The following is a 41,340-nucleotide window of genomic DNA, read 5'->3' on the forward strand; positions in this document are numbered from 1 at the left end:
AGAGATACCGTTGTATCCTCTGCCGTCTGGCTTATTCATTTCCATGGTCATTGAGGGCGCGTCGCCGAGAACGCGATATCTCAAACAGATTCCCCTATGATTATCACCATAGCTACCCCAAATCGCCGAGTTATTGCACTCTTTCATGAAGCAGGCGACATACCATTGCGGGTACATCAGTCGTTCGATCTGATCAAGGTAGTGGGGCACGAAAGCGGTAATTAATTCACGTGCCCCGATGTGACCACCTGGCATAACGTGCGCGGTTCTAATAGCGTATGTCGCATTGAGTAACGCCATTTTTTCATACGAGCCAGCGTCTCGAAGCGTGCCGTCCTGAGCTTCTATGTTAGAGATGGCCTGTAGGTGTAGGTCGCGATCACCTAGCGGATCCTCGGACGTCTGGTCGGGGTACACACCAGACAGCCCGTGCTTGAAGTTGACGAGCAGCACGGTGGACAACAAGCGAGTGTGCAAGGTCGCAAGATAGAACGACAGCTCTGGCCTATAGTGCCTCGCTTCATTCTTTGAAAGAGCGCGCACATAGCCTTGGATGACATCGCAGCCGCCGATCAGCGCATCCATCTCTTGGTACCCGGCCTGGAAAGCTCCACGTAGGTTGGAAGGGTACTGCTCTATGGGAAGATTTTTTGGCAGGGGTGTTCCGAGTCGCACCGCTTCATCCAACTCCCAACTTCTGAGCGCCAGCACCAGGAGATAGTGCCTGAAGAAGTTTCTCCATATAATTTCATCGCCTGCCCAGTAGACTTCTTTGTAGCCTTCTAGGGGATCATTGAGTTGTTCAGGTGGGGCAAAATAAATCTCAAGATTTTCTAGCTCGCCTGGGAGGGCTGTCTTGATGTCAGTAGCCGTACTCCCCAATAAGCGCTCCGCTGTGCGGAAGCGGTAAAGATGTCGTTCCATATAGGCTCGTCGATAGGTGGCTGGGAAAAATCGCTGGCATGGCGTGGTCTTTAACAGCGGGCCGGGCGCTTGGGACTATAGCCCACCAGCTTGGCAGCTTGCCCATAAAACGCCCGATGCTGCATCCTATCTAGGCTCGGGCGCTGCTGAAGAAGCGTGCTATGCAAGTCACTTTCGCCGGCGGAGATGGCTCCTCGTCCGCCACAAGCCATCCGCGCCACTGAATAACCTACGCGGGATCAGGCTTCGACTAAGACTCCAAGGCCTCGCAAACGGATGGCCGCTGCGCTTTTAGAAACAGCAAAATATCGGCTCAGCGCGTCCAGCACCAAGTGATAATTTCTGATGTTGTCACGCTGGTCATCGAGAAAAAGGGCGCCATGTCCTCGGTTGCGAATATCGTGGTGCTCAACCAGAAGCGAGAAAGCTTCGAGAAAATGCCGTTCAGGCATCAGTAGGTAAGACGCAAATGTATTCGCTTGCCATTCGAGGCGTTCCAATTCGCTTTTGGGGACAGCGATGCGCTCAAACTGATCAATGTCCTTCGAACGTAGGCTCTCCCGTGCAATGTAGCGGCCGTGATTGAGATAATAGTGCCCCAGCTCGTGAGCAAGCGTGAACCGGGTCATCGGGGCTGTTTTGTCGCGAGAATTGATTTTTATCTCTAAGGGGGCAAAGCTGATCCTACCTAAAGCACCATCTGGTTCATCTACGTAGCTAACGGTCAAGACACTCGACGTGGTCGCACCAGCGACTACGGCTTCCAGATCTACTACCCCCCTTGTATAACCGGCAGATCCCAAAACCTGCTCTGACAGATTTTCAATTGCTCCCTTAGAGAGATAGCCAATTCTAAGGACTGGCAGGTGAGGAGGCCGAATGATTTCCAATATAGCTGGATCGAAACTGCCAGCCAGATCGAGCCCTGTCCAGATCCCCTCCCAAGCATTGGTCTAGCCCCCTGGGGTGACAGCATAAGCTCCCGTGAGAGTCGGCCGAAAGCCAGGCTGGGTCAGAGCGTACTCAATTTCAGCACGCTTTCGCGATGATGCATTTCTCACGCCCGTGAGGAGGGCGCGAGCCAGCTCCCATTGGAAGCCTTCGTCCGGAAAATACCGAATAACACCGAAACCCTGATTCCTGGCGATATTGATCGTGCCGGACTGGAAGGCGCTTGACGATACGAATATCCCTTTTGCATTGAATCCTGTGACTTGGCGGATCTTGGCCCCAAACTCCTCGATATCTCCAACCGGAACGGTGCCCGCATAATTCTTACATTCGACAAGGACAATTATTGACGGCTTAGGTTGGTCAGGAAGGAAGATCTCTATGGCAATGTCAAAAACGATATCGTCTTCTCGATCACGGGAGTAATAGCGTCTCTTCCTGAATATCTGGCAATGCTCAGGCCGGCAAAAAAACCGCCCTTCATCGATCTCGCGACTCAGGAATTGGAAAACCTGCTCCTCGAAGAGATCACCTTTGGCGAAAGTACTGAGCACTGTTGGTTCCATCTTGGTAATAGCGATCCTGATATTTGGTATTTGCTGCGGCGCGAGCCCATGGACGCAGTCGGCCCCTCGGCTTTATCGAACGCCCCGTGATCGCCCTAGCTATGACTCCACTTTACAGGCTAATGGAAAGGGGAAAGTCCATTAGCGGCTCTCCTAGAATCGCAGTTTTGGATATTCGCCGTTTTCGACAGCAAACCAAAATACGTCATGGCATGCCGAAAGGAAGGCTGCCTCAGTCTCACACCGAGGCGTGAGTACCTCCAGCGCGGGGTCGTCGAAGAACACCACAGGAACCTGATGCTTATCCATGAAAGCCAGAGCGCGCTCGCTGTACTCATCATACATGTCTGTGAAGAGTTCCTTCACGATCACTATACCCAGCATTGGCTTGTCAGAAAAATCGACTTGGATACTTGCACCGGATGGTAGTCTCAATTGCTGAACCGGTGCCCGCAGAGCCGTAGAGAACGCGCCGCCAAGTTGGGATAACCCTCCAACGAGATGGTTGAGCGATACAAAACTCCCTACGCCTTGACCAAGGTAAGGTCAGCTTCCGTTGCGAGTGCGTTTATGAACAGCTGAGGGATGTGCGACTCACCAGGATATGTCATAGCAAGTTGAGTGGTCGCCCGATTAAAAGCCTCACGAATATCCTGCCCAAAGCCGATTGACGCGTAAAACCGGGCGGCGAAGTCTTTGGCTGCCTCATCTGCTATGGCGCCGTCCATGCCAATGGCCGCGTGAACATGCACAGAACAACGTTCTGCCAGCTCCAAGGAATGGCAGCAATTGAAAACGGCTAGCTTCAAATAGCGGGCGCTCCCTGCTATTGCACGCAGCATTCCTTCCAGAGGTACCAGGTGAGGTTCACCATTCGGGCTCTCTAACACCAAATGTCCGGCACTTGTTCCATGCCCACTGAAGTGCATGACGGCCGGCTCGTTTTCATCAAGCGCTTGGAGTAGATCCTCCGCACGAACAGCCCAGTGAGAGTTTACCTTCAAAGCGTCACGATGCTTAGAAGCGCGGATGTGGGAGTTGACCCCACGGATTTCGTTTTGGAGATCTAGTGCTTTTTCAGATTTGCGACCGGGATCAGCACCGAAAAATAAAATCAAAATTTGTTCAGGCAGTTGTTGAAGCTTGGCCACTTCACGCTCTAGATCGTCTGCCCGGGCCATTTGATTAGCTAGGCCAGATTGCAAGACGTTAAGTTGGCGGTTGCGTGACTGGATGTCTCGGTCGACCTGCTGATTTAGCCGTTGCTGTTCAGTTTGTCGCTTGCGGGCTGCTTCCTTTAGCTCCCGTTCCAAGGCTTTGTCGAGCTGCTGCTGGTCTGCTAGAAGCCGAGCCATTTCACGGTTGATATCGGCGACGATCTTCGCCGCGTCTACCTCAGCTCTGGTTCTCTGGCCATCATACCGCTGCGCTTGTTGTTGCTTTGTTCTGACAGTCGACGCAGACTGAGCACGTGTCGCCTCCGTCTCGGCTTTACGGCTGGCTTCTCCATGCTTTGCCGCCTCGTGGAGTTTCCGGGCGTGAGATTCCCTCAGGCGAGCAATGCGCTGTTGATGGGAACGTACCAAACCGCGATAGTGATTTGAGCTCATGATTCACCCCCTGGCTGCTTGGCATTCTGTACTGGTGCACCACTCATAGACGCTTTGCTTGAGCATTAGTTTTCATATACGGCGGCTTCTAACCAAGCGCAGACAGACGGACGCTCTCATGGACGAAACCCTGACCTACCTGAAAGACCGCTATAAAGACGAGCAGGCGCGATTCGATCACTTTGAGAACAAATGCGCTAAGTTCCTCACTGCTGTATCGGTTGTGATCGTGGCTCTGACCGCTCTCGTAAGCGCAAAGGGGAAGGTGATTTTCGCTTTCCATGGCCCCCTGGATATCTTGGCTTTTGGTTCGTTCCTCGCCGCTGGGTTCTGCGTGGTGTGCTCTTGGGGCCACGCCTTGAATGCGCTCAGAATACGGGACTGCCCATCGCTGCCCTCAAGCCGTGAGACCGCAGAATGGATGAAAAACGCTGCCTCTCAAGCTCATCAACAGCACCTCTATAATTGCTACGTCGACACCTTAGAAAAATTGAAGTCGGCTATCGACGAGAAATCCAAACCTCTAGACTTTGCCTACAGCGAGATGGTCTACGCCGCGTGGGCGCTGTCGCTGTTGGCAGTCATTAGCATCGGCAGGGAGTTATATTCATGAGCAATGATCAGAAGCCTAAAAATCAGGAAAACAAAACGCCTGCTCCTCCACCCACGACGGAGTTTCAGCGGCGCTCTGAAGAGCGACCAGTTAACCATAACGATCAGCCTAGTCGGCGTTAGCCCAGGCTTGTCGACGCAGGATGTGAGGTCGTGCGGAGCAGGGGACTCATTAAGCCGTCCTACTAGTTCTATCAAACGTCTACACTGGCGGCCCTGTGATTGCAAAGACTACAGCCGACCCTACGGTGCGCGCCCTTAATGATCTATCGTCGCGTGCGTCGTAGAGAGGAGGGCGCTAGCTCCTAGACGTAGATATTACGGGGGCTGAGGCAAACCAGTCCCTTCAGTAGCCAAGCTCCCACAGTTAACTTTCTACCCTCAGTGGGGCTGAAACCACTGAGATTTCGATATATCTGGTCGAATGCCAATATCTGGCCAAATGTCTGCTTTAGCCCCAACATCCTGGGAGACGAAAATCTTCGGAATCCAGCCTGCGCGCTTTGCCGATTCACGCAGCTCGGCAAATGTGAGCGAAGAACTGGGCTCAAGCTTGTCCGAGCCTTTCCAGTGCATCCGAGCCGATGCAGGCCTCTCGCGAAGGGCTTGTAAGATGCTGTTGGTAAAGTCGCTGAGCTTTTCAATGAGGCTGCCGTACCCATAAGCATCGATGCCACGCAGCAAAGGAAGCAGGTAGCTATGAGGACTCAGCAATCGGTCATGCTCGTGCCTGAATTGCACATAGCGCTGGAAGTAGGGCTGGAATTGAGCAGAAAGGCGGAAGCGCCGACCAAGGTAAAGCGGACTTTCGAAAATCCCTGGCCCCTTGGCAATCCCCAGCTGTGAAGCCAGGTAAAAGCTCGCAAATTCAGTTTTGGGCTGATTTTAGACTGGATCGGATGCTTCGAAGTCTCGAGGTTTGAAGGCAGAGAACGTTGGCTTGATGGTCTGTGTGGCACCGAGCGCCTTCATGGGAATGTCCGAGTGGAGGGCCGCTGCGACGATGAACAAAAACGGTTCCGATTTCTCACTATAGTTTGTGAGCGACTCCGCAATACCCATCAGGTCGGAGAGTTGTTCCAAGTTGTCGTAGGCATTGGCGAGCGACTTGGGGCTTGGCAGAGAATCGGTGAAGGCGAAATACTCCCGTCCATGCGTTATAAACCAGTTCCGGTGGTGTTTAGAACTCAGACTTGGATCATCGCCCGAGAAGATTTTTCGGATGATCGGACGCCATAGCGGATCGAGAGGCTTGTCTGCGAAATTCCCGCGGGTCTTTTTGGAGTACCGGCTACAATCTGGTGTCGCTACCCACGCAACCGGCGGTCTCATGATGAACTCTATAAGAGCCTTTGCGTCGGTGCCGTTCCAATTATCCAAGGCTTTCCCTCGGATTGACCAACTCCAGTGCATCATCGACTCTAGGATCGGGCAAAGCACTTTGTGGTGGCGGTCTTGGAATTCAGGCCGTCGAGATTGTGATATGAGAAAGGACATGCACGTTCGCCAGGCGTTGAGCGCATTCAGGTGCTCGGGAACTGTCTTTAAGCGGCGCCGGACTTCCAATATAAGTACTAGGCGCATTGAGTCGCCAGGGTTACTCATGGAATCGCAAGCGCTGAACGGTCAATCAGTTCTTCATAGGGAGCGTACACTCAAGTGATAAGCACGACAAAGATCACGTTGGCGAGTGTCAGATCATAATTTAACATAATATACATTATGCGTAACAAAGTGTTACGTAATCTGGACCAGTGCTCAGCGCACTTCAGCAGGAAAAGGCTCCTGCCTGCACATGCCAACCAACCTCGAGTCTCGCCTGAGCTAAACCGCCACTTACAAACACTTCATGTGCTGACGAACCCAGTTCTGCATCCAGTTCCTTTACCAAATTGAGAGCATGGATCTGCAGTGCTGTCGCGATACCTCGATGACCAGGTCGTACGCATTAGCATCAATTGGGTCGAGAACCAGATCCAACCATGCGCACCTGGTGGACACTATCCTGCGATGTATTTAGGGTTACTTTTCCCACGTAACCCGACCTACGAGAGCTTTATGCCCAATACACTGAGTTTTCACCAGGTTGATGTATTCGCCAGTAAGCCCTTGGAAGGCAATGCACTCGCAGTCGTAAGCGACGCTGATGATCTGACCGCCGAACAAATGGCCGCATTCGCACGTTGCGACAAACCTTAGCGAGACTACATTTCTCATGCGTCCTACCCATCCTGATAACGTAGGAGCCTTTGCCCATTGGATCGGACTAGATGCACAAGCTGATATCGAAGTTCGAGCCTTCATTAGCAACAGGTCTGCCGAAGACCCTGTTACTGGCAGCCTTAATGCCAGCCTTGCCCAATGGCTAATACCAGCCGGGCTAATGCCGAAAAGATATACCGTCAGCCAAGGTACGGCGTTGGGGCGTCACGGACGAATTCAGGTGGAACACATTGGCGAGCGCATCTGGATTGGTGGGGAAGTACAAAAATGCATTACCGGTCGAGTCTCTTTTTAACCGGTGCAGATGACTAAAAATCAGGTTGAGCCGAGGCCCCTGTGCGCCAGCAGAACAACCGCCCTCGCCCAGCCTCAAAACCCCCTGAGGTTGATAACTCAACTAAACAGTCATTTAGTTGAGTTATCAACCAACACCAAAAAGCACCTCCTCCCACACTTTCCCCAGGCAGAAAACACTCACCGACTGACGATCAACTCTGCTTCAACTTTTCTCAGCATAAAGATCTCGCGCTGTATGGACTGCCCCATCGAAGACTCCTGGCGCTGCATAACAGCCTCATTATGGGCGATGGCTTCAGTTACGCCGATCCAGACGGGCCGCATGCCATTGGCTATTTCATGGCTTTCCATCCTCACGGGCTCTAACTGGTGCGCGACATCGCACATATAGAAATGCGAGGTCATGAGCATCAGATCATACTGGGGCTTCCAATAGGGCCGGTACTCCTCAATGTAACCATAATGCTCGAGCACCTGGATTTCGCGAGCGCCCGTCTCTTCTTCAAGCTCACGCTTCAGACCAGTAACAATGTCCTCGTTTGCATCAAGGCCGCCACCGGGAAAACTGAAGTCGTTATAGCGTTCAGTAAAGAGTAAAAGGATTTTCTCATCCCTCAATACGATGCCGCGTGCCGCATGACGTCGGAATATTCTGCCCTGTGTGGACTTCAGGTCGGGATGAATGATTTCGGTAATGAGTTGCATCGGGTCTTCATTTCAAGTGAACAGGGGAATTCGAATCATTGTACCAATAGCAAATCAACGGCTGTGATTGCCGAGGGTGCGCAGATCCTCCAGCAACCGAACGAATTCGACAACGGCTGGAGCCATTGTTTGCTCCGTACGGGTAATAAGCCCGATCTGCCGAACGACACCCGGATGATCAACTGGCACTTTGCTCAGGTCTCCCCGCCCATCGTCCGCCGACTCCGGAAGAAGCGTAATGCCCTGCCCCTGTCTGACCAACGCCAGTACCGTAGACATGTAATTGGCTTCCAGACCCGCAGATAAAGGCAGTTGCTCGTCAGCAAACACTCGCTCGACCAGATCGCGAACGCTGCTTTCCCTGCCACTAAGAACGATCGGGAAAACAGCTATCTCGTTCAGTCTCACTGCGCAACGCTTCGCCAGTGGATGGTCTTTGGGAGCGAACAGGCATAAACGGTCTTCCAGGATGGCGTTGAACTCCAACCCATGGGTGGGCCGAGCCTGTACGCCTAATCCGAAATCCACCTCGCGCTCCATGACAAGCGCATCGATTCGTTGCGCGACGACATCTCGCAGCCTGACCTCGACACCGGGAAATCGCTCGCGAAACGTCTTCAACACTGTAGGCAGTACGCCGGAACACAGCGATGGCAATGCGGCGATGGTGATCAGGCCGCGTCGTGAGGCTGCGATATCCCGCGCGGCGCTAACAATGTTGTCCAGATCCAGCAGCAGTTTCTCCATGGGCAACAGCGCATTTTGCCCGGCGCCGGTCAGGCAGACATGGCGTGGGCTTCGTTCCAGCAAGGCAACGCCGAGCCAATCCTCCAGTTGCTGGATTTGCACGGTCAGTGCAGACGGCGACAAGTTGAGAGCGGCTGCAGCCTTGGAAAAACTGCCGGTCTGAGCCACTGACAGGAAGGCGCGGATGTGCTGGATCGAATTCTTCATTTTGTTTTTCCGAACAAGACCCAGTGAATATTTCAATTCACAGAGCATAGCGTCGTTGCTATTACTCTTGCAAAACAACAATAGGGTGTCTCGTCGCTGCCGCGCACAGGGATGCCGAAGAGGATCAGCCAATGCTCGCCACACTCGGTGTGATAACCATTCTTGCCATGCTCGTCAGCATCATGAGCAAACGCATCTCTCCTCTGGTTGCATTGATCGCCCTGCCGATCATCGCCGCCCTCCTCGCTGGTTTCGGTCTGCAAACCAGTGGCTTCATCATCACCGGCATCAAGAACGTTGCGCCCGTCGTCGGGATGTTTGTATTCGCCATTCTGTTCTTCGGCATCATGACGGATGCCGGCATGCTCGATCCGATCATCGATCGCATCCTCAAACGGGTCGGCACACGGCCAACCCGCATCGTCATGGGCACCGCACTGCTGGCGCTGCTGGTGCATCTGGACGGCTCCGGCGCGGTAACCTTTCTTGTGACCATTCCCGCAATGCTGCCGCTGTACACGCGCCTTGGCATGGATAAACGCATACTGGCGTGTGTGACGGCGATGGCTGCGGGGGTCAACTTCCTGCCCTGGACGGGACCGGTGCTGCGCTCTTCCGCCGCCCTTCACGTGCCGGTTTCGGATCTGTTTCAGCCGCTCATTCCGGTACAGATCGTCGGACTGATCTTCGTCTTCACCTGCGCGTTTTTCCTGGGACGGCGCGAAGAGCGACGCCTGGGCCTGGGCCCTGACAATCTCGATGTAAAACCCCACCAACGCGTACTCAGCGACGCCGAGTGTGAACTGCGCAAACCTCGGTTGTTCTGGATCAACCTGCTGCTGACGCTGGTGGTGATGGGCGTGATGATCGCGGGGGTTGTAGACCCGGTGGTGATGTTCATGCTCGGCACCGTGATTGCCTTGTGCATCAACTACCCTGCCGTGGACGCACAACGGGCGCGTATCGACGCACACGCCAAAACAGCCCTGACCATGGCCAGTATTCTGCTGGCTGCCGGGGTATTCACAGGCATCATGCAAGGCACCGGGATGCTGAAGGCCATGGCAGAAGTGGCCGTGGGCCAGATCCCGGCCGGGCACGGCAAGCTGATCCCGGTGGTTGTAGGCTTTCTATCCATGCCCCTGAGCCTGCTTTTCGATCCGGACTCCTTCTACTTCGGCATCATGCCCGTGGTCGCCGAGGTCGGCAAAGCGCTCGGTGTCGACCCGATGCAGGTCGCACAGGCGTCGTTGCTTGGCGTGCATACCACCGGCTTCCCGGTCAGCCCGTTGACGCCAGCGACCTTTCTGCTGGTGGGCCTGTGCAAGATCGAGCTGGCCGATCACCAGCGCTTCACTATCCCTTTCCTGTTTGCGGCCTCGGTCATCATGACCCTGACCGCTATGGTCATAGGAGTTTTCTGAATGAAAACAATACGGATTGGTTCAGGGGCTGGTTATTCCGGCGACCGCATCGAGCCGGCGATCGAGCTGGCCGAGCATGGAGAACTGGATTACCTGGTATTTGAATGCCTCGCGGAACGTACCATTGCGCTGGCACAGCAGTCGCGTCTGGTGGACCCATCAGCAGGCTACGATCCATTGCTGAGCGAACGTATGCGCCGAGTCTTGCCTTTTGTGGGCAAAGGTACTGATGGCGCGCGCCGCCGCTTGCGAATCATCACCAACATGGGAGCCGCAAATCCGCTTGGCGCCGCAAGCGAAATACGCCGGATAGCGGCAGAGCTTGGCCTGAGCGGCTTGAAAGTCGCAGCGCTGACAGGCGATGACGTGCTCGCAGCCCTGCTGCAACAGCCCGATCAAACCCTCGACAATGGCCGGTCACTGCGATCCCTCGGTGACAGACTCATTTCGGCCAATGCCTACCTGGGTGTGGAAGGCATCATCCAGGCCTTGCGCGCCGATGCTGACGTGATCGTTACCGGAAGGGTCGCTGATCCTTCACTGTTTCTCGCAGCGCAAATGTTCGAGTTCGGCTGGGCCGAGGACGACTGGGCTTTACTGGGCCGCGGAACCCTGGTCGGGCATTTGCTCGAATGCGCCGGCCAGGTCAGCGGCGGCTATTTCGCGGATCCCGGTTTTAAAGACGTCCCGGACCTCGATCGTCTGGGCTTCCCGCTGGCCGAGATAGATACGGCAGGCAATGCGCTCATCAGCAAAGTGGCAGGCTCCGGTGGCCGTATTGATACCGCCACCTGCACCGAGCAAATGCTGTACGAAGTGCATGACCCTGCCGCCTACCTGACGCCCGATGTCAGCGCGGACTTCACTCATGCTGCCTTCGAATCCATCGCAAGAAACGAAGTGCGCGTTCAGGGGGCGGACGGACACGCACGCCCCGAAACGCTGAAGGTGTCAGTGGGTTTTCTCGATGGCTGGATCGGCGAAGGACAAATGTCCTACGGCGGCCCCGGCGCACTGGCTCGCGGACAGTTGGCGAAGGACATCGTGCTCAAACGTCTGGCCCTGACAGGCGTGGCATGTGAGGACATTCGAGCCGAACTGATCGGCGTTAACGCCTTGCATGGAAGTCACCTTGGAGCGCGCGCCGAGGGCGAGCCCTGGGAGGTACGCCTTCGGGTGGCCGCGCGTTGCGTGGACAAAAACGATGCGGTACGCGTCGGCAATGAAGTGGAAACTCTCTATACCAACGGCCCGTACGGAGGCGGCGGTGCGAGCAAGTCAGTCCGCCAGGTAGTAGCCGTGGCGTCACTGTTCCTGCCGAGGGACGCAGTCAAACTGCAGGTGCATATAGAGGACATGATATGAACACCACCCAACTGCGGGACATCGCTCACACACGTACCGGTGACAAGGGTGACGTGTCTAATATCTCCGTCGTTGCCTTTCACATCGACGATTATCCACGTCTTGCTGAGCTGCTGACGGTGGAGTTGGTCACTGAACACTTTGCCGAACTGCTGGACCCAACCGGACCACCCGTACGCCGCTACGAACTGCCGCATGTGGGTGCGCTCAACTTCGTTCTACCCGGCATCCTGCGTGGCGGAGTCACACGATCGCTGGCTCTTGATGCCCATGGCAAGGCGCTGGGGGCCGCATTGCTCGATCTGGGCCTGGAATGGCGAGCCGCGCCACCCGATGCAGCATTCCGGTCGACCACCTAGCGGCGCACTTTGGCGCACCCTGCCCGCATTGATGCAATAAATCCGTACCCGCTGAAAATTGGTTCACCCACCGGCGAACCAATCCCCTCACCCTGGCGTGGACCAGGCCGGCGGACCTTTGAACATTGGCCCGCCAGGCTTGACCCATAGCCGCCGCTGGCCATCTTGCCGTACAAAATTGACCGAACCAATTTTCATTGGCATCGCTCTTGCACCAGCCCTGTTGCCTGGAAACCCTGCCTGCGGGCAGCTCAGGGCCTCTTTTTCCGGTCTGGCGCGAGTACCACGATGCAAAGGTTCGACCCTGACATTCCCATCGACAACTCTTCGAAACTGGCGCTGGATGCGTTGCGCCAGATCGTTGCCCAGCATGCCGCCTTCCCCCAGCGGGCATTGCCTACCGAGCGGGATCTGGCGGCCGATTTCGGGGTCAGCCGACGGGCAGTTCGTCGCGCCCTGTCGGTGCTGGAAGCCGAAGGCCAGGTCTGGCGCCGGCAAGGTAAAGGGACCTTTGTCGGACCTACTCCACCCAGCGCCGCCATGAGCTTCGCGCGGCTTTCCGGGCGGACCAATTTCACCGAGGTCATGGAAGCGCGCCTGCATCTGGAGCCGGCACTTGCCTCATTGGCCGCGGTACGGGCCAATGGTGAGCAGATGGCGATTCTGCGCCGCCTTGCCGAGCGCACTACTCGCCAGCAGGTCGCCGAGCAGACCGATGCAGAAGGCATCGAGCTGTGGGACAGCGCCCTGCACCGCGCCATTGCCGAAGCGGCGGGTAATCGATTGATGCTGGACATCTTCGAAATGCTCGATGCGATCCGTCTGGACCCCGCCTGGCGCGACTTGCGTCACCGGGCGCGCAATGCCGACCGCCTCGACACCTACAGCCACGATCACGACGACATCGTCAGCGCCATTGAAAGCCGCGATCCGATCAAGGCCGCCACTGCCATGCGCGGCCATCTACGTGCGCTGCAACAGGCCCTGAACACCGTTATCAACCAAGACCTGGAGGCCAGCCTATGAGCGCCACTGCCCACCTCACAGAAAACGGCGACGGCACGGTGCTCAGCGTCAGCGACCTGACCGTCCGCTTTGCCGGTGCGCCCGCCAATGTTGTCGACGGCGTGTCGTTTTCCGTCAAGCGTGGCAAGACCCTGGCCATCGTCGGCGAGTCCGGCTGTGGCAAGAGCGTGACCTCGATGGGCCTGATGGGCCTGTTGCCGTCAACGGCCAGGGTCGACGCGAGCGATTCGCTGCTGATCGATGAAGCCTTGCTGGGCATGTCCGAAGAGCGCTTGCTGGACGTGCGCGGTAACCGTATGGCGATGATCTTCCAGGAGCCGATGACCTCCCTCAATCCGGTCTTCACCATCGGCGAGCAGATCGCTGAAAGTGTGATGCGTCATCAGGGCGTCTCAGACAAGGCAGCCCGCCAGCGCGCTCTGGAGATGCTGGAAAAGGTCCGCGTGCCGGACGCTCGCCAGCGGCTGGACGCCTACCCGCATGAACTCTCGGGTGGCATGCGGCAACGGGCCATGATTGCCATGGCGCTGGCCAATGACCCGGCGCTGATCATTGCCGACGAACCGACCACCGCGCTGGACGTGACCATTCAGGCGCAAATCCTTTCGCTGATCGCCAACCTGCAGACCGAGACCGGCACGGCGATGATTCTGATCACCCACGATTTGGGTGTAGTCGCCGAAGTCGCCGATGAGGTCATGGTCATGTACGCCGGACGCGTCGTGGAAAGCGGCCCGGTGAAAACCCTGTTCGACGATCCGCAACATCCATACACCATCGGCCTGATGGGCTCGATGCCCTCGATCGGCCCTCGTGAAGGCCGCCTGGCAACGATTAACGGCCGGGTGCCGACACCGGCAGAAATGCCCAGCGGCTGCCGCTTCGCCGGGCGCTGCCCGTTCGTGATCCAGCAATGCCGAGACGAACGCCCGCCGCTGCTTGAGTTGTCTCCCGGACACTTCGCCGCGTGCATCCGGGCGCCTTTGGAACAGCATGTGGGAGTCAGTGCGTGAACCTTTCCGAACGAGATATCGCCGGGCGCCCAAGCCCCGACAGCAACGTGCAGAAGCCCATTCTCGAAGGCATCGGCCTGAGCAAGCACTTTGCCGTGGAAAGCGGCCTTTTGCAGCGGAAGAAGCCGCCGGTACAGGCCGTCAATGAGGTCAACCTGTCAGTCCGCAAGGGCGAGACGCTGGCGTTGGTAGGCGAGTCCGGCTCGGGCAAATCCACCCTTGGCCGTCTGCTGCTCAACCTGCTGCAACCGACTGCGGGTGACGTGATCTACGAGGGCCGCAACCTCGCCAACCTGACACCGGAAAAGCTGCGTCAGGTACGCCGTGACCTGCAGATCATCTTTCAGGACCCGTTCGCCTCGCTGAATCCACGCATGACCGTGGAATCCATCGTTGGCGAACCAATCTGGCTACACAGTCAGGCCAGTCGCAGCGACCGTCAGGAAAGAGTCGCCGATTTACTGCGCACCGTAGGCCTTGCTCCTGAACACGGTGGTCGGCATCCCCATGAATTCTCCGGTGGCCAACGCCAGCGCATCGGCATTGCCCGCGCACTGGCTTCCGAGCCGCGCCTGATCCTCGGTGACGAGCCGGTCTCGGCGCTGGACGTTTCGGTGCAGGCGCAAGTGGTCAACCTGCTCGAAGACCTCAAGCATCAATTCGGCCTGACTCTGGTGATTGTTGCCCATGGCCTGGCCGTGATTCGCCACATGAGCGACCGCGTGGCGGTGATGTACCTGGGTGAAATCGTCGAACTGGCGCCGGTCGACGCGCTGTTCGAAAACCCCTTGCACCCTTATACCCAGGCGTTGATGGCCGCCGTGCCGGTCAGCCACCCTGACCTGCGCCAGCCGCGTCCGTTACTCGGCGGCGATATGCCCAGCCCCAGCCGCCCGCCTTCAGGCTGCCGCTTTCATACCCGTTGCCCGCACGCTCGTGCGCTGTGCAAGGAGGCTGCGCCGGTCATGGAAACGGTCGAGGCCGAACGCCAGGTCGCCTGCCACTTCTGGCGTGAAATCGCCAACGCAGGCAGCGCCACGCTGATCCTTCCGACACCCAGCGCTGCCTACACCCAGCGCCTGAATCTGTTCAAGCACCATCAATCCCTTGCAGTGGAGAGCCAGCCATGAAAATCGCACGCGTCGTGACAGGAACATTGTTATTGCTGGCCGCCAACGCTGCCTTTGCCGAGTCGACGTTGCGCATCGGTATTCAGGACGATCCCGATGTGCTGGATCCGCACCGTTCGCGCACCTACTCCGGCCGCCTGGTCTACACCGCGCTGTGCGACAAACTGGTGGACGTCAACCCGGACCTGACCTACTCGCCGCAACTGGCCACCGCCTGGAACTGGAGCGAAGACGGTAAAACCCTGACCATGACGTTGCGCGAAGGCGTGACGTACCACGATGGCGAACCTTTTGATGCCGCCTCGGTGAAGTTCAACCTTGATCGCGCCCGCACCCTCCCCGACTCCCTGCGCAAAAGCGAGCTGGCCTCGGTGGACAGCGTCGAGGTGATTGACGCAAAAACTGTCGCCATCAAGCTCAAGCAAGCCGATGCCACGCTGGTTTCGCAACTGTCGGACCGTGCCGGGATGATGCTCGCGCCGAAAGCCGCGCAAGGTGAGTTCGCCTCCAACCCGGTCTGCTCCGGCCCTTACAAATTCGTGCAGCGCGTGCAGCAGGATCGAATCGTACTGGAGCGTTTTGACAACTACTGGAATAAACAGGCTTATCACTTCGACAAAGTGGTGTTCCTGCCGATTCCGGACACCTCGGTGCGCCTGGCCAACCTGCGCTCCGGCGATCTGGACATCATCGAGCGCGTGGCGCCAGCCGATGTGAAAACCGTCAAGGGCGACAGCAAGCTGGCGATCTACAACACACCGGGCCTGGGCTACATGCAACTGATGTTCAACATTGGCAATGGCGAAAAAGCCAACTCGCCGATGGGCAAGGACAAGCGCGTACGCAAGGCGTTTGAGCTGTCCATCGACCGCGATGCCATTAATCAGGTGGTGTTCGAGGGTCTGTACGCACCAAGCGCTCAGCCGTTCCCGAAAAACAGCCCGTATTACGACAAGGAACTGCCGATCCCTACTCGCGATATCGAGAAAAGCAAGGCGCTGCTGGCGCAGGCCGGCGTGAAACTGCCGTTGGCGGTGGACCTGAAAGTGGCCAACAACCCCATCGCGCAACAGGTCGGGCAGATCATTCAGGCCATGGCTGAAGAAGCGGGCTTCAAGGTCAACCTGATTGCCACTGAATACGCGACGATGCTCAGCGAACAGGCGAGTGGCAACTTCCAGATCGGCATGAGCGCCTGGTCGGGTCGTCCTGATCCGGATGGCGACATCCATCAGTTCGTGACCTGCAAAGGCGGCCAGAACGACGGCAAGTACTGCAACGCCAGGCTCGACGAACTGCTCAACAAGGCGCGCACCGTGAACGACGTTGCACAACGCCAGGCGCTGTACAACGACGCGCTGCGCTTGCTGGCCGATGAAGTACCCACCGCCTACCTGTATTTCGACCCGCGGATAATTGCCATGCGTAACAACGTGACCGGTTTTGTCCCTAACCCGGACGGTCTGATTCGTCTGAACAATGTCGCGTTCAAGCCATGACTGACTGGCGCACCTGCGAGGTTCCGGTATGCTGATGTTCATCCTGCGACGCCTGCTCAGCTCGATACCGACGCTGATTCTGGTTTCGCTGTTCGTCTTCACCCTGCAGAAGCTGCTGCCGGGTGACCCGGTGCTGGCCATGGCCGGGGAAGAGCGCGATCCGGCGGTCATGGAATACCTGCGCGACAAGTACCGGCTCGATGACCCGATCCCCTTGCAGTACCTGAACTGGGTCGGCAACGTGCTGACCGGCGACCTCGGCACATCGCTGCGCACCGAGCAACCGGTAACCACGCTGCTCGCGTCGAAACTGCCGGTAACCATTGAACTGGCGGTGCTGGCCCTGCTGATTGCGCTGTTGATCGGCATTCCCACCGGGATCATTTCGGCAGTGCGCAAAGGCACCGCCGTGGATTACGGGGCCAACGTGGTGGCGCTGTCGGGGATTTCCATTCCGCACTTCTGGCTGGGCATTCTGCTGATCATGGTCTTTGCGGTGAAACTGCAGTGGCTGCCCGCCTCCGGCTTTGTGCCGATGGGTGAGGACTTCGGGCAAAACCTGAAGACCCTGATCCTGCCAGCGTTCGTCTTGGGTGCCGGGCTTTCGGGGATTCTCATGCGCCACACCCGCAGCGCCATGCTGGAAGTACTGCGCACTGACTACGTCCGCACCGCCCGGGCCAAGGGGTTATTCCCCCGTACAGTCATTCTCAAGCATGCGTTGCGCAACGCGCTGATGCCTATCGTCACACTCACGACGCTGCTGTTCGGCGAGTTGCTCGGCGGTGCGGTGCTGACCGAACAGGTATTCAGCATCCCGGGGTTCGGCAAAATGATCGTCGACGCCGTGTTCAACCGCGACTACGCCGTGGTGCAAGGCGTGGTGTTGTGTGTCGCGATTGGCTTCCTGATGTTGAACCTGCTGGCCGACGTGCTTTATCGCCTGATCAACCCACGTCTGAGGACTGCCTGATGACCGCTATTGCCAGCCTCCCGCACAGCGCGATCCTGCCCCGCAGTCGCTCGCCTTTTCTGAAGAAATTCCTTGCCAACAAAGGCGCGGTACTTGGCGCGGCGGTGTTGCTGCTGTTTGTCCTGGCGGCGGTTCTGGCGCCCTGGATTGCGCCGCATGATCCGCTCAAAGCCAACTTCCTCGCCGTACGCAAGGCCCCCTCATTGATCTACTGGATGGGCACCGACGAACTGGGACGCGATCTGTTCTCACGCTTGCTGTATGGCGCCCGCAGTTCACTGCTGGCCGGTGGTGTTTCGGTGGCCATCGCCATGTTCATCGGCGTGCCTCTGGGTCTGTTGGCCGGGTACTTTGGCGGCAAGCTGGACATGATCATTTCGCAGGTCATGGAAGCGCTGCTGTCCTGCCCGTTTCTGGTGCTGGCCATCGCTTTGGGCGCCTTTCTCGGCCCCAGCCTGACCAACGCGATGATCGCCATCGGCCTGTCCGCGATGCCGATCTTTGCCCGGCTGACCCGCGGCCAGGTGCTGTCGATCAAGCACGAGGATTACCTCGAAGGTGCCCGCGCCATCGGTCTGCCGGATCGCTGGATCATCCTGCGTTACGTACTGCCCAACGTGATGTCGCCACTGGTCGTGCAGGCAACGCTGACCATCGCCTCGGCGATTCTGGCTGAAGCCAGCCTGTCGTTCCTCGGCCTGGGCCAGCAACCGCCGTCGCCGTCCTGGGGCTCGATGCTCAATACTGCGAAGAATTTCATGGAGCAGGCTCCGTGGATGTCGATTGCGCCTGGCGTGGCGATCTACATCACGGTCCTGTGTTTCAACCTGCTGGGTGACGGCCTGCGCGATGCGCTGGACCCCAAGGGCTAAACCTTTCGTCTTCTGCCAAAGAGAAACGCTTATGTTCGATGATCTGGATTACAACCAACCGTACGCGTCGGCCCGCTCGCCGGTGATGGGCAACAATATGGTCGCCTGCTCTCAGCCATTGGCCGCTCAGGCCGGGCTGGACATGCTGCGCCGTGGCGGTAACGCGGTCGACGCCGCCATCGCCGCGGCCATGGTGCTGACTGTGGTCGAGCCCACCGGCTGCGGAATCGGCAGCGATGCCTTCGCCATCGTCTGGGACGGCAGCAAGCTGCAAGGCTTGAACGCGTCCGGCCGCGCGCCACAAGCCTGGACACCGGAATACTTCGAAGGCCAGAGCCAGATGCCGCAACGCGGCTGGCCTGCGGTCAGCGTGCCAGGTGCGGTATCGGCCTGGGTGGAACTGTCAGCGCGCTACGGCAAACTGCCCTTTGCGACCCTGGCCGAACCTGCGATTGGCTACGCCCGCGACGGCTATCAGGTCACGCCGATCATCGCCGAGTTGTGGAAACGCGGCGCGCATCTGCTCAAAGACCAACCGGGCTTTGCCGAGTGCTTCATGCCGGGTGGCAAGGCCCCTATGGCCGGAGAAAAAATCCGGCTCAAGGATCACGCCCGCACGCTGGAACTGATCGCGCAGACCAAAGGCGAAGCGTTCTATCGCGGCGAACTGGCGCAAACCATCATCGCCCATGCCAACGCCAATGGCAGCGTAATGAGCCTCGACGACCTGGCGACGCATACCGTGGACTGGATCGACACCCTGTCGGTGCCCTACGCAGGCGCTGTGGTGCATGAACTCCCGCCAAATGGCCAGGGCATTGCCACCTTGGCCGGCCTGACCATGCTCGAAGCACTGGGCGTCGGCGAACACCCGGTGGACAGCCTTGAAACGGTTCACCCGGTGCTGGAAGCAATGAAACTGGCCTTGGCCGACCTCGACGAACATGTCGCCGACAGCGAGCACATGCGCGTGCCCTCAGCCGATTTGCTGGGCAAGGCGTACCTGACAGAGCGCGCGGGCCTGATCACCGATCAGGCCGCCAATCCCGGGCATGGCTCGCCAAAACCGGGCGGCACGGTGTACCTCTCGGCAGCGGACGAAAGCGGCATGATGATCTCGTTCATCCAGTCCAACTACATGGGCTTCGGTTCGGGTGTGGTGGTACCTGGCACAGGCATCAGCATGCAGAACCGTGGCGCGGGCTTCTCGCTGGATCCGCAACACGTCAATTACGTTGCGCCGCGCAAGCGCCCGTTCCACACCATCATCCCCGGCTTTGTCATGAATGCCGACGGTACGCCATTGATGTCATTCGGGTTGATGGGCGGCCCGATGCAGGCGCAGGGTCATTTGCAGATAATGATGCGCATCCTGCGCTACAAACAGAACCCGCAAGCCGCTGCCGACGCACCGCGCTGGAGGATCGAATCCGGTCTGAAAGTCGCCGTGGAGCGTGCGTTTGACCCCGAAGTGGTGAAAGCACTGCGCGCCAAAGGTCACGACATCGATGTCGAAGAACCGAGCGGCGTGTTTGCCTTCGGCGGTGCGCAGATTATTCAGCGCACCGCACATGGCTACGTGGGCGGGACCGATCCTAGGAAGGACGGAACGGTCGCAGCTTATTAAGCGAGGCCTCTAGCGCTTGGCAGGCGGTGAACGATCGTGCGCAGTGAGCGAATCCGTTCAAAGTAGCGATGGTTTTTTTACTTTAAAGCGACTCAACTCACGCTGCATGAGAGACGCCCTGACCGAGAGGTCTTTTGCGGAAGCTGCACAGTCTCGGGAATTGGACTGATTTTGTTGCGTCACTTCATCAATCTGTTCAAGCCCGAGGCTGGCCTGTTGCAGGCCAGACGCCTGCTCACTGGATGCCTGATAGATCAGAGAAACCAGGCTTGAGACTGCACTGGTTCCACTCACGATATTTTTCAGTGATTCGGCCGTTCTGCCGGCAATGATCATCCCGCGCTGCGTTTTGGTAGATGAGTCGGCAATCAGTGTTGCGGTCTGCTTGGCTGCCTCCGCGCTGCGTGCCGCCAGAGAGCGTACCTCGTCAGCCACCACTGCAAAACCACGCCCAAGCTCCCCTGCTCTCGCCGCTTCGATCGCCGCGTTCAGCGCCAGGAGGTTGGTCTGTGCTGCAATATTGTCGATGGTGGTGATTATCGCGGTGATGTCCTTGCCTGAGTTATCAATTTCCGTCATCGCGGAAATAAGCTCAGTCATCAGCTTGTCACTTTCTCCAGCGTCGGCTCGTGAAGCCTGCGATTGCTCATCGGCTTTTTTGGCGTTGACCGCATTGTCCGACGTTTGAGCGGCCATTTGCGTCATGACCGCGCTGATCTCGGTGATCGAGGATGCAGAGTTTGCTGCGCCGTCCGACAGCGACTGGCTGAGATCCGTAACCTGCTCGGAACTGCCGGTAATCTGAGTGGCGCTGACCTGCACCTCGGATATCAGGTTGTTCAGATTGCTGACCATTTTCTCCAGTGATTTTCCGAGCGTATCGTTGGGTGACGACAGCCTGACATCCAGGTCCAGATCGCCCTCGGAAATTCGTTCGGCGACCTTGACCTGACGCTGCAAGCTGTCAGACATATCGTTTAGCGCAAATGATAATTGCCCGACTTCGTCCTCGGATCGCTGAACCAGACGCCTGGAAAAGTCGCCAAGGCTGATATTCGCGGCCAGTGCGGCAGCCTCCCTTATCGGACCTACGATTTTAGCCGCAGCAAACCACAACGCTGTCAGAGCCAACAGCAAGATGGTCAAGCCCACCGAGACTTGCCAGATACTATTATTCACACTGCGCGCTTGTAATTCGTGCTCCAGCGTAATGGCCTGGCTCATCACCACCGCTTTGGGCAGGCGGATGAAAACGGCCCATGGCTTGCCCGTGCGTCCAAGCTGAATGGGCATAAGTACTTCAAACGTCTGGGTTTTCTGATTGAGTAAGCTTTCGCTGCGGCCACCTTGAATGTCACTCAAGACCTTTTCCCATGAATCAGCAAACAAGGTCTTCATCGGCTGGCCGATAAGCTCTGCACGTTGACTGTCAGCGACCACAAGCCCTTGGTTACTCAGGATGGTCACTGAACCTTTGCCTCCGTAAAGTTCGGTCGACATTTGCTCACTCAGCTTTTGAATGAAGGCAATGTCGAAGTCGGCGCCGACGACGCCGTAAAACGTTCCGTTGGCTACTATGGGTACCGACAACGTCGCAAGCCAGACTTTGTTCCCTTGTACAACATAAGGAATCGGGTCCAGTACGCTTTCTTTCAGCGTCGATTTCGGGCCTTGGTACCACCCGCCTTTGGGAACGCCGTTAGGATGGCTGTCTTGTGAGTCGTACTCAACCAAAGGCTGCACCGCAACACGACCATCCGGGCTACGTGTCCAGTAAGGCGTGAAACGCCCTGTCAAAGGATTACTACCGTCCTGAGCGTCTCTGGATGTCAGATCCTTTCCATCCAGCGCGTCCTGCTCCCAGCAGGAGTAAGTGCCGTTGAATTCTGGATTGTCTTTCAAAACGCTTAGCAGGACGCTATTGATCTGCTCACGCCCCAACATTAACGGGCTCTGCGAAGCTTTGCTTGCAGCAAACGTGCTGGCCATGGTGCGAGCGGCCTCAAGTGCATTTTGCAGCTTGGCCTGAATGGCGTTTGCCCGCGATTCAGCCAGGTTCTGAATTTCGCGAACAGTGGAGTGTTCGATAAGAACCGCCACCTCGTCAGAAACATACTGTTCATTGGTTCGAGACGTGAATAACCCATAGGCAACCAAGCTGGCAGATGAAACAAACAGGCACAAGCCTGCCGTTATACAAATGCGTGCCTGCAGTGATTTTAACTTCATAGTCTTGACTGCTCGTTGTTTCCGCTATAGCAGGTACGAGGGCGGTCTATCGTTTAGCCGGTATGCCAACTTCGAAACGTCATGGAGGTGCCGCTCAAACAACAGACGCTATGAACTGTTCGTCAAGCAGCGTGCACGCCTGCAACGATTGTTCGCTCTGTTTATATTTGCTGAGACGGGAGGACTGAGTTAAACAGTCGATTGCGTGTGTGATGGATTTTGTTTCCAGAAGTGTGTGCCTTTTTTTAAGGTTTCATTTGACCTGAATCAATCTTTATCCTGAAAAGGCCGGGGCTGCAAAAAAATCATCCACTGTGAACTTGACCATCCGGACGCATGGATAAACTTGGTTTTATGTTCAAATAGTATTTGAATGGATGGATGTATCTTTCGCACACCGACGAACGTTTGATTTATATCAGGCGCATCAAAAATAACATCGTCATACTGCACCTGATATCCCACTCTGCCGGAGCCATTAATGTCGACGCCCCCTGGAAAACTGAGATTGGGTGCTTTAGTCGCTCTGGTGGTCGGCTCAATGATTGGTGGAGGAATCTTTTCCCTGCCACAGAATATGGCCGCCAGTGCAGAAGTAGGTGCTGTGCTGGTTGGCTGGGCCATCACCGCAATTGGCATGCTGACGCTGGCATTCGTTTTTCAAACGCTGGCGAATCGCAAGCCCGATCTGGACGGTGGTGTCTACGTTTACGCCAAGGCTGGTTTCGGCGACTACATGGGGTTCTCGTCAGCGTGGGGATACTGGATCAGCGCGTGGCTCGGCAATGTGGGTTACTTCGTACTGTTGTTCAGTACGCTGGGTTACTTTTTTCCTGTTTTTGGAGAGGGCAATACGGTTGCGGCGGTGATCGGGGCGTCAGTGTTGCTCTGGGGTGTGCATTTTTTGGTGTTGCGCGGCATTCAGGAAGCAGCATTTATCAATCTGGTGACGACCGTTGCCAAAGTGGTGCCGCTGATTTTATTCGTATTGATCGCAGTCTTTGCATTCAAACTGGATATTTTTACGACTGACATCTGGGGCTTGAAAAAACCGGACATGGGCAGCGTGATGAACCAGGTTCGGCATATGATGCTGGTGACGGTATGGGTATTCATCGGTATTGAAGGTGCCAGTATCTTTTCTGCTCGGGCCAGCAAACGCAGTGATGTCGGCAAGGCGACGGTCATCGGTTTCATTACCGTATTGCTGTTGCTGTTGCTGGTCCTGGTGAACGTATTATCACTGGGGGTCATGACCCAACCGGAACTGGCCAAACTGCAAAATCCGTCAATGGCGGCTGTGCTCGAATATATAGTGGGGCCGTGGGGGGCTGCGCTGATCAGTGTAGGGCTGATCATTTCGCTGCTTGGGGCCTTGCTGTCATGGGTGTTGCTCTGCGCCGAAATAATGTTCGCTGCCGCTAAAGACCATACAATGCCCGAGTTTCTAAGCCGCGAAAATACCAATCATGTACCTGCCAATGCGCTGTGGCTGACTAACGCGATGGTGCAGGTTTTCCTGGTCATCACCCTATTCTCGTCCAGTACTTACCTGTCGCTGATCTACCTGGCCACGTCGATGATCCTGATTCCTTATCTGTGGTCTGCCGCTTATGCCCTGCGCCTGGCGATAAGAGGTGAAGGTTATGAAAACGCCAGACGCGAGCGCCGGAAAGATCTGTTCATCGCGGCCGTCGCGCTTCTTTATGCCATTTGGTTGATATACGCCGGCGGCGTCAAATACCTGTTGCTCTCTGCCCTCCTCTACGCCCCCGGTGTGATCCTTTTCGCGAAGGCAAAACTCGAGGCAAAAAAACCGGTGTTCACCCACCTGGAAAACATGATGTTCGTTGCCGTTCTTATAGGCGCTCTTATAGCGGCGTATGGGCTATATGACGGCTTCCTTACCCTCTAAAGCCTTGGCGGCTTGATGTTTAAAGGACGATCTCAATGCTCACCGAAAATGTTAAATTCGGCGTCCACTCCGAATGCGGAAAACTCCGGAAAGTACTGGTGTGCTCGCCGGGTCTCGCTCATCAGCGACTGACCCCTTATAACTGCGACGCGCTATTGTTCGATGATGTGCTATGGGTGGCCCAGGCCAAGCGCGATCATTTCGACTTTGTCACCAAAATGCGCGAACGCAATGTCGATGTGCTGGAAATGCACAACCTGCTGACTGACATTGTCGCGATGCCTGAAGCACTTGACTGGATTCTTGAACGCAAAATCACTGCCAACTCGGTTGGCCTGGGTCTGGTCAATGAAGTCGCTGCCTGGCTACGTAGCCTGGCGCCGCGCAAGATCGCCGAGTTTCTGATCGGCGGCGTTTCGGCTGATGACTTGCCGGACAGTTTCGGGGGCCAGGCCATTCAGATGTTGCGCGAGTTTGTTGGTCATTCAAGTTTTATCATCCCGCCGCTACCGAACACCCAATTTACGCGTGACACCACCTGCTGGATTTATGGCGGTGTGACGCTGAACCCTATGTACTGGCCAGCACGTCGCCAGGAAACCTTGCTGGCGACGGCAATCTACACGTTTCACCCTCAATTCACGAGAGCCGACTTCGAGATCTGGTACGGCGACCCGGATCAGGATCACGCCAATGCAACCCTTGAGGGGGGTGATGTCATGCCGATCGGCAATGGCGTCGTTTTGATCGGCATGGGCGAGCGCTCATCCCACCAGGCTATCGGCCAGCTGGCAACGCGCCTTTTCAAGCACAACGCGGTAGAGCGTGTGATTGTCGCCGGTCTGCCTAAATCCCGCGCGGCAATGCATCTGGATACGGTGTTCAGTTTTTGCGATCGCGACCTGGTCACGATATTTCCGGAAGTAGTGAATCAGATCGTCGCGTTTAGCCTTCGCCCGGACGAGAAAAAGCCCGGTGGTATTGATATACGCCGCGAAGAAGGCACGTTCCTGGACACGGTTGCCAAAGCGCTCAACCTCAAGGCACTGCGCGTGGTGGAAACGGGAGGCAATAGCTTTGCCGCCGAACGCGAGCAGTGGGATGACGGCAATAACGTTGTGGCGCTGGAGCCTGGCGTCGTCATCGGATACGACCGAAATACCTACACCAACACACTGTTGCGCAAGGCAGGAGTGGAAGTCATCACCATCAGTGCCAGTGAACTCGGCCGAGGCCGGGGCGGCGGCCATTGCATGACGTGCCCGATCATTCGCGACGCTATCGATTATTAAACCCGGTCACTGTGATGCGGTTTTAAAGCCGCCTGCAAACCGTCAGTCCAGATTGAGGATATCCACCATGGCTTTCAACATGCGTAACCGCAGCCTGCTCTCGCTCATGCACCACACTCCTCGCGAGCTGCTGTACCTTTTGGACCTGTCCCGAGATCTCAAACGTGCCAAATATACAGGCACCGAGCGTCAGCACTTGAAGGGCAAGAACATAGCGCTGATATTCGAGAAAACCTCAACGCGCACCCGTTGTGCATTTGAGGTCGCCGCCCACGATCAGGGGGCTCACGTCACTTATATCGACCCTGTGTCCTCGCAAATCGGCCACAAGGAAAGCATGAAAGACACCGCTCGCGTACTGGGGCGGATGTTTGATGCCATCGAGTACCGAGGGTTTGCACAGGACATCGTCGAAGAGCTGGCTCACTTTGCCGGTGTCCCGGTGTTCAATGGTCTGACCGCCGAGTTTCACCCTACGCAGATGATCGCAGACGTACTCACCATGCGCGAGCACAGCGATAAACCGCTGCACGAGATCAGCTACGCTTACCTCGGCGATGCGCGTTACAACATGGGCAACTCGCTGTTGATGATCGGTGCCAAGCTGGGCATGGATGTGCGTATTGCGGCGCCTGCAGCCCTTTGGCCGCACACTGATTTTATTGCCCAGTGCAAAGCCTTTGCCGAAGAAAGCGGCGCGCGTATCACGATTACCGAAGACCCGCTGCAAGCCGTCAAAGGCGTGGACTTTATTCATACCGACATCTGGGTATCCATGGGCGAGCCGGTAGATGCCTGGGATGAGCGTATTGGACAATTGCTGCCCTATCAGGTGAACCCGGCGATGATGAAGGCCTCTGGCAACCCGCGGGTAAAGTTCATGCATTGCCTGCCTGCATTTCACAACAGCGAAACCAAAGTCGGTAAAGACATCGCAACCCGGTATCCGAATCTGGCCAACGGCGTTGAAGTGACCGAGGAAGTGTTTGAGTCGCCAGCCAATATCGCGTTTGAGCAGGCGGAAAACCGCATGCACACCATCAAGGCCATTCTGGTCTCGGCACTGGCCGATATTTAAGCGCCAGCCTTCTTTCTGCCACCAGACTGCCCAACTGCAGCGCACATTTGATGCCGATGCTGCAGTGGCTTTCGAACGCCTACAGGACTGTACTATGCGTATTGTCGTAGCTCTGGGCGGTAACGCCCTGCTTCGCCGTGGTCAACCCATGACGGCGGACAACCAGCGTGCCAATATCCGGGTCGCCGCTGAACAAATCGCCAGGATATACCCGGGTAATCAACTGGTCATCGCCCACGGCAACGGACCGCAAGTAGGTTTGCTGTCTCTGCAAGCGGCAGCCTACACGCCTGTTTCGCCCTATCCGCTCGACGTACTGGGTGCCGAAACGGAGGGCATGATCGGCTATATGATCGAACAGGAACTGGGCAACCTGCTGGACTTCGAGGTGCCTTTCGCTACCTTGCTCACGCAGGTCGAAGTAGATCCGGCGGATCCCGCCTTCAACAATCCAGGCAAACCTGTCGGCCCGGTATACACCCAGGCCGAAGCTGAACGACTGGCTGCCGAAAAGGGCTGGGCCATCGCTCCGGATGGTGATAAATACCGACGCGTGGTGGCCAGCCCACGACCTAAACGCATCTTTGAAATTCGCCCTGTCAAATGGCTGCTTGAGAAAGGCTGCATCGTGATCTGCGCGGGTGGTGGCGGCATCCCGACCATTTATACCGCGTCTGGCAAACTGACGGGTGTCGAGGCCGTCATCGACAAGGATCTGTGTTCGGCAATGCTGGCTGAAGAACTCGAAAGTGATTTGCTGCTGATTGCCACTGACGTCAATGCGGTCTACGTTGATTTCGGCAAACCAACCCAGAAGGCAATCGGTCAGGCACACCCTGACGCAATGGAAAAATTGGGGTTTGCCGCCGGATCCATGGGCCCCAAGGTTCAGGCTGCCTGCGAATTCGCCCGCCATACGGGAAAAGTTGCCGCTATCGGATCACTTTCCGACATTGAAGCGATCGTCCAGGGGCACGCGGGTACGCGCATCAGTACCGGGCAACCGGGTATCAACTACCGGTAGTGCATGCCAGCCGTATGTATCGGCTGGCTTTTGCCGCGGAAGGCTGATCCCCTGACTGATCAGGCGACCGGCAAAGATCATCAGCATGGCGAACAGACTCAGCCATGCTCCGATCAGGTGCCTGTTGCGTCACCCCGGGGGTTTACACCTTGCCTTCGACCAAGGGTCTCGCGGCTCGCCGGTAGCCCAGCAGCGCGTCCAGGACGATAAAGCCCAGAAGACTCACACCCAGTACGGGCAGCGCAAAGCCAGTCAACAGTGCAACCAGGATCAACGCCCATTGCGCGCCCGGATTCAATGAGCGCCAGAGACTCAAGAGCGTTGCCTGCTGATTGCGTGCCTGAGAAAGCGATGGACGACGTCGCCACCACATCACATACCCCATGACGACCATGGCCGACAGGCCACTGGCGAAGACCACCAGCACCAATTGATTGGCCAGACCAAACAACACGCCCATGTGCGCATCAATGCCCCAGCGGGTGAGCTTGGCGGGCAGCGAATAGTCTGCAAACCTGACGCGATCGACCACGTCCAGAGTTTGCGGGTTGATCGACACGGCATCCACTTGCGTCGGCCAGCTGCGATCTATCTCGCTGACTACCCAGGCCTTGTCATTGCTCGCGGAGGGCCTGATTTCGACCTTGGCGGCATCGATATGTTCGGCACGCGCTCTGGCCAGAACACTGTCGAACAAGGCAGGATCCAGCGCGGTCGCCTGTGTCGTCGGCGCCATGTGCATATGATGCTCGGCGTGCTCGTCCATAGACATTGGCATCGCCGCCGACTTGCCCAGTGAGGTGGCCACACTGGGCGTTGACCAGCCGTAGTAGGCACGCAATACGCCAATGTTGTCGCCAGCGTACTGTGACCACGTCAAACCGGTGGCCGAGAAGAACAGCAGTCCCAGCAGCAGCCATACGCCGGTGGTTGCATGCCAGCGGCGCACGTTGCCGTGTTCACGAATCTGCCGACGACGGCGAACCGCCCACAGCACCAGACCACCAAGCGCAGCCACCCACAGCCATGACGCTGCCAGTTCGCTGTAGATCCTGCCGACATCGCCCAGCAGAAGGCCTCGATGAAACTGATCGATCCAGGTGCGCAGCGGTAATACGCCACTGGTACCGTAGACCTTCATGTCCCCGCGAATGTCGCCACTCACCGGGTCCACGAACAGCGCTCGATGCTCTGACGGGCCAAAACCCGGATCGCTGAACATGACCCGGGTGGTGTCCCCTTCCCGGGCTGCCGGGCGCACCGCTGCAATGCTCAGGCCTGGACCTGACGATGCCTGCGCGCGCTGGATCTGGGCCTGCAAGCTCATGGCGGGGCCACGGCTGTCTGTGTGCAGCGCACGTGCGTAGAGCGAATCCTCGATCTGCGGGGTCAGTGCATAGACGACGCCACTCAAGGCCGCGACCAGCATGAACGGACCGACGAATACACCGATGTAAAAATGGAGCCTTTTCAGAAAGGCGACAAACGCCCCGGACGGCCGTGGCTCCGGGCTTGAAAATGATGCAGACATAGGGACTCACCAACATATGAACGCGCCCCGCCGGAATGACCTTCCGGCAGGCTGTAAAGACAATATCGGCTGTTCGTGCGAGCGATACTCACACGTCCATGATGGGCACTAAGGGGCCTGTGGATTGAGTCCCGGAAGGGTATACCTTGGCAGGTTGCCGAGCCAGAGGTCGGGCAACGCAAAACGAGTACGGCGGACACGGATCAGCCAGCCCAGCGCCACGAAGAAAATCATCGCCAGCGTCAGTGTTCCGGCAAACGAGCACTCTCCCGACTGCGCCTTCATGCTGCCTGACATGTCCATCTTCCTGGACGAGTCGTGCCTGGACATGTGCATCGTGTGGTGCCCGGCATGCATATCCGACATCCCATGGTCTGCATGGGAGACCGAAGCCACTGCAGTGCCGGCAAAAGCGGCCATCATCTGGCCGTGACCGATGCTGCACGCAAGACCATTGAACAGGACAACTGTGTACAGTATCCAGGCAATGGGCGAGCAATGGGTTCGGAAGACGTTCATGGCGAGCAATTTAACATCTCTGGCCGGAACTAGACAGAACGGGGCGTGCAGGTCAGCGGCATTCGCAGGGCCGATAATCGAGGAGACATGGGTTATCCGAGCCCACCCTGTGTTCCCACATGCCAAGGCGCTCTGCGCGGCGCTTTACTTTGATACACCCACTAAATCTGGCAGTTGCAGTCGAGCAGGTATCGATTTTTAAACCCGTGGTTAAATACCTCTCCTGTACCCGACCCGCACAGGGGGGTGCGAACGGAAGCAAGGTATACAACGTAAATCTTTAACACCCCACAACAACCGGCACGCTTGCGCCGAACTGTCTTGACCCTATAACACGCCCACTCACACCTTGATGTTTGCCTGCGCCAAACTGGCCATTATCAGTAACGTTGCTCTCCTCCACACAGCCCTGTCATACCGCTTGGTTATATATATCACTTGATAGCACTCGCGCAGTCGTTCCTCTGAGCTGGGATTTACGCGAACGCGCAGCCCCTCGTCAAAGAACCGGAAAAAATGCCGATATTCCCCAATGAAAATGGCCTGCGAGCAACCTGGCCGGGGTCAGGTTCGACCCTGCCCGGCAGCACGAAACCCGTTTTCGGTCATGAAAACTTCATTAAAAAACCCTGTAACTGCAACACGCATCATCCGCTTTAACTTTTCATGATTATCATGAGCAAGCTGAACTAATGCTGTCTATTCATGACGCACTCGATGAAACCTGAACGCCAGATTAATAATTCTACATGGACGCTTAACGGCATTGTCGTGCGTTTGAATTTCACCCTACTCTATGATTCGACAGCCTGCCAGGCGATACAAAAAAGCAACAGCGCATGGACATTATTTTCATAGTTGAACGCCTAAGTTCACCGCGCTCATGTGCACCTATGTTTGCGCACTCGTCGTGTGGATTTTTTATATTCGACCCTGCTGCTTCAATCGGAGAGTCTCTGTAGATGAGTCAAACTTTTCTTGCCTTTTCACGGCCGTCCATTGGCGATGAAGAAATTGCTGCAGTGACGCGCGTGCTGCGTTCCGGATGGATCACCACCGGACCGGAATGTCAGAAGCTGGAGGAAGAGTTCGCCGCGCGGGTCGGCGCGCAGCATGCAGTGGCATTGTCTTCGGCCACCGGGGCAATGCACGTTGCGCTGCTGGTGCTGGGTGTAGGGCCTGGCGATGAAGTGATTACGCCGTCGCAAACCTGGGTGTCGACAGCCAACATGATCTGCCTGCTGGGAGCCACTCCGGTGTTTGTCGATGTCGACCGTGACACCCTGATGACCAGTGCCGCGCTGATAGAGCAAGCCATCACTCCGCGGACCAAGGCGATCGTGCCAGTGCATTACGCAGGCGCGGCATTCGATCTTGACCCGCTGTATGCGCTGGCCGACCGGCACGGCATCACTGTGATCGAAGACGCTGCGCATGCTGCCGGCACTGCTTACCAAGGACGCCCGGTCGGCCAGCAGGGCACTGCGATCTTTTCGTTTCATGCGATCAAGAACATGACCTGTGCCGAAGGCGCGATGCTGGTCACCGACAATGCACGGCTGGCTGATCGGGTGCGTCAGCTTAAATTCCATGGCCTGGGTGTCGATGCCTACGATCGCCTGACCCTGGGTCGCAAGCCGCAGGCCGAGGTCATGGAGCCTGGCTTCAAATACAACCTGGCCGACATCAATGCGAGCATTGCGCGGGTGCAGTTGCAGCGCCTCGATGCCATCAATGCACAGCGCCAGGCACTCGCCAGCCATTACCTCGAACGGCTGGCCAATAGCCCCGTCCAGCCTCTCGCCCTGCCCCTGCATGCCCAACAACACGCCTGGCACCTGTTCATTCTGCGCATCGATCCCGAGCGCTGCGGGCTGAATCGCGACGCCTTCATGAAGGCCTTGCAAGCGCGAAACATCGGCACCGGCATCCACTTCATCGCGACCCATCTGCACAGCTATTACCGCAAGCGTTTCCCGGATGTACGCCTGCCCGACACTGAATGGAATTCATCACGGCTGTGTTCCATACCCCTGTTTCCCGACATGAGCCTCGATGATGTCGAGCGGGTTGTCGGTGCCATTGAATCGACCCTGGAATCCAGCCATTGAAACCGTATCCGATCAAGTTCGTGTCGATCGTCATCCCTGTCTACAACGAACGACAAAGCCTGCCAGAGTTGTTGCGCCGTACTGAAGCGGCCTGCGAACAGCTCGACCACCGCTTCGAAATCGTGCTGGTCGACGATGGCAGCCGCGACGACTCGGCAGACATCCTCCAGCGGGCTGCCGAGCGCGCCGACAGCCCCTTTGTCGCAGTGATCCTGAATCGAAACTACGGTCAGCACGCCGCCATCATGGCCGGATTCGAGCAGTGCCAGGGCGACGTGGTCATCACCCTCGATGCCGACCTGCAGAATCCTCCCGAGGAAATCCCTCGTCTGGTAAAGCTCGCTGAACAGGGGTACGACGTGGTCGGCACGGTGCGCAGCAATCGTCAGGACTCCGCCTGGCGACGCTGGCCCTCGAAACTCATCAACCTGGCCGTGCAGCGCTCCACCGGCGTGGCCATGAACGATTACGGCTGCATGCTGCGCGCATACCGACGCACGATTGTCGACGCCATGCTCGCCTGCCGCGAGCGCAGCACGTTCATTCCGATTCTGGCGAACAGTTTTGCGCGACACACCACCGAGGTGTTGGTCGATCACGCCGAACGCGAGCACGGCGACTCCAAATACAGCCCGATGCGTCTGATCAACCTCATGTTCGACCTGATCACCTGCATGACCACCACGCCCTTGCGCCTGCTCAGCATCATCGGCTTCAGCATGGCGTTGCTCGGTGTCTTGTTCGCGGCGCTGCTGATCGTTCTGCGCCTGATCTTCGGCGCGTCATGGGCCGGGGACGGCATGTTCGTACTGTTTGCCGTGCTGTTCGTATTCACCGGCGGGCAGTTCATCGGCATGGGACTGCTGGGTGAATACCTGGGCCGGATGTACAGCGATGTGCGTGCGCGTCCGCGGTTCTTCATCGAAAAAATCGTGCGCAGCTCGTCACCGATTGCCACCGACAGCATTGATTCCTCTGTAACTCCCTATATGAACAAGGTCGCGCCATGAGCACTAAAGCTGTCGTTTTCGCTTATCACGATATTGGCTGTGTCGGCCTGCAAGCGTTGCTGGATGCAGGCTATGAGATTGCGGCGGTGTTCACCCATGCCGACGACCCCAGGGAAAAAACCTTTTTCGGCTCTGTGGCGCAGCTGTGCGCCCGGCACGGCATTGCAGTGCATGCCCCTGAGGACCCGAATCACCCGCTATGGGTGGAGCGCATCGGCAAACTGGCGCCGGACTTCATTTTCTCCTTCTACTATCGCCAGTTACTCGGCGATTCGTTGCTGGCCTGCGCGAAAAAAGCTGCACTGAACCTGCATGGCTCGCTGCTTCCGCGTTATCGCGGACGCGCGCCGGCCAACTGGGTGCTGGTCAACGGCGAAAGCGAAACCGGCGTTACCCTGCATCAGATGGTCAAACGCGCCGATGCCGGGCCGATAGTCGCCCAGCAGCGGGTCTCGATCAGTGCCACCGATACCGCCTTGACGCTGCATGGCAAATTGCGTGACGCCGCCGCTGACCTGCTCTGCGAGACACTGCCCCTGCTGGCGGCGCAAGGGCAACTGCCAGCGACGCCCCAGGATGAATCCCGTGCGACGTATTTCGGTCGGCGCACCCCGGCCGACGGCTTGATCGACTGGTCGCTGCCAGCCACTCAGCTCTATAACCTGATCCGCGCGGTAACACAGCCCTACCCTGGCGCGTTTTGCCCGGTCGGCGACAACAAGCTGATCGTCTGGGCTGCCAGCGTGGACACAAGCAGCAATGGCGAGGCGCCGGGCACGGTCATCAGTCACGAGCCGTTGCGTATCGCCTGTGGCGAGGGTTCGCTGGTCATCACCGCAGGGCAACGCGGTGACAACGGCTTGTACCTCAGTGGTGAGCAACTGGCACGCGAATTCGGGCTGGTAGCAGGCTCGCAAATGCTCGATAAGGCAAAGCGCCGGTCGGTTCGTCGTACCCGCGTGTTGATCCTCGGCGTCAACGGTTTCATCGGCAACCACCTGTCAGAGCGTCTGTTGCAGGATGACCGTTACGAAATCTACGGCATGGATATCGGCTCGGACGCTATCGAGCGCTTGCGCGCCAAGCCGAACTTTCACTTCATCGAAGGTGACATCAGCATCCACACCGAGTGGATCGAATACCACATCAAAAAGTGCGATGTTGTGCTGCCGCTGGTGGCTATCGCCACGCCGATTGAATACACGCGCAATCCACTGCGGGTCTTCGAGCTGGATTTCGAAGAGAACCTGAAGATCGTCCGCTACTGCGTCAAGTACAACAAGCGTGTGATTTTCCCGTCCACGTCCGAAGTCTATGGCATGTGCCAGGACGCAAACTTCAACGAGGACACCTCCAACCTGATCGTTGGCCCGATCAACAAGCAGCGCTGGATCTACTCGGTGTCCAAGCAACTGCTGGACCGGGTGATCTGGGCCTATGGCCAGAAAGGCCTGCAATTCACCCTGTTTCGCCCGTTCAACTGGATGGGACCGCGTCTGGACCGCCTGGATTCGGCGCGCATTGGCAGTTCGCGGGCCATCACCCAACTGATCCTGCACCTGGTCGAAGGCACGCCCATTCGCCTGGTGGACGGCGGCGCCCAGAAGCGCTGTTTCACCGATGTCGTCGACGGCATCGAAGCGCTGGCGCGGATCATCGAAAACCGCGATGGGCGCTGTAACGGACAGATCATCAACATCGGCAACCCCGACAACGAAGCCAGCATCCGTCAATTGGGTGAAGAGCTGCTTCGCCAGTTCGAAGCCCATCCGTTGCGCGGCCATTTCCCGCCTTTCGCGGGCTTTCGTGAAGTCGAAAGCGAGTCCTTCTATGGCAAGGGCTATCAGGATGTCAGCCATCGCACGCCGAGCATCGACAACGCCAAAAAGCTGATTGGCTGGACGCCGGGTATCGAGCTGAGCGAAACCATCGGCAAAACCCTGGATTTCTTCCTGCGCGAAGCCATGGCTGAAAAAGCGGATCAGTGCTGATGCAGGCAGGCCTGAGAATCGATGTCGACACTTACCGGGGCACCCGTGAGGGCGTGCCCCGGCTGCTGGACATACTCGACGAAGCGCAGGTCAAGGCGACCTTCTTTTTCAGTGTCGGCCCCGACAACATGGGGCGCCATCTGTGGCGCCTGGTAAGGCCCACGTTCTTCTGGAAGATGCTTCGCTCCAACGCGGCGAGCCTGTATGGCTGGGATATTCTGCTGGCCGGCACCGCATGGCCGGGCAAACCGATCGGCCGGGACCTCGGCCCGCTGATGCGTCGCGCGCTGGATGCCGGTCACGAAATCGGCCTGCATGCCTGGGATCATCATGGCTGGCAAGCCAATGCCGGACACTGGAGCGACAGACAGTTGACCGCCCAGATACACCGCGGCGTCGATTGCCTGAGCGACATCCTCGGCCACCCGGTGGTCTGCTCTGCGGCGGCAGGCTGGCGCGCCGACCAGCGCGTCGTGCAGGCCAAAGAGGCGTTTGGCTTTCGTTACAACAGTGACTGCCGCGGCGCCAGCCTGTTTCGCCCATTGCTGGCCGACGGCAGCCTCGGTACCGCTCAGATTCCGGTGGACTTGCCGACCTTCGATGAAGTAATCGGCCCGCACCTCAAGCCGGATGCGTTCAACGACTACATTCTCGGCCGCTTCGCTGCACGACAGCTCAATGTCTACACCCTTCATGCCGAAGTGGAAGGGATCATCATGGCCGACGGTTTCAGGCAACTGTTAAAGCGGGCCAATACCCAGGGCATCCACTTCGCGCCGTTGGGCCATCTGCTGCCCGATGCTATCGAACGGTTGCCTTCCGGGCATATCGTTCGCGGCCACCTGCCCGGCCGCGAAGGCTGGCTGGGGGTGCAGCAGTGATACACGTCAGGCATCGTCATCTTGCGCTGCTGTTATTGGCGTTCGTGCTGGCTTATCTGCTGCCGCTGGGCTTTCACGGCCTGTGGATTCCCGATGAAACCCGCTATGCGCAGATCAGCCAGGAAATGCTCTACAGCGGCAACTGGATTGCGCCGCACTTCATGGGGCTGCGTTACTTCGAAAAACCGGCGGCCGGTTACTGGCTGATTGCACTCGGGCAGCAGGTCTTTGGCGAGAACCTGTTCGGCGTGCGCATTGCCTCGGCACTGGCCAGCGGCTTGAGCGTGCTGCTGGCCTATCTGCTGGCCGGCAAGATCTGGAACGACCCGCGCAAGCAGTTCGCCAGCGCCTTGCTGTTCATGAGCTTCGGCTTTGTCGCCGGCCAGGCGGGTTACGCCAATCTTGATCCGCAATTCACCTTCTGGACCAACGTGACACTGCTGGCATTCTGGTACGCCGTGCACAGCGTCGGTCGGGCGCGTCTGGCGGCATGGGCGTTAGTCGGCGTGGCCTGCGGGATAGGGTTCATGACCAAGGGCTTTCTCGCCTGGGCACTGCCCGTCATCATCGCCCTGCCCTACATGCTGTGCCAGCGACGCCTGGCCGAGTTGCTCAGATTCGGCCCGCTCGCGGTATTGATTGCCATCGCCGTCTGCCTGCCGTGGGCACTGGCGATCCACCAGCAAGAGCCCGACTACTGGCGTTACTTCTTCTGGCACGAGCATATTCGCCGCTTTGCCGGGGACAATGCGCAGCATGCCCAGCCCTGGTGGTTCTATATGCCGCTGCTGGTGGCGGCCTGTGTGCCGTGGGCACTGCTGCTGCCGGCAACACTGCAACAGGCATGGCAGGAAAAAAACCGCCCTGACATTGCCTTTTTGCTGCTGTGGCTGCTGCTGCCACTGGCGTTTCTGAGCCTGAGCAAAGGCAAATTGCCGACCTACATACTGCCGTGCCTGCTGCCGTTGGCGCTGCTGATGGCCAACACTCTGGTCGAGCGCCTCGATCGAGGCCACAGCACAGCGTTGCGCACGAACGGAATATTCAACGCGACCGTCACTTTTCTTGGGCTTGTGGCGTTGATCTACCTGCAACTCAAGCAGCCCGTCTACGAAAACGAACCGATGCATTTGTCACTGGCGGTCATCGTGCTTCTCGGATGGACACTCGCCAACGCCCTGCAAGGCTTGCGCCCGCTGACATTCTGGGCCACGCCGGCACTGGGCAGCTGGTTGCTGATCGCATTGCTGCCCGCAGCACTGCCAAACGATGTGATCAACAACAAGACTCCCGACCCGTTCGTGGTCAGGCACCAAGCCGAACTGGCGGGCTGCACGCAGTTGCTGAGCAACGATCTGGGCGCTGCCTCGGCATTGGCGTGGCGCCTGAAACGACCTGATGTTGCACTGTTCAACACCTGGGGCGAGCTGGAATACGGCCTGGGCTACCCGGATGTGCAGGGCCGTGAAGTCCGCCTGCAGGACATCGATGCCTGGATGAAGAACGCCCGCAGCCAAGGCCGGGTCGGCGTCATCATGCGTGGCAAGAGCGATGAGGAACTGAAAGAGCTCGAAAGTCTTCCCAAGGATGGTCAGCGCTATGACGAAGGCAACCTGGCCATCCTCGTTTACGAGAAATCCGCATCGTGACCTGGCTGATGCTGGCAAGCGCATGCCTGCTGACCTGCCTGGGCCAGATCGCGCAGAAGTACGCGGTACAAGGCTGGCGTGGCGCATTTCCCGGCGTGTTTGCAGCGCTGCGCTCGCTATGGCTGGCGCTGGCCTGCCTTGGGTCCGGCCTGCTGATATGGCTGCTGGTGTTGCAACGCCTGGACGTCGGCATCGCGTATCCGATGCTGGGTGTTAACTTCGTGCTGATCACGCTGGCAGGTCGCTATGTGTTCAACGAGCCGGTTGACGTACGGCACTGGCTGGGTATTGCGCTGATTCTTGTCGGGGTATTTCAGCTGGGACGCCAGGCGTGACCCACCGCCGGGCAACCCTGTGCGCCATGGCCAGTGTGGCGCTGGTCAGCGCGGCGCAACTGGGCATGCGCTGGAGCATGAGCCGCCTGCCCTCGCCCGTTCAATGGCTCGAAATGCAGGAACATGCGCAGCTTGATCTCAGCGCCCTGAGGGTCGTCTGCGCCTCGATCACCACCTACGCGCTCTCCATGCTTTTCTGGCTACTGGCCCTTCGGGTCTTGCCCCTGAGCCGTGCCTATTCGCTGCTCAGTATCAGCTACGCGCTGGTTTATACGCTCGCCGCAGCGCTGCCATTTTTCCACGAGACGTTCACGGTATCGAAAACTGTGGGTGTCAGCCTGATCGTGGCAGGTGTCTTGACCATCAACCTCCGGCGCATTCCCCGGCCATCACCTCAGGATCTTTCCCATGAAAATCAGCGTTTTCGGTAGCGGATATGTCGGCCTGGTACAAGCGACCGTGCTCGCCGAAGTCGGCCACGATGTGGTCTGCATGGACATCGATCAGGCCAAAATCGACCAGTTGCGTCAGGGCCAGGTGCATATCTACGAGCCTGGCCTGGCCAATCTGGTACGTGAAAACCTCGACCAGCAGCGTCTGTGCTTCACCACCGACGAGCAGCTGGCAGTGGAACATGCCGAGGTCCTGTTCATTGCGGTAGGCACGCCGTCCCGAGCCAATGGCTCCGCCGACCTGAGCGGCTTTTTCGCGGTGGGCGAAGCCGTCGCCCGGCATCGACGCGAACCGCTGATCATCGTCGAGAAGTCCACCGTGCCGGTCGGCAGTGGCGACGCCTTGCGCGGCCATATCGACAAGGCGCTGCGTCAGGCCGGCCGGCTGTTGCAGTTCGATATCGTCTCCAATCCGGAATTTCTCAAGGAGGGCTCGGCGGTCAACGATTGCCGGCGCCCGGACCGTATCGTCATCGGCTGCGAAAATGAAGCGGTGCGCAACGTCATGCGCGAGCTGTATGCACCGTTCAACCGCAATCATGAGCGGATCATGTTCATGGACCTGCGCAGCGCCGAACTGACCAAGTACGCCGCCAACTGCATGCTGGCAACCAAGATCAGCTTCATCAACCAGATCGCCGAACTGGCCGAGCATCTGGGCGCGGACGTCGAGTCGGTGCGGTTGGGCATTGGCGCCGACTCACGCATCGGTTACGACTTCATCTACCCCGGTTGCGGTTACGGCGGTTCGTGTTTTGGCAAAGACATCCGTGCGTTGATTCACAGCGCCCGGGAGGCCCATTGCTCCAACGATCTGCTGTCGGTGGTCGAGGCGATCAACGAACGGCAGAAGAACAAACTCTTCGAGCGGGTCAACGCGTTCTATCAGGGCGACCTGCGCGGCAAGACCTTTGCCCTGTGGGGGCTGGCGTTCAAACCCAACACCGACGACATGCGCGATGCCCCCAGCCGCGTGCTCATGGAAGCGTTGTGGGAGGCTGGCGCCAGCGTGCGGGCGTTCGACCCCGAGGCCATGCAGGAAACCCAGCGTATTTATGGCCATCGCAAGGACCTGATGCTCATGGGCACGCCAGAGTCGGCGCTCAATGAAGCCGATGCATTGATCGTCTGCACCGAATGGCAACAGTTCAAAGCTCCGGATTTCGAGTTGATCCAGCAGCGGCTGAACGCACCGGTCATCTTCGACGGGCGCAATCTGTACGACACCGAACGACTGGCAAAACGCGGCTTCCACTACTTCCCCATCGGGCGTGGCGAGTCATGCGATCTGCCAATCCCGCAAAAACAGTGGACGGCCTGTAATCCGCTTGTCAGCAGCCAGGTTGTGTAACGGCCCTGCTCCGGTGGCCGTCAGTTGCCGACAGTCGCTGGAGCCTGAGTGACGAAATAGTAGATACGCTCGCCAACCTTGACGCTGTCGACCATTCGCAAGGGTGGTTCGGGAGGCTGCAGGCGTTCCATTAGCGCCACATTGCCGTCGGCACGGGTCAGAAAGGTGCTCAATTCAGCACTGGACGTGAACGTGTCCAGCAAGCTCTGGCTGTAGAACACGCTGGCCCCTGCCAGCCGCTCACTGGGCTGAAACAAAACAACATGCCGTCCCTGGACCTGCAGAGCATGAACCTTGTCGGTCAGCGGCAGGAACGACAACTGCCGGTCCGCTCGCGGTTCCAGCCATAGGGCTGCGCCGAGATACCCCGTCACGATCAATACAACCCCGGCAACCGTCATCGCCCGTCGGTTTCGTAGCACAAACGCTGCAGATGCAGAGCCTTGCGAGCGTGCCTTGATGCGCTCGCCCAACACAAAGGCATATTCCGCCGCGATGACTGCCGCCGCCGGGGCCAGTGACATCAGATAAACCATGCGTTTACTCGAGGCCAGCGACAATAGCAGGAACTGCGCGATCAGCCACAGGCTGAAAAACAGCAGGTAACGATTGGCCAGCAGCTGTTTACGGAAATGCCACAGCCCCAGATAGACGAGCACATTCCACGGCAAAAACGCTTCAGGCAGTTTGCTCAGGTAATAATGCACGGGCTCGTAATGCCCTGCCTCTTCGAACGAACCACTAAAGCGTCCGACACTGTTGGTCCAGAGCACGTCCTTCAACGACTGCGTACCGCCCTGCCCGTATAGAAAGCACAGCCATACCAGCAAAGGCACCAAAGCCAGGACGGTGAACATCGCCGGGCGTAGCCAGTGGACGGGAACAATGCGTTTGCTCTGCACCGACTCGCACACCAGCCAGGCGAAAATGACCACACCCGGCATCGCGAGGCCCAGCACACCCTTGCTCAGGGTTGCCAGCGCGATCCCTACTACGAAGAGCAACCAAGCCCCTGCAGAAGATCCGTCGCTGCGCAGACGCTGACTGGCGTGAAAGAACCCCAGTAGCGCCATGCTCACACCCAGCGCCAGCAACGCGTCCTCGCCCACCTGCCGCGAATTGCTCCAGAAGCTGGCCTGGGTCGCGAGCATGAATGCAGCCACCCACGCCACGGAGGCAGGTCGCCCGAAGCGACGCAGCATGCTGTACAGCAGCAACACGCTGAACAGCCCCGCACAGGCGGACGCGAGCCTGACCGTCCAGGGAGTCGCACCGAACGCCCCGATGGACGCAGCGTCGAGCCAGACACTCATCGGCGGCTTTTCCAGGAACGGTTGATCGTTCAGTTTCGGAGTGACCCAGTTGCCACTCAGGTGCATTTCCATGGCAATGCCCGCCACGCGGGGTTCTGTCGAGTTTTGTAATTGGTGATTGCCCAACGCGAGGAAAAACAGCATTGCACCCAGCAACAACAGCAACGGTGAAAGCACACGAGAAGTCATCAAGGTAGGTACCCGGTTGACGGGGGGGCAAGCAAAGAAGCGAATCGGTCTGGCGAAGTATAAGTCGCCAATTGTTGAAGAATTGTTAACCGGCGGCACACCAGACAGCCACTCAACGCTTGTTTAAAAGCTCGGCAAAAAGTCGGCCGTGAACGCCTGACCTGGCGCAGACTCCCCGTGGCCCAGAACGCATCCGACATGCAGGATGCGACCGGTGATCGGGCCCAATAAATCTCTTCGCAGGTCTACTAATCTTACAGATAAGCCAGCCTGATGCAGGTCATGCCTAGGCTCTGTACGAAAAGTGGCTGCGCTCGGTGATGCTTCGTTAAAAACAGGC

36 protein-coding genes and 2 pseudogenes (1 of these 38 cut by a window edge) are annotated in these 41,340 nt (G+C 57.8%); 25 read left to right on the top strand and 13 right to left on the bottom strand.

Features of this window, described 5'->3' with window-relative positions:
• From QRN50_RS14180 to QRN50_RS14195, 4 genes are all read right to left on the bottom strand, one after another.
• Positions 1-924, bottom strand: the 5' portion of a protein-coding gene (locus QRN50_RS14180; RefSeq protein ID WP_192873894.1) for a DUF2971 domain-containing protein. 549 nt of this gene lie to the left of the window's left edge; the window shows 924 of its 1,473 coding nt (coding positions 1-924); the start codon lies at positions 922-924; the stop codon falls past the left edge of the window.
• A 239-nt stretch (positions 925-1,163) separates the two neighbouring features.
• Positions 1,164-1,652 (bottom strand): ImmA/IrrE family metallo-endopeptidase, encoded by a 489-nt coding sequence (locus QRN50_RS14185; RefSeq protein ID WP_239986838.1) that lies wholly within the window; start codon positions 1,650-1,652, stop codon positions 1,164-1,166.
• Between the two features lie 225 nt (positions 1,653-1,877).
• Positions 1,878-2,429, bottom strand: coding sequence for a restriction endonuclease (locus QRN50_RS14190; RefSeq protein WP_239986839.1), 552 nt, complete (start codon positions 2,427-2,429; stop codon positions 1,878-1,880).
• 536 nt (positions 2,430-2,965) lie between these two features.
• Positions 2,966-4,051, bottom strand: a complete 1,086-nt coding sequence (locus QRN50_RS14195; RefSeq protein WP_096127085.1) for a coiled-coil domain-containing protein — start codon at positions 4,049-4,051, stop codon at positions 2,966-2,968.
• A gap of 118 nt (positions 4,052-4,169) precedes the next feature.
• On the opposite strand from QRN50_RS14195, the gene QRN50_RS14200 reads away from it, so the two are divergent.
• Complete coding sequence (locus QRN50_RS14200; protein ID WP_164920485.1) at positions 4,170-4,664, top strand: hypothetical protein; 495 nt, start codon at positions 4,170-4,172, stop codon at positions 4,662-4,664.
• 380 nt (positions 4,665-5,044) lie between these two features.
• On the opposite strand, the gene QRN50_RS14205 is transcribed toward QRN50_RS14200, so the two are convergent.
• A complete protein-coding gene (locus tag QRN50_RS14205) occupies positions 5,045-5,377 on the bottom strand; it encodes a hypothetical protein (RefSeq protein ID WP_164920486.1) in 333 nt (110 codons plus the stop codon).
• 171 nt (positions 5,378-5,548) lie between these two features.
• A complete protein-coding gene (locus QRN50_RS14210; RefSeq protein ID WP_164920487.1) occupies positions 5,549-6,160 on the bottom strand; it encodes a hypothetical protein in 612 nt (203 codons plus the stop codon).
• Between the two features lie 561 nt (positions 6,161-6,721).
• Here QRN50_RS14210 and QRN50_RS25890 point away from each other — a divergent pair.
• Together QRN50_RS25890 and QRN50_RS25895 are read left to right on the top strand one after the other, a co-directional pair.
• Positions 6,722-6,862: a PhzF family phenazine biosynthesis protein gene (locus QRN50_RS25890; RefSeq protein WP_480467352.1), complete on the top strand. Its 141-nt coding sequence runs from the start codon at positions 6,722-6,724 to the stop codon at positions 6,860-6,862.
• Between the two features lie 37 nt (positions 6,863-6,899).
• Positions 6,900-7,181, top strand: a pseudogene (locus QRN50_RS25895) (PhzF family phenazine biosynthesis protein); the annotation flags it as partial.
• A gap of 179 nt (positions 7,182-7,360) precedes the next feature.
• Here the strand turns inward: QRN50_RS25895 and QRN50_RS14220 are convergent.
• Both QRN50_RS14220 and QRN50_RS14225 read right to left on the bottom strand, forming a co-directional pair.
• A complete protein-coding gene (locus QRN50_RS14220; protein WP_096127086.1) occupies positions 7,361-7,888 on the bottom strand; it encodes an NUDIX hydrolase in 528 nt (175 codons plus the stop codon).
• Between the two features lie 54 nt (positions 7,889-7,942).
• Positions 7,943-8,842 carry a LysR family transcriptional regulator gene (locus QRN50_RS14225; protein WP_192873895.1) on the bottom strand — a complete coding sequence of 300 codons (900 nt, stop codon included), beginning with the start codon at positions 8,840-8,842 and terminating at the stop codon, positions 7,943-7,945.
• Positions 8,843-8,973: 131 nt separating this feature from the next.
• On the opposite strand from QRN50_RS14225, the gene QRN50_RS14230 reads away from it, so the two are divergent.
• The 10 genes from QRN50_RS14230 (at position 8,974) to QRN50_RS14275 (ending at position 20,130) form a co-directional block, all read left to right on the top strand.
• Positions 8,974-10,266, top strand: a complete 1,293-nt coding sequence (locus QRN50_RS14230; protein WP_024659685.1) for a CitMHS family transporter — start codon at positions 8,974-8,976, stop codon at positions 10,264-10,266.
• Positions 10,267-11,631 carry an acyclic terpene utilization AtuA family protein gene (locus QRN50_RS14235; RefSeq protein WP_096127088.1) on the top strand — a complete coding sequence of 455 codons (1,365 nt, stop codon included), beginning with the start codon at positions 10,267-10,269 and terminating at the stop codon, positions 11,629-11,631.
• The gene (locus QRN50_RS14240) at positions 11,628-11,990 is read left to right on the top strand and encodes an AtuA-related protein (protein WP_096127089.1); all 363 of its coding nucleotides are present in this window, start codon (positions 11,628-11,630) and stop codon (positions 11,988-11,990) included. The genes QRN50_RS14235 and QRN50_RS14240 overlap by 4 nt, the downstream gene beginning before the upstream one ends.
• 288 nt (positions 11,991-12,278) lie before the next feature.
• The gene (locus tag QRN50_RS14245; RefSeq protein ID WP_003401136.1) at positions 12,279-13,016 is read left to right on the top strand and encodes a FadR/GntR family transcriptional regulator; all 738 of its coding nucleotides are present in this window, start codon (positions 12,279-12,281) and stop codon (positions 13,014-13,016) included.
• Positions 13,013-14,029: an ABC transporter ATP-binding protein gene (locus tag QRN50_RS14250; protein ID WP_096127090.1), complete on the top strand. Its 1,017-nt coding sequence runs from the start codon at positions 13,013-13,015 to the stop codon at positions 14,027-14,029. The genes QRN50_RS14245 and QRN50_RS14250 overlap by 4 nt, the downstream gene beginning before the upstream one ends.
• Complete coding sequence (locus QRN50_RS14255; protein ID WP_096127091.1) at positions 14,026-15,159, top strand: ABC transporter ATP-binding protein; 1,134 nt, start codon at positions 14,026-14,028, stop codon at positions 15,157-15,159. The genes QRN50_RS14250 and QRN50_RS14255 overlap by 4 nt, the downstream gene beginning before the upstream one ends.
• A complete protein-coding gene (locus QRN50_RS14260) occupies positions 15,156-16,658 on the top strand; it encodes an ABC transporter substrate-binding protein (protein ID WP_058823075.1) in 1,503 nt (500 codons plus the stop codon). Before QRN50_RS14255 ends, QRN50_RS14260 begins: the two co-directional genes overlap by 4 nt.
• A gap of 28 nt (positions 16,659-16,686) precedes the next feature.
• Complete coding sequence (locus tag QRN50_RS14265) at positions 16,687-17,631, top strand: ABC transporter permease (protein WP_060400293.1); 945 nt, start codon at positions 16,687-16,689, stop codon at positions 17,629-17,631.
• Positions 17,631-18,503 (top strand): ABC transporter permease, encoded by an 873-nt coding sequence (locus QRN50_RS14270; RefSeq protein WP_003401131.1) that lies wholly within the window; start codon positions 17,631-17,633, stop codon positions 18,501-18,503. The genes QRN50_RS14265 and QRN50_RS14270 overlap by 1 nt, the downstream gene beginning before the upstream one ends.
• A gap of 31 nt (positions 18,504-18,534) precedes the next feature.
• Positions 18,535-20,130, top strand: a complete 1,596-nt coding sequence (locus QRN50_RS14275; protein ID WP_177411209.1) for a gamma-glutamyltransferase family protein — start codon at positions 18,535-18,537, stop codon at positions 20,128-20,130.
• A 57-nt stretch (positions 20,131-20,187) separates the two neighbouring features.
• On the opposite strand, the gene QRN50_RS25900 is transcribed toward QRN50_RS14275, so the two are convergent.
• The gene (locus QRN50_RS25900; RefSeq protein ID WP_410003773.1) at positions 20,188-21,102 is read right to left on the bottom strand and encodes a methyl-accepting chemotaxis protein; all 915 of its coding nucleotides are present in this window, start codon (positions 21,100-21,102) and stop codon (positions 20,188-20,190) included.
• Positions 21,097-22,359 (bottom strand): annotated as a pseudogene (locus QRN50_RS25905) (cache domain-containing protein); the annotation flags it as partial. The gene QRN50_RS25900 and the pseudogene QRN50_RS25905, both read right to left, overlap by 6 nt.
• Positions 22,360-22,840: 481 nt before the next feature.
• On the opposite strand from QRN50_RS25905, the gene arcD reads away from it, so the two are divergent.
• The 4 genes from arcD to arcC all read left to right on the top strand — a co-directional run bounded on the left by arcD (position 22,841) and on the right by arcC (position 27,668).
• Positions 22,841-24,274: an arginine-ornithine antiporter gene (gene arcD / locus QRN50_RS14285; RefSeq protein ID WP_096127094.1), complete on the top strand. Its 1,434-nt coding sequence runs from the start codon at positions 22,841-22,843 to the stop codon at positions 24,272-24,274.
• Positions 24,275-24,309: 35 nt separating this feature from the next.
• Complete coding sequence (gene arcA, locus QRN50_RS14290; RefSeq protein ID WP_096103922.1) at positions 24,310-25,566, top strand: arginine deiminase; 1,257 nt, start codon at positions 24,310-24,312, stop codon at positions 25,564-25,566.
• 67 nt (positions 25,567-25,633) lie between these two features.
• Positions 25,634-26,644 (top strand): ornithine carbamoyltransferase, encoded by a 1,011-nt coding sequence (locus QRN50_RS14295; protein WP_011267886.1) that lies wholly within the window; start codon positions 25,634-25,636, stop codon positions 26,642-26,644.
• Positions 26,645-26,738: 94 nt separating this feature from the next.
• Complete coding sequence (gene arcC, locus QRN50_RS14300; protein ID WP_096127095.1) at positions 26,739-27,668, top strand: carbamate kinase; 930 nt, start codon at positions 26,739-26,741, stop codon at positions 27,666-27,668.
• 142 nt (positions 27,669-27,810) lie between these two features.
• Here arcC and QRN50_RS14305 read toward each other — a convergent pair whose 3' ends face one another.
• Both QRN50_RS14305 and QRN50_RS25910 read right to left on the bottom strand, forming a co-directional pair.
• Positions 27,811-29,199 carry a PepSY-associated TM helix domain-containing protein gene (locus tag QRN50_RS14305; protein ID WP_054091495.1) on the bottom strand — a complete coding sequence of 463 codons (1,389 nt, stop codon included), beginning with the start codon at positions 29,197-29,199 and terminating at the stop codon, positions 27,811-27,813.
• A gap of 108 nt (positions 29,200-29,307) precedes the next feature.
• Positions 29,308-29,496 (bottom strand): hypothetical protein, encoded by a 189-nt coding sequence (locus QRN50_RS25910; protein WP_225651238.1) that lies wholly within the window; start codon positions 29,494-29,496, stop codon positions 29,308-29,310.
• A gap of 1,184 nt (positions 29,497-30,680) precedes the next feature.
• On the opposite strand from QRN50_RS25910, the gene arnB reads away from it, so the two are divergent.
• From arnB to QRN50_RS14350, 8 genes are read left to right on the top strand one after another with little or no spacing between them, the layout of a single operon-like run.
• Positions 30,681-31,829 (top strand): UDP-4-amino-4-deoxy-L-arabinose aminotransferase, encoded by a 1,149-nt coding sequence (gene arnB / locus QRN50_RS14315; RefSeq protein WP_096127096.1) that lies wholly within the window; start codon positions 30,681-30,683, stop codon positions 31,827-31,829.
• The gene (gene arnC, locus QRN50_RS14320; RefSeq protein ID WP_096127097.1) at positions 31,826-32,839 is read left to right on the top strand and encodes an undecaprenyl-phosphate 4-deoxy-4-formamido-L-arabinose transferase; all 1,014 of its coding nucleotides are present in this window, start codon (positions 31,826-31,828) and stop codon (positions 32,837-32,839) included. The genes arnB and arnC overlap by 4 nt, the downstream gene beginning before the upstream one ends.
• On the top strand, positions 32,836-34,830 hold the full coding sequence (gene arnA, locus QRN50_RS14325; protein ID WP_096127098.1) for a bifunctional UDP-4-amino-4-deoxy-L-arabinose formyltransferase/UDP-glucuronic acid oxidase ArnA: 1,995 nt from the start codon (positions 32,836-32,838) through the stop codon (positions 34,828-34,830). The genes arnC and arnA overlap by 4 nt, the downstream gene beginning before the upstream one ends.
• Positions 34,830-35,711 carry a 4-deoxy-4-formamido-L-arabinose-phosphoundecaprenol deformylase gene (gene arnD, locus QRN50_RS14330; RefSeq protein WP_011267893.1) on the top strand — a complete coding sequence of 294 codons (882 nt, stop codon included), beginning with the start codon at positions 34,830-34,832 and terminating at the stop codon, positions 35,709-35,711. The genes arnA and arnD overlap by 1 nt, the downstream gene beginning before the upstream one ends.
• The gene (gene arnT, locus QRN50_RS14335) at positions 35,708-37,360 is read left to right on the top strand and encodes a lipid IV(A) 4-amino-4-deoxy-L-arabinosyltransferase (protein WP_096127099.1); all 1,653 of its coding nucleotides are present in this window, start codon (positions 35,708-35,710) and stop codon (positions 37,358-37,360) included. The genes arnD and arnT overlap by 4 nt, the downstream gene beginning before the upstream one ends.
• Positions 37,357-37,695 carry a 4-amino-4-deoxy-L-arabinose-phosphoundecaprenol flippase subunit ArnE gene (arnE, locus tag QRN50_RS14340; protein WP_003401117.1) on the top strand — a complete coding sequence of 113 codons (339 nt, stop codon included), beginning with the start codon at positions 37,357-37,359 and terminating at the stop codon, positions 37,693-37,695. The genes arnT and arnE overlap by 4 nt, the downstream gene beginning before the upstream one ends.
• Before the next feature lie 26 nt (positions 37,696-37,721).
• Positions 37,722-38,126, top strand: a complete 405-nt coding sequence (gene arnF / locus QRN50_RS14345) for a 4-amino-4-deoxy-L-arabinose-phosphoundecaprenol flippase subunit ArnF (protein ID WP_003401115.1) — start codon at positions 37,722-37,724, stop codon at positions 38,124-38,126.
• Positions 38,104-39,498, top strand: coding sequence for a UDP-glucose dehydrogenase family protein (locus tag QRN50_RS14350; protein ID WP_096127100.1), 1,395 nt, complete (start codon positions 38,104-38,106; stop codon positions 39,496-39,498). The genes arnF and QRN50_RS14350 overlap by 23 nt, the downstream gene beginning before the upstream one ends.
• A 20-nt stretch (positions 39,499-39,518) precedes the next feature.
• On the opposite strand, the gene QRN50_RS14355 is transcribed toward QRN50_RS14350, so the two are convergent.
• On the bottom strand, positions 39,519-41,000 hold the full coding sequence (locus QRN50_RS14355) for an ArnT family glycosyltransferase (protein WP_054091488.1): 1,482 nt from the start codon (positions 40,998-41,000) through the stop codon (positions 39,519-39,521).
• Between the last annotated feature and the right edge of the window lie 340 nt (positions 41,001-41,340).

This window comes from Pseudomonas sp. MEJ108 (assembly GCF_030208985.1).
Classification (GTDB): Bacteria; Pseudomonadota; Gammaproteobacteria; order Pseudomonadales; family Pseudomonadaceae; genus Aquipseudomonas; species Aquipseudomonas fragariae.

Excerpts from the sequence above, each read along its gene's own strand:
- QRN50_RS14195 (WP_096127085.1), bottom strand. The coding sequence starts at position 4,051 with ATGAGCTCAAATCACTATCGCGGTTTGGTACGTTCCCATCAACAGCGC.
- QRN50_RS14200 (WP_164920485.1), top strand. The coding sequence starts at position 4,170 with ATGGACGAAACCCTGACCTACCTGAAAGACCGCTATAAAGACGAGCAG.
- QRN50_RS14210 (WP_164920487.1), bottom strand. The coding sequence starts at position 6,160 with ATGTCCTTTCTCATATCACAATCTCGACGGCCTGAATTCCAAGACCGC.
- QRN50_RS25890 (WP_480467352.1), top strand. The coding sequence starts at position 6,722 with ATGCCCAATACACTGAGTTTTCACCAGGTTGATGTATTCGCCAGTAAG.
- QRN50_RS14220 (WP_096127086.1), bottom strand. The coding sequence starts at position 7,888 with ATGCAACTCATTACCGAAATCATTCATCCCGACCTGAAGTCCACACAG.
- QRN50_RS14225 (WP_192873895.1), bottom strand. The coding sequence starts at position 8,842 with ATGAAGAATTCGATCCAGCACATCCGCGCCTTCCTGTCAGTGGCTCAG.
- QRN50_RS14230 (WP_024659685.1), top strand. The coding sequence starts at position 8,974 with ATGCTCGCCACACTCGGTGTGATAACCATTCTTGCCATGCTCGTCAGC.
- QRN50_RS14235 (WP_096127088.1), top strand. The coding sequence starts at position 10,267 with ATGAAAACAATACGGATTGGTTCAGGGGCTGGTTATTCCGGCGACCGC.
- QRN50_RS14240 (WP_096127089.1), top strand. The coding sequence starts at position 11,628 with ATGAACACCACCCAACTGCGGGACATCGCTCACACACGTACCGGTGAC.
- QRN50_RS14245 (WP_003401136.1), top strand. The coding sequence starts at position 12,279 with ATGCAAAGGTTCGACCCTGACATTCCCATCGACAACTCTTCGAAACTG.
- QRN50_RS14250 (WP_096127090.1), top strand. The coding sequence starts at position 13,013 with ATGAGCGCCACTGCCCACCTCACAGAAAACGGCGACGGCACGGTGCTC.
- QRN50_RS14260 (WP_058823075.1), top strand. The coding sequence starts at position 15,156 with ATGAAAATCGCACGCGTCGTGACAGGAACATTGTTATTGCTGGCCGCC.
- QRN50_RS14265 (WP_060400293.1), top strand. The coding sequence starts at position 16,687 with ATGCTGATGTTCATCCTGCGACGCCTGCTCAGCTCGATACCGACGCTG.
- QRN50_RS14270 (WP_003401131.1), top strand. The coding sequence starts at position 17,631 with ATGACCGCTATTGCCAGCCTCCCGCACAGCGCGATCCTGCCCCGCAGT.
- QRN50_RS14275 (WP_177411209.1), top strand. The coding sequence starts at position 18,535 with ATGTTCGATGATCTGGATTACAACCAACCGTACGCGTCGGCCCGCTCG.
- QRN50_RS25900 (WP_410003773.1), bottom strand. The coding sequence starts at position 21,102 with ATGTCTGACAGCTTGCAGCGTCAGGTCAAGGTCGCCGAACGAATTTCC.
- arcD (WP_096127094.1), top strand. The coding sequence starts at position 22,841 with ATGTCGACGCCCCCTGGAAAACTGAGATTGGGTGCTTTAGTCGCTCTG.
- arcA (WP_096103922.1), top strand. The coding sequence starts at position 24,310 with ATGCTCACCGAAAATGTTAAATTCGGCGTCCACTCCGAATGCGGAAAA.
- QRN50_RS14295 (WP_011267886.1), top strand. The coding sequence starts at position 25,634 with ATGGCTTTCAACATGCGTAACCGCAGCCTGCTCTCGCTCATGCACCAC.
- arcC (WP_096127095.1), top strand. The coding sequence starts at position 26,739 with ATGCGTATTGTCGTAGCTCTGGGCGGTAACGCCCTGCTTCGCCGTGGT.
- QRN50_RS14305 (WP_054091495.1), bottom strand. The coding sequence starts at position 29,199 with ATGTCTGCATCATTTTCAAGCCCGGAGCCACGGCCGTCCGGGGCGTTT.
- QRN50_RS25910 (WP_225651238.1), bottom strand. The coding sequence starts at position 29,496 with ATGTCAGGCAGCATGAAGGCGCAGTCGGGAGAGTGCTCGTTTGCCGGA.
- arnB (WP_096127096.1), top strand. The coding sequence starts at position 30,681 with ATGAGTCAAACTTTTCTTGCCTTTTCACGGCCGTCCATTGGCGATGAA.
- arnA (WP_096127098.1), top strand. The coding sequence starts at position 32,836 with ATGAGCACTAAAGCTGTCGTTTTCGCTTATCACGATATTGGCTGTGTC.
- arnD (WP_011267893.1), top strand. The coding sequence starts at position 34,830 with ATGCAGGCAGGCCTGAGAATCGATGTCGACACTTACCGGGGCACCCGT.
- arnF (WP_003401115.1), top strand. The coding sequence starts at position 37,722 with ATGGCCAGTGTGGCGCTGGTCAGCGCGGCGCAACTGGGCATGCGCTGG.
- QRN50_RS14350 (WP_096127100.1), top strand. The coding sequence starts at position 38,104 with ATGAAAATCAGCGTTTTCGGTAGCGGATATGTCGGCCTGGTACAAGCG.
- QRN50_RS14355 (WP_054091488.1), bottom strand. The coding sequence starts at position 41,000 with ATGACTTCTCGTGTGCTTTCACCGTTGCTGTTGTTGCTGGGTGCAATG.